This is a genomic window from Citrobacter sp. Cu233 (genome assembly GCF_030332225.1).
In the GTDB taxonomy this organism is placed as follows: domain Bacteria; phylum Pseudomonadota; class Gammaproteobacteria; order Enterobacterales; family Enterobacteriaceae; genus Citrobacter.
This window is the reverse complement of the sequence record NZ_JAOWIF010000040.1, coordinates 57,325-114,995: the sequence shown is the minus strand read 5'-3', so window position 1 is coordinate 114,995 and position 57,671 is coordinate 57,325. Positions and strand designations below refer to the sequence as shown.

52 protein-coding genes and 1 pseudogene (2 of these 53 only partly in view) are annotated in these 57,671 nt (G+C 52.0%); 31 read left to right on the top strand and 22 right to left on the bottom strand.

Going from position 1 to position 57,671, the window contains the following annotated elements; translation table 11 throughout:
- From tam to OGX95_RS16875, 3 genes and pseudogenes are all read right to left on the bottom strand, one after another.
- A protein-coding gene (gene tam, locus OGX95_RS16885) for a trans-aconitate 2-methyltransferase (RefSeq protein ID WP_286630278.1) crosses the window boundary here: on the bottom strand, window positions 1-278 show its start. Its footprint begins 481 nt before the window's first position; only the first 278 of its 759 coding nucleotides appear in the window; the start codon lies at window positions 276-278; the stop codon falls past the left edge of the window.
- Window positions 279-347: 69 nt separating this feature from the next.
- Window positions 348-1,202: pseudogene (locus tag OGX95_RS16880) on the bottom strand (capsular polysaccharide export protein, LipB/KpsS family); the annotation flags it as partial.
- 528 nt (window positions 1,203-1,730) lie between these two features.
- Complete coding sequence (locus tag OGX95_RS16875) at window positions 1,731-2,123, bottom strand: hypothetical protein (RefSeq protein WP_286630277.1); 393 nt, start codon at window positions 2,121-2,123, stop codon at window positions 1,731-1,733.
- 402 nt (window positions 2,124-2,525) lie between these two features.
- Here OGX95_RS16875 and OGX95_RS16870 point away from each other — a divergent pair, with 402 nt between their 5' ends.
- Window positions 2,526-2,810, top strand: a complete 285-nt coding sequence (locus OGX95_RS16870; RefSeq protein WP_286630276.1) for a VF530 family protein — start codon at window positions 2,526-2,528, stop codon at window positions 2,808-2,810.
- A 12-nt stretch (window positions 2,811-2,822) separates the two neighbouring features.
- A complete protein-coding gene (locus OGX95_RS16865) occupies window positions 2,823-4,190 on the top strand; it encodes a glycoside hydrolase family 10-like protein (protein ID WP_286630275.1) in 1,368 nt (455 codons plus the stop codon).
- Here OGX95_RS16865 and OGX95_RS16860 read toward each other — a convergent pair.
- The 3 genes from OGX95_RS16860 to hdeB all read right to left on the bottom strand — a co-directional run bounded on the left by OGX95_RS16860 (window position 4,187) and on the right by hdeB (window position 7,221).
- Window positions 4,187-4,705, bottom strand: coding sequence for a DUF6622 family protein (locus OGX95_RS16860; RefSeq protein ID WP_286630274.1), 519 nt, complete (start codon window positions 4,703-4,705; stop codon window positions 4,187-4,189). The two genes, OGX95_RS16865 and OGX95_RS16860, sit on opposite strands and share 4 nt — an antisense overlap.
- An 87-nt stretch (window positions 4,706-4,792) precedes the next feature.
- Window positions 4,793-6,736 (bottom strand): methyl-accepting chemotaxis protein, encoded by a 1,944-nt coding sequence (locus tag OGX95_RS16855; RefSeq protein WP_286630273.1) that lies wholly within the window; start codon window positions 6,734-6,736, stop codon window positions 4,793-4,795.
- Between the two features lie 155 nt (window positions 6,737-6,891).
- Window positions 6,892-7,221, bottom strand: a complete 330-nt coding sequence (gene hdeB / locus OGX95_RS16850) for an acid-activated periplasmic chaperone HdeB (protein ID WP_005122660.1) — start codon at window positions 7,219-7,221, stop codon at window positions 6,892-6,894.
- A 399-nt stretch (window positions 7,222-7,620) separates the two neighbouring features.
- Between hdeB and OGX95_RS16845 the strand changes: the two genes are divergently transcribed.
- From OGX95_RS16845 to OGX95_RS16815, 7 genes are read left to right on the top strand one after another with little or no spacing between them, the layout of a single operon-like run.
- A complete protein-coding gene (locus tag OGX95_RS16845; protein WP_286630272.1) occupies window positions 7,621-8,487 on the top strand; it encodes a MurR/RpiR family transcriptional regulator in 867 nt (288 codons plus the stop codon).
- Window positions 8,488-8,501: 14 nt separating this feature from the next.
- Window positions 8,502-9,089: a D-alanyl-D-alanine dipeptidase gene (ddpX, locus tag OGX95_RS16840; RefSeq protein ID WP_286630271.1), complete on the top strand. Its 588-nt coding sequence runs from the start codon at window positions 8,502-8,504 to the stop codon at window positions 9,087-9,089.
- Window positions 9,090-9,104: 15 nt separating this feature from the next.
- Window positions 9,105-10,667, top strand: a complete 1,563-nt coding sequence (locus OGX95_RS16835) for an ABC transporter substrate-binding protein (RefSeq protein WP_286630270.1) — start codon at window positions 9,105-9,107, stop codon at window positions 10,665-10,667.
- Window positions 10,668-10,711: 44 nt separating this feature from the next.
- A complete protein-coding gene (locus OGX95_RS16830; protein ID WP_137383060.1) occupies window positions 10,712-11,734 on the top strand; it encodes an ABC transporter permease in 1,023 nt (340 codons plus the stop codon).
- Window positions 11,731-12,627 (top strand): D,D-dipeptide ABC transporter permease, encoded by an 897-nt coding sequence (gene ddpC / locus OGX95_RS16825; protein WP_286630269.1) that lies wholly within the window; start codon window positions 11,731-11,733, stop codon window positions 12,625-12,627. The genes OGX95_RS16830 and ddpC overlap by 4 nt, the downstream gene beginning before the upstream one ends.
- Window positions 12,624-13,610 (top strand): ABC transporter ATP-binding protein, encoded by a 987-nt coding sequence (locus tag OGX95_RS16820; RefSeq protein ID WP_286630268.1) that lies wholly within the window; start codon window positions 12,624-12,626, stop codon window positions 13,608-13,610. The genes ddpC and OGX95_RS16820 overlap by 4 nt, the downstream gene beginning before the upstream one ends.
- Window positions 13,603-14,544: an ABC transporter ATP-binding protein gene (locus OGX95_RS16815; protein WP_286630267.1), complete on the top strand. Its 942-nt coding sequence runs from the start codon at window positions 13,603-13,605 to the stop codon at window positions 14,542-14,544. The genes OGX95_RS16820 and OGX95_RS16815 overlap by 8 nt, the downstream gene beginning before the upstream one ends.
- A 10-nt stretch (window positions 14,545-14,554) precedes the next feature.
- Here OGX95_RS16815 and OGX95_RS16810 read toward each other — a convergent pair whose 3' ends face one another.
- Window positions 14,555-15,445 carry a LysR family transcriptional regulator gene (locus OGX95_RS16810; protein ID WP_286630266.1) on the bottom strand — a complete coding sequence of 297 codons (891 nt, stop codon included), beginning with the start codon at window positions 15,443-15,445 and terminating at the stop codon, window positions 14,555-14,557.
- Between the two features lie 142 nt (window positions 15,446-15,587).
- Here OGX95_RS16810 and OGX95_RS16805 point away from each other — a divergent pair, with 142 nt between their 5' ends.
- The 6 genes from OGX95_RS16805 to OGX95_RS16780 are packed head-to-tail and all read left to right on the top strand — an operon-like array spanning window position 15,588 to window position 21,297.
- Complete coding sequence (locus OGX95_RS16805; protein WP_048211658.1) at window positions 15,588-16,295, top strand: CoA transferase subunit A; 708 nt, start codon at window positions 15,588-15,590, stop codon at window positions 16,293-16,295.
- Between the two features lie 2 nt (window positions 16,296-16,297).
- Complete coding sequence (locus OGX95_RS16800; protein WP_286630265.1) at window positions 16,298-16,954, top strand: CoA transferase subunit B; 657 nt, start codon at window positions 16,298-16,300, stop codon at window positions 16,952-16,954.
- 10 nt (window positions 16,955-16,964) lie between these two features.
- Window positions 16,965-18,170: an acetyl-CoA C-acetyltransferase gene (locus tag OGX95_RS16795; RefSeq protein ID WP_286630264.1), complete on the top strand. Its 1,206-nt coding sequence runs from the start codon at window positions 16,965-16,967 to the stop codon at window positions 18,168-18,170.
- Window positions 18,160-19,083, top strand: a complete 924-nt coding sequence (locus tag OGX95_RS16790; RefSeq protein WP_286630263.1) for a 3-hydroxyacyl-CoA dehydrogenase family protein — start codon at window positions 18,160-18,162, stop codon at window positions 19,081-19,083. Before OGX95_RS16795 ends, OGX95_RS16790 begins: the two co-directional genes overlap by 11 nt.
- Window positions 19,084-19,120: 37 nt before the next feature.
- The gene (locus tag OGX95_RS16785) at window positions 19,121-20,515 is read left to right on the top strand and encodes a GntP family permease (protein WP_286630262.1); all 1,395 of its coding nucleotides are present in this window, start codon (window positions 19,121-19,123) and stop codon (window positions 20,513-20,515) included.
- An 11-nt stretch (window positions 20,516-20,526) separates the two neighbouring features.
- The gene (locus OGX95_RS16780) at window positions 20,527-21,297 is read left to right on the top strand and encodes a 3-hydroxybutyrate dehydrogenase (protein ID WP_286630261.1); all 771 of its coding nucleotides are present in this window, start codon (window positions 20,527-20,529) and stop codon (window positions 21,295-21,297) included.
- Between the two features lie 42 nt (window positions 21,298-21,339).
- Here OGX95_RS16780 and OGX95_RS16775 read toward each other — a convergent pair whose 3' ends face one another.
- Complete coding sequence (locus tag OGX95_RS16775; protein WP_286630260.1) at window positions 21,340-21,771, bottom strand: OsmC family protein; 432 nt, start codon at window positions 21,769-21,771, stop codon at window positions 21,340-21,342.
- Window positions 21,772-21,999: 228 nt separating this feature from the next.
- Between OGX95_RS16775 and sra the strand changes: the two genes are divergently transcribed.
- From sra to OGX95_RS16760, 3 genes are all read left to right on the top strand, one after another.
- Window positions 22,000-22,140 carry a stationary-phase-induced ribosome-associated protein gene (gene sra, locus OGX95_RS16770; RefSeq protein WP_005126806.1) on the top strand — a complete coding sequence of 47 codons (141 nt, stop codon included), beginning with the start codon at window positions 22,000-22,002 and terminating at the stop codon, window positions 22,138-22,140.
- A gap of 179 nt (window positions 22,141-22,319) precedes the next feature.
- Window positions 22,320-24,017, top strand: coding sequence for a malate dehydrogenase (maeA, locus tag OGX95_RS16765; RefSeq protein ID WP_286630259.1), 1,698 nt, complete (start codon window positions 22,320-22,322; stop codon window positions 24,015-24,017).
- Between the two features lie 308 nt (window positions 24,018-24,325).
- Window positions 24,326-26,041 carry an ABC-F family ATP-binding cassette domain-containing protein gene (locus tag OGX95_RS16760; protein ID WP_286630258.1) on the top strand — a complete coding sequence of 572 codons (1,716 nt, stop codon included), beginning with the start codon at window positions 24,326-24,328 and terminating at the stop codon, window positions 26,039-26,041.
- A gap of 119 nt (window positions 26,042-26,160) precedes the next feature.
- Here OGX95_RS16760 and fdnI read toward each other — a convergent pair whose 3' ends face one another.
- Genes fdnI through fdnG form a run of 3 tightly spaced genes read right to left on the bottom strand, consistent with a single transcriptional unit; the run spans window position 26,161 to window position 30,754 of the window.
- Complete coding sequence (gene fdnI / locus OGX95_RS16755; RefSeq protein WP_286630257.1) at window positions 26,161-26,817, bottom strand: formate dehydrogenase-N subunit gamma; 657 nt, start codon at window positions 26,815-26,817, stop codon at window positions 26,161-26,163.
- Window positions 26,810-27,694, bottom strand: coding sequence for a formate dehydrogenase N subunit beta (fdnH, locus tag OGX95_RS16750; protein ID WP_115258486.1), 885 nt, complete (start codon window positions 27,692-27,694; stop codon window positions 26,810-26,812). The genes fdnI and fdnH overlap by 8 nt, the downstream gene beginning before the upstream one ends.
- Window positions 27,695-27,706: 12 nt before the next feature.
- Complete coding sequence (gene fdnG / locus OGX95_RS16745; protein ID WP_286630256.1) at window positions 27,707-30,754, bottom strand: formate dehydrogenase-N subunit alpha; 3,048 nt, start codon at window positions 30,752-30,754, stop codon at window positions 27,707-27,709.
- 286 nt (window positions 30,755-31,040) lie between these two features.
- Between fdnG and yddG the strand changes: the two genes are divergently transcribed.
- The 3 genes from yddG to OGX95_RS16730 all read left to right on the top strand — a co-directional run bounded on the left by yddG (window position 31,041) and on the right by OGX95_RS16730 (window position 33,982).
- On the top strand, window positions 31,041-31,922 hold the full coding sequence (gene yddG / locus OGX95_RS16740) for an aromatic amino acid efflux DMT transporter YddG (RefSeq protein WP_286630255.1): 882 nt from the start codon (window positions 31,041-31,043) through the stop codon (window positions 31,920-31,922).
- Between the two features lie 456 nt (window positions 31,923-32,378).
- On the top strand, window positions 32,379-33,458 hold the full coding sequence (gene ompD, locus OGX95_RS16735) for a porin OmpD (protein WP_286630254.1): 1,080 nt from the start codon (window positions 32,379-32,381) through the stop codon (window positions 33,456-33,458).
- 83 nt (window positions 33,459-33,541) lie between these two features.
- Window positions 33,542-33,982: a GFA family protein gene (locus OGX95_RS16730; RefSeq protein WP_502872783.1), complete on the top strand. Its 441-nt coding sequence runs from the start codon at window positions 33,542-33,544 to the stop codon at window positions 33,980-33,982.
- Here the strand turns inward: OGX95_RS16730 and OGX95_RS16725 are convergent, their stop codons facing one another.
- The gene (locus OGX95_RS16725; RefSeq protein WP_286630253.1) at window positions 33,983-35,470 is read right to left on the bottom strand and encodes an MFS transporter; all 1,488 of its coding nucleotides are present in this window, start codon (window positions 35,468-35,470) and stop codon (window positions 33,983-33,985) included.
- 117 nt (window positions 35,471-35,587) lie between these two features.
- Between OGX95_RS16725 and OGX95_RS16720 the strand changes: the two genes are divergently transcribed.
- From OGX95_RS16720 to OGX95_RS16690, 7 genes are all read left to right on the top strand, one after another.
- Window positions 35,588-36,166, top strand: a complete 579-nt coding sequence (locus tag OGX95_RS16720) for a TetR family transcriptional regulator (RefSeq protein WP_286630252.1) — start codon at window positions 35,588-35,590, stop codon at window positions 36,164-36,166.
- Window positions 36,167-36,373: 207 nt separating this feature from the next.
- Complete coding sequence (locus OGX95_RS16715) at window positions 36,374-37,759, top strand: NarK family nitrate/nitrite MFS transporter (RefSeq protein WP_286630251.1); 1,386 nt, start codon at window positions 36,374-36,376, stop codon at window positions 37,757-37,759.
- Between the two features lie 37 nt (window positions 37,760-37,796).
- The gene (locus OGX95_RS16710) at window positions 37,797-41,537 is read left to right on the top strand and encodes a nitrate reductase subunit alpha (RefSeq protein WP_286630250.1); all 3,741 of its coding nucleotides are present in this window, start codon (window positions 37,797-37,799) and stop codon (window positions 41,535-41,537) included.
- Window positions 41,534-43,078 (top strand): nitrate reductase subunit beta, encoded by a 1,545-nt coding sequence (narH, locus tag OGX95_RS16705; protein WP_286630249.1) that lies wholly within the window; start codon window positions 41,534-41,536, stop codon window positions 43,076-43,078. The genes OGX95_RS16710 and narH overlap by 4 nt, the downstream gene beginning before the upstream one ends.
- Window positions 43,078-43,773, top strand: coding sequence for a nitrate reductase molybdenum cofactor assembly chaperone (gene narW, locus OGX95_RS16700; protein WP_286630248.1), 696 nt, complete (start codon window positions 43,078-43,080; stop codon window positions 43,771-43,773). Before narH ends, narW begins: the two co-directional genes overlap by 1 nt.
- The gene (gene narI, locus OGX95_RS16695; protein WP_286630247.1) at window positions 43,770-44,450 is read left to right on the top strand and encodes a respiratory nitrate reductase subunit gamma; all 681 of its coding nucleotides are present in this window, start codon (window positions 43,770-43,772) and stop codon (window positions 44,448-44,450) included. The genes narW and narI overlap by 4 nt, the downstream gene beginning before the upstream one ends.
- Before the next feature lie 97 nt (window positions 44,451-44,547).
- On the top strand, window positions 44,548-45,441 hold the full coding sequence (locus OGX95_RS16690) for a PhzF family isomerase (protein WP_286630246.1): 894 nt from the start codon (window positions 44,548-44,550) through the stop codon (window positions 45,439-45,441).
- A gap of 51 nt (window positions 45,442-45,492) precedes the next feature.
- Here OGX95_RS16690 and nhoA read toward each other — a convergent pair whose 3' ends face one another.
- Complete coding sequence (nhoA, locus tag OGX95_RS16685) at window positions 45,493-46,338, bottom strand: N-hydroxyarylamine O-acetyltransferase (RefSeq protein WP_286630245.1); 846 nt, start codon at window positions 46,336-46,338, stop codon at window positions 45,493-45,495.
- Window positions 46,339-46,496: 158 nt separating this feature from the next.
- On the opposite strand from nhoA, the gene OGX95_RS16680 reads away from it, so the two are divergent.
- Together OGX95_RS16680 and OGX95_RS16675 are read left to right on the top strand one after the other, a co-directional pair.
- The gene (locus OGX95_RS16680) at window positions 46,497-47,069 is read left to right on the top strand and encodes a flavin reductase family protein (protein ID WP_286630244.1); all 573 of its coding nucleotides are present in this window, start codon (window positions 46,497-46,499) and stop codon (window positions 47,067-47,069) included.
- 216 nt (window positions 47,070-47,285) lie between these two features.
- On the top strand, window positions 47,286-49,262 hold the full coding sequence (locus tag OGX95_RS16675) for an alkyl/aryl-sulfatase (protein WP_286630243.1): 1,977 nt from the start codon (window positions 47,286-47,288) through the stop codon (window positions 49,260-49,262).
- A gap of 37 nt (window positions 49,263-49,299) precedes the next feature.
- Here OGX95_RS16675 and pptA read toward each other — a convergent pair whose 3' ends face one another.
- From pptA to OGX95_RS16650, 5 genes are all read right to left on the bottom strand, one after another.
- Window positions 49,300-49,527 carry a tautomerase PptA gene (pptA, locus tag OGX95_RS16670; RefSeq protein WP_271455047.1) on the bottom strand — a complete coding sequence of 76 codons (228 nt, stop codon included), beginning with the start codon at window positions 49,525-49,527 and terminating at the stop codon, window positions 49,300-49,302.
- Between the two features lie 168 nt (window positions 49,528-49,695).
- A complete protein-coding gene (mdh, locus tag OGX95_RS16665) occupies window positions 49,696-50,637 on the bottom strand; it encodes a malate dehydrogenase (protein ID WP_286630242.1) in 942 nt (313 codons plus the stop codon).
- A gap of 109 nt (window positions 50,638-50,746) precedes the next feature.
- Window positions 50,747-52,168: an SLC13 family permease gene (locus OGX95_RS16660; protein WP_286630241.1), complete on the bottom strand. Its 1,422-nt coding sequence runs from the start codon at window positions 52,166-52,168 to the stop codon at window positions 50,747-50,749.
- A gap of 54 nt (window positions 52,169-52,222) precedes the next feature.
- On the bottom strand, window positions 52,223-52,921 hold the full coding sequence (locus OGX95_RS16655; RefSeq protein WP_286630240.1) for an RraA family protein: 699 nt from the start codon (window positions 52,919-52,921) through the stop codon (window positions 52,223-52,225).
- Window positions 52,922-52,947: 26 nt separating this feature from the next.
- Complete coding sequence (locus OGX95_RS16650; protein ID WP_286630239.1) at window positions 52,948-53,916, bottom strand: hydroxyacid dehydrogenase; 969 nt, start codon at window positions 53,914-53,916, stop codon at window positions 52,948-52,950.
- A 345-nt stretch (window positions 53,917-54,261) separates the two neighbouring features.
- On the opposite strand from OGX95_RS16650, the gene OGX95_RS16645 reads away from it, so the two are divergent.
- The gene (locus tag OGX95_RS16645) at window positions 54,262-55,176 is read left to right on the top strand and encodes a LysR family transcriptional regulator (RefSeq protein ID WP_286630238.1); all 915 of its coding nucleotides are present in this window, start codon (window positions 54,262-54,264) and stop codon (window positions 55,174-55,176) included.
- A gap of 12 nt (window positions 55,177-55,188) precedes the next feature.
- On the opposite strand, the gene OGX95_RS16640 is transcribed toward OGX95_RS16645, so the two are convergent.
- From OGX95_RS16640 to OGX95_RS16625, 4 genes are all read right to left on the bottom strand, one after another.
- On the bottom strand, window positions 55,189-55,806 hold the full coding sequence (locus OGX95_RS16640; protein ID WP_286630237.1) for a glutathione S-transferase family protein: 618 nt from the start codon (window positions 55,804-55,806) through the stop codon (window positions 55,189-55,191).
- Between the two features lie 136 nt (window positions 55,807-55,942).
- Window positions 55,943-56,716, bottom strand: coding sequence for an amino acid ABC transporter ATP-binding protein (locus OGX95_RS16635; RefSeq protein WP_286630236.1), 774 nt, complete (start codon window positions 56,714-56,716; stop codon window positions 55,943-55,945).
- Window positions 56,700-57,623 carry an amino acid ABC transporter permease gene (locus OGX95_RS16630; protein WP_286630235.1) on the bottom strand — a complete coding sequence of 308 codons (924 nt, stop codon included), beginning with the start codon at window positions 57,621-57,623 and terminating at the stop codon, window positions 56,700-56,702. Before OGX95_RS16630 ends, OGX95_RS16635 begins: the two co-directional genes overlap by 17 nt.
- Window positions 57,624-57,632: 9 nt before the next feature.
- A protein-coding gene (locus OGX95_RS16625) for a GNAT family N-acetyltransferase (protein WP_286630234.1) crosses the window boundary here: on the bottom strand, window positions 57,633-57,671 show its final stretch. Its footprint extends 471 nt past the window's final position; the window shows 39 of its 510 coding nt (coding positions 472-510); the start codon falls outside the window, past its right edge; it ends in the stop codon at window positions 57,633-57,635.

The following is a 57,671-nucleotide window of genomic DNA, read 5'->3' as shown; positions in this document are numbered from 1 at the left end:
GGCTCTTCTGTCTGAAATGCACTAATATCCGCTTCGATAAAATGGCAGCCAGGCAGCGCGTTACGCGCTTCGCTGAGCATTGCCGGTGAAGAATCCACGCCTGTTATTTTTGCTGATGGCCAACGCTGATGTAGCAATGCGGTGCTGTTACCCGGACCGCAGCCGAGGTCGACGACTGAGCGGACATTCTCCAGTGCGACTCTGCTGAGTAATTCAGCTGCAGGTCTTGAACGTTCGGTTTCATATTGCAGATAGAGCGAAGGGTTCCAGTCAGCCATGTTTCAGTATCCTGTATGCGATGAAATAGTATGATTCTGAGTCAGCAATTTCCATCACGTCCCTCAGAATCAATGATTCTTGTTCCTTCCCAGCATAGTAAGTGTAGCTTTAAAGGGTAAAAACAGGACAAACCGCATTACAAAAGATAATAATTCATAATCTTTCTTATACTTTTTTTGCTTTCTCTTCAGGATCGCGATCTCTCTTTGGGCATTTAAAAAACTCCTGACATAACATTCACCATCATTATGATTATCGATAAAATCATCACCGTAGTTGCTTTCATAGAGGCTAATACAATATTTTATTTTTTCCTTAATAGACTCAATGTCATCAAATTGAATCCAATATTCAGATAATAAGTATGCTATCAACTTTTCCTGGAAAGCAGACATGGTACTGTGTTTATCATTCAAAAATATCGCATCGAAATCTTCTAAGACTTCAATTTTATGTGTAGCTTCGTACCATTCGCTTCGGCCAAAGCAATAAACTGGTTTACCCAGAATTAAGGCTTCAATGCTTGTGCCGGAATTACATGCGATAACGGCAGAACTCCCTTCAATTAATTCGTGGATATTAGCATCAACAGACAAAACATTCTCGTTGGTTGCTAATAGATACGCGATCTTGGCATCAATACCTCTGGATTTACACATCGGGTGGCGTTTGATTACCAACGTTCGATTTGTCTTTTTAGCCAATGCCGCAACATAGTCTAATGCCTCCATGGCGCTGATGTTCTCATGATCGGTAACCGAATCAGAGTTGACCTGCATGGGGAAAAACAGGTAATCAGAGGGGAGAACAACGTGGTTCTGTGGTTGTTGATGCTTGGAGAGTTTTGTCTCCTTAAAAAAATCCCGTTTCTCGCCAATGATATTCTTGGCACTATCATGATCTATTTTATTTATCTTATCGACATATGAGCTGAAGTTAACTCAAATATCCGCCCACCCCGAATATCCGTTTTTATCTACAGAGTACAGTCCATATATAGGTGATTCTTTTATCGAGAAAACATTTTTGTCATTATTATATGAATGAAAGGAGAATGTAATAGCCCCTTTAATTGCTAGTCTTTTAAGACCATAACAAGGGAAATTTGCTGGGTTCAGTATTACTTGTAATTGTTCATCATGGAGACAAGATATAAAGTTGCCAATAAATTGTCGATGAATGCCTTCACTCTTACCTAGCCATTGTGGTAAGTCAAAGTAAAAACGGTTTAAATCATCCATCATAACCCCAAGTAATTATTGAAAATAAAACTATTGATTAGATTTATGTTTAATCTGGCAGCCGACTATCCGCTACACAGTAACGATTATCATTAAAAAATAAGCGTCTATTATATTATTTTCATAGGTCCAATACAATCCAGTACTCTTGAATCGAAGTGGAGGCAGCAGGGGACATTGGTATCGCATAGGTTGATATCAGAGTCATCTTCAAAAACAAGTATGCTGAGTAATATATTTCCCCACATCAACAACTTTATTTGTATCGGGGTCAACATTGAGTACCATAAAACGCATTTGTGGGCAGAACAGTTCCAGGCTTTTTTTACTGCATTCCGTTTGTAACCATTTATGATTGCCACTTTCGGTTTGCACCAGATGGAGGTTTGCATCCTTACTGCACACAAAACCGTCCATGATTGCTCTTTGTCTTGCAGCATCCAGATTCAAACCAATAACATTGAGCTCATCGACGTCTTTGTCGTGTGAACTGGCAGAGACGCGGGTCAATGCGCAACTCGTCAGCGCGAATGAAAGAATCAATAAAAAAGCGACGCGAAAGATAGCGTTGTCATTTTTATGAACATGGATAGTTGCTGGCATTGTGTTGTATGGTCCGTTGCTGTGAAATTCCAGGGGCACAGGTTTGTGTCATACCCAGGTTGTACGCGAAAAGGACTGAGTGAGCAATTACAACGTCAACGGTTTGACGTATGCGTAAAGTGTAAGGTTGAATGGTCGCATAGCATGAATCCAGGAACAGTGCTGTTAAGCGTTATCAACGACCAGCACAATGATGAACCAAATAAACCAGATTTTACCGCTCTCTATATTGGTGCGCATAATGTATATTATGTTAAATTCAATTAATGCGTACCAAACACATTGCTGACATGGTCCCCATTCACAGTGCTATCGGTTTATACCATTGCTGGTCGCTTTGCTTTCTTGTAATCTTTCGCTCGCACGACTGACAAAATCTGGAACCACCGAACTGGACTTCATATGAATGCTCATATTTCTAAAGACCCCTTGCATGGCGTGACGCTCGAAATGCAGATCAATGCCCTGGTTGATCGTTATGGTTGGGCTGAACTTGGCCAACGGATAAACATCAACTGTTTTAAAAATGAACCGAGCGTTAAATCCAGTTTGAAGTTTCTGCGTCGTACGCCGTGGGCGCGTGCAGAAGTTGAAGCACTGTATCTTGATGCCCTGCATGACGTTGCACCAGCTCCCACCGCTCCTGCTATTGATCCCTGGGCTAACAGCCGCAACAAGAAGAAATAAGAGCAAAATCCGATGTCAGCATCCGGTTTTTTTTCAGGTCATTATCAGAAAAAACTGGCGACTCTCCTCGCCCGTTCCCGCAACACGCTACCGCTAACCAATGTGAAATGGTTTGCTGTACTGGTTGGCAGTATGCTGTTACTTGGCAGTTGCTCTTCACAACCGCCAGGGCCGAAGGTTACCCCTCCCCCCCCGGTAACAACCCCGCAACAGAGCAAAGAGCCAGTTCGTGGTATCTGGCTGGCAACGGTTTCCCGTCTGGACTGGCCGCCGATCTCATCGGTAAACATCAGTTCGCCCGTCATCCGCATTAGCCAGCAGCAGAAAGCGCTGACGGATAAGCTGGATAATCTGAAACGTCTTGGGATCAATACCGTCTTTTTCCAGGTAAAACCGGACGGCACTGCACTGTGGCAATCTAAAATTCTTCCCTGGTCAGACACTCTGACCGGCACCATCGGCCAGGACCCTGGTTACGATCCGTTGCAATTTATGCTCGATGAGGCGCACAAACGCGGGATGAAAGTTCATGCCTGGTTTAACCCCTACCGCGTCTCCGTCAATACGAAGTCTTCAACGGTCGCAGAATTAAACAGCACGCTGTCGCAGAACCCGTCCAGCGTTTATGTTCTGCATCGGGACTGGATCCGTACATCGGGTGAACGTTTTGTACTGGACCCGGGTATTCCTGACGTGCGCGACTGGATAACCAGCATCGTCGCGGAAGTCGTTGAGAATTATCCGGTTGATGGCGTGCAATTTGACGACTACTTCTATACCGAATCGCCGGGTTCGACGCTAAGCGACAGCCAGACTTTCAGAAAGTATGGTCAGGGTTTTGATTCAAAAGCCGACTGGCGACGTCATAACACGCAACGACTGATCGAACAGGTCTCACAGACCATCAAAAAAATTAAGCCTGAAGTGGAGTTTGGTGTTAGTCCTGCAGGCGTGTGGCGTAATCGCTCCCACGATCCGGCAGGCTCCGACACCCGCGGGGCGGCAGCGTATGATGAATCGTATGCCGATACCCGGCGCTGGGTGCAATCAGGTCTGCTGGATTACATTGCACCACAACTGTACTGGCCCTTCGCCCGTGATGCGGCACGTTATGATGTACTGGCTAAATGGTGGGCTGGCGTGGTGAAATCCACCAATACCCGCCTGTATATTGGCGTTGCGCTGTATAAAGTGGGTGAGCCGTCACGAAAAGAACCGGACTGGACGGTACAAGGCGGTGTGCCGGAGTTGAAAAAACAACTCGATCTGAACGAGTCCGAACCGAATATTAATGGCACTATCTTGTTTCGGGAGGACTATCTTAACCAACCGCAAACCCAGGAAGCCGTGACCTATATTCGTGATCGTTGGGGACGCTAAGTGTTGCCGGGGGCTGGTGACCGGAGATAAACGCTGACGTAACGGATAAATTTCCCGATAAACACACCGGCAAACACACCACCGGTAATGATTGCCAACGCGCTCATTACCGGCTGGCGTAAAATTTCGGGAGCGATAGCATTCAATACACCCTGTACATATTTGATGCCAAAGGCCAACATCATGAACGGTAATGCAGAGTAATCTGCCGGGCGATGAATGCTGCGTGGTGCGGTACTGCGTGCCAGACGGTCGGGTTTTATCAACATATAGCCCACAATCGCGCCGCTAATAATACCAACCATCCACTGTAGATACGTGCTGATGGACTGATCGCGGTAAGTGACCAAATCGTAAATATCCCAGAAAAGAAAGAGCGCCGGGATCAGTGCCAGCTTTTCCAGCGTAACGGTAGCGGGTATCCTGGCTTTTATCCCCCGAAATAACAGGAATACCAACAAGACATACACCCACACCGGTGTGTGCACCAGCATCGCGACGACAAACTCATCCATACTCTGGCTCCCGACGTGTTAACCACGTTAAGTGTAGCCTGGTGTTATCCGGGCGCAGACAAAGCACCCGGATACGTTACGTGGGATTCAGGCCGCTGAAGGCTCCGGCAATTTGAATGAGGAAACCAGTAAAGCTAATTGTTCCGCCTCTTCTTTCAGCACCTGGGTTCGTGTGGCGGCATCATCAATCAACGATGCGTTTTGCTGCACGGTGCTGTCCATTTCGGTAACGGCGAGCGTGACTTCGGAAACGCCCTTACGCTGCTCGTCACCAGCGACACGGATTTCCCCCATCAGTTGGCTAACCTGACGCACGTTGTTGACCAGCTCTTCCAGGCGCTCACCTGCGTTGTGGATTTGCTGGCTGCTGCTGCCAACATGTGAGACGGACTCATCGATCAGCGCTTTGATTTCCTGGGCAGCAGTGGCACTGCGCTGTGCCAGTGTACGAACTTCAGATGCGACAACCGCAAATCCTCTGCCTGCATCCCCCGCTCTGGCGGCTTCAACGGCAGCATTCAGCGCCAGAATATTGGTCTGGAATGCGATGCTGTCGATGACGGCTACAATTTCTACCATTCTACCGGACGAGGCACTGACGTTATCCATTGTCGAAATCACACCCTGCATCACGTCCCCACAGCGATTCGCCGTTTGCGCAGTGTTGTCGGAAAGTTCATCTGCCAGTTGCGTGTTGCTCGCATTTTGATGAACGGTCGCATTTAACTGTTCCATCGCTGCCGAGCTCTCTTCCAGCGCGGCCGCCTGTTGAGTAACCCGTGAAGAAAGCTCCATGTTACTGTCGGCCAGACTGACGGCGTTATTGGCTACCACTACGCTACTGCTTCTGACGGTGATCAGAATGGCGGAAATTTTATCGACGAACAGGTTAAAGGCTTCCGCGATATCTGAAATCTCATCTTTACCCCGAACATCCAGACGTCGGGTAAGATCGCCTTCACCCTGTGCGATATCATCGAGTGCGCGACGAGTATCATCGAGACGAGAGATCAAGCGACGCACCACCAGCCATGATCCTACGAGTAACACGGTCATAATCGGGATCAGCACTTCCAGCACATCCTGCATCATGACTTTGGCGAGGCCAACGATGCGCGTTTCCGGTGTCACCAGCCCTACGACCCAGCCAGTATCAGCCATTGGGAACAACATTACGCGTGATGGAGCATTCAGCACGTTGTCGCTTTCAAGCGTGATGGTTTTCACGCCATCAGTCGCACGAAGCGATTTCAGCCCGGCTTCCACCGGGGCCAGCCAGTGTGCGCTTTGCGCCAGATCGCTAAAGGTTTTGTATTTTGTCTGATCGGCCTGGGGGAAATAGAGGATCTGCCCCTGTTTATCAACCACAAATGCGTAGCCACCGGTGCTGTTGCCCTGCTGCTGCATAAAGGTCGCAACGTTATCCAGACGAATATCGGTGGTGGCCACACCGGCAAACTTGCCGGCTAGTTGATACGGAATACTGCACGTCACCATGTTCACGCCGGAACTGGCATCCTGGTAAACATCCGACCACAGGCAACTGTTCTGTGAGTGACCTTTAGCATGCTGATACCAACTTTCATTGTGATAACCGGCGGATCCTTCGGCATTATAATCATTCGAAAAATCAAGCTTACCCTCAGCATTACGCGCCCAGAAAAAGCTACGTTTCTCTACTCCCGGGGTGAACGCGTTGGGCTCTGGCCAGATCCCGCCGCCGGTAATAATTGAGTGGCTGTCTTCGCCTATCAGGTGTGGAACCACGCTTTGATACAAAGACTCATCATTAGGCAGTACTTCGGCCAGTCGTGACAGACTGACGGTTTCGCCCTCGATACGAGAGAGCACAGTACTCAGTTGACGGGTTAAACCTTGCCCTGTCTCTTCTATCAGGGCGGTATTGATTTCAACGACGCGTGGCTGACCACGCCAGAGCATAATTGCAACAATAACAAGGGTGGTCACCGCAAGCAGCAGGATGCCGCCAATGGTTAACCGCGTTGAAATACGAGTAGGATACCAGGCCATACAAACTCCTTCTGCAAAAGGCTAACTTTTACCCAGTATCGGCACAGGAGTTTATATCTTTATAACGTTTTCTTAAGTATTACAAAATAAATAAGTGACGTTGTCACAAATAGCAAAACCCAGCACTCTGGCTGGGTTTTAATACATGCTTAATCTTATTTAGATAATTCTTTTTTGATTTCTTCTTTTATTTTGCTTAATTCACTTTGCGGATGTTTTTTGCAAAGTTCAACGGTCAGAGGCACAGCTGTAGTGATAGTTTCGTTATAGTCTACGAAGTCGCCGCCTTTGAAGTCTTCGTCTTCATTCAGCACCCAGAAAGCAACCGGAGCCATAGTTTGCGGGTTCAAATCAATAAACTCCTGGCAGCTCATGCCTTTCGGAGTGACTTCAGTTTTAGCGTTATCAGTTGCTGCATTGACGCTTACACTGGTTAACAGCGCTGCGACCAGGATGCCTGCTGTAGAAAGGGAGAATTTATTCATTGTAGTACTCCATTTATAATCCAGATAATATCTACACTTGCGCTTTAAACCGTTAATGTAGTTCGCAAAAAATAATACTCCCACAGTCAGAAGAATAAAGATTACGGCCATTGATATGGCTGAAATTTATATTTCACATTACTAATTCTGATGTCTGATAAGAAATGTTGCACACAATGTGATCGTTACGACGAAATCAGCAGATTCATCCCTCACTTACCCTACCGTTGCACCAAAACTGAACTACGCTGCACAAATGTTGATCATTAGTTAATGAAAATTGATGTTTTTTAACAAAGAGTCCCGACGCGGCGCTGTCGCCGACCTGGCACGCGTCCTGCATTGTTAATCCGGTAACAGTGAAGCGGTATCTGACAAACAACTAACAGCGAGATGGTAATGACATCAAAACCTGAGTTATTTGCCCGCATAGAACAGACCTTTAGCCAGCTAACGCCCAGCGAAAAGCGCGTTGCCGGTTGGTTGTTAGCGCACGCTGCACAGATCCCTTTTGAAACGGCAGACGGCATCGCAAAAGCAGCAGGAACCAGTGGCATTACCGTCGGGCGTTACCTGCGTAAACTCGGTTTTCGTAACCTGGAAGATGCGAAAGCCAGCCTGCGTGAAATACCCGTTATTCCCTATCAGCCCTGGGGAATGAACGAGCGCCTGGACTCCTGGCACCAGCAGCAAGATCTACCTGACCGCGTACAACAGTCGCTGTTGCTGGAAATTGACGCTATCACCTACGTCTACCAACTGGCGCAAAGCGAGACTTTTTTACGTATCGCGCAGCAATTGGCGCAGGCAGAAGCCGTTTATATTCTTGGGATCCAGTCCACCCGCGGGATCGCCAACGCCTTTTTTAGCCATCTGGAATATCTGCGCCCGAAAGTGAGTTACTCCGAAGGACTTTCCGGTAGCTGGGTTGAGTCGCTGAACTCGGGATTCAATCAACCTTATGTCGTGATCACCGATACACGCGCTTACTCGGCGACATCCCGACAGTATTGCCGTGTTGCCAGTGAGCGCGGCATTCCTCTCGCGTTAATCACGGATGTATGGTGCCCCTGGGCTAGAGACTATTCCATTGATTTACTTCAGGTGAAAACGGACACCGGGCACTTCTGGGATTCACTTGCTCCGGTGAGTTGCCTGTTCAACTTATTACTCTCCGCGGTGGTCGCGCAACTGGGCGACTCCCTCGCGGGACGCCTGCAAACTAATCGCCAGTTACAACAACAATTTGGTCAATTCGAACAGTAAACAGGAAACGTGCTATGTCAGAAACCCCAGAACTGGTCGATTTGTCGGTGATATTCCCGTCACTGCATATCGATCTGAAATACGCTACAGCCGATAACATTACCGGCGCGCCTATCTACCGGGAAGCGCGCTGTCTGCTGCATTCCGAGGCCGTCACTGCGCTGGCCAAAAGCATCAGCATCGCGCAGCTGGCGGGTTTGTCATTGGTGGTGTATGACGCGTACCGCCCACAGCAGGCGCAAGCGATACTGTGGAATGCCTGTCCTGACCCGCAGTATGTGGTAGATGTGGCGATCGGCTCGAATCACAGCCGGGGTACGGCCATTGACGTCACGCTGATGGACGCTCACGGTGATATTCTCGATATGGGAGCCGGTTTTGATGAAATGCATGACCGTTCCCATGCCTGGCACCCTTCAGTTCCTCCGGCTGCGCAGCGTAATCGACTGCTGCTCAATGCCATCATGTTCGGCGGCGGTTTTGTCGGCATCAACAGCGAGTGGTGGCATTTCGAACTGCCGAATGCCGCGCGTTACCCGCTGCTTGACGATCAAATATCTTGTTACACTGTCACGTCAATAACAACACAACATCCCCTTTAATTCTGGAGCCTGGTTATGAAGACTACACCTGCGTTAACCTCGTTTTTTCGCCCCGCTCTGTTAGCCGTTGCGCTGGCGGTCGCCTTGCCTGCCGCACAGGCCGCCGTCCCTAAAGATATGCTGGTTATCGGCAAAGCCGCCGATCCACAAACGCTCGACCCTGCTGTAACAATCGATAACAACGACTGGACGGTGACTTATCCCTCATATCAACGTTTGGTTCAGTACAAAACAGAGGGCGGCAAAGGTTCCACGGAAGTTGAAGGAGATTTGGCCAGCGGCTGGAAAGCGTCTGATGATCAAAAAGAATGGACCTTTACCCTGAAAAGCGATGCTAAATTCGCCGACGGCACGCCAGTGACAGCTGATGCAGTAAAACAATCTTTTGAGCGTCTGCTCAAGATCGGCCAAGGGCCGGCTGAGGCATTTCCGAAAGATCTGAAAGTTGATGCCATCGACAACAACACGGTGAAATTTACCCTTAGCCAACCATTCGCGCCGTTCTTATATACGCTGGCAAATGACGGCGCCTCAATTATCAACCCGGCGATCTTAAAAGAGCATGCCGCGGATGATGCTCGTGGATTCCTGGCACAAAATACGGCCGGGTCCGGTCCCTTCATGTTGAAGAGCTGGCAAAAAGGACAACAACTGGTACTGGTGCCCAACCCACATTATTCCGGTCCCAAACCCACGTTTAAACGCGTATCGGTCAAAATCATCGGAGAAAGCGCTTCCCGTCGTTTGCAACTGTCCCGGGGCGATATTGATATCGCCGATGCACTCCCTGTTGACCAGCTTGCTGCCCTCAAACAGGAAGGTAAAGTCAACGTGGCGGATTACCCGTCGCTGCGCGTGACTTACCTGTACCTGAACAACAGCAAAGCGCCGCTCAACCAGGTGGATTTACGCCGCGCCATCTCATGGGCCACTGATTATAAGGGGATGGTGAACGGGATCCTCAGCGGCAACGGTAAGCAGATGCGTGGTCCGATCCCTGAGGGCATGTGGGGCTTTGATGAAAAAGCAATGCAGTACAGCTTTGATGAAGCGAAAGCAAAAGAAGCATTAGGTAACGTTGCCAACAAACCCGAAACCCTGAGCTTCCTGTATTCCGATAACGATCCTAACTGGGAGCCGATTGCGCTCTCCACTCAGGCCAGCCTCGGCAAGTTAGGCATTAAGGTGAAACTGGAAAAACTGGCGAATGCCACCATGCGCGATCGCGTCGGTAAAGGTGACTATGACATTGCCATCGGTAACTGGAGCCCAGACTTTGCTGACCCGTACATGTTCATGAACTACTGGTTTGAGTCGGATAAGAAAGGCTTACCAGGTAATCGTTCATTCTATGAAAACAGTGAGGTCGATAAGCTGCTGCGCAGTGCGCTGGCCACTACCGACCAGGTCGCCAGAACCAATGATTACCAGCAGGCGCAAACCATTGTCATTGATGAAGCGGCCTACGTCTATTTATTCCAGAAGAACTATCAGCTGGCGATGAATAAAGACGTCAAAGGTTTTGTCTTCAACCCCATGCTGGAACAGGTTTTCAACATCGCCACCATGAGTAAATAAGCCACGTTAATGCGGAGCCGATTTGGCTCCGCAAGGGGAAGCCAATGACGTTCTGGAGCATTTTACGCCAGCGATGCTGGGGACTTATCCTGGTGGTTGCCGGTGTCTGTGTGATCACTTTTATTATTTCGCACCTGATCCCGGGCGACCCCGCACGGCTGCTGGCCGGCGATCGCGCCAGCGATGAAATTGTCGAAAATATTCGCCAACAGCTGGGACTGAATCAGCCGCTGTATATTCAGTTTTTCCGTTACGTCAGCGATATTTTTCAGGGTGATTTAGGCACGTCCATTCGCACCGGCCGTCCGGTGCTGGATGAACTGCGCGTCTTCTTCCCCGCCACGCTTGAACTGGCCTTCTGCTCTCTGCTGCTGGCGCTTATCATCGGTATCCCGCTGGGTATCCTGTCTGCTGTCTGGCGCAACCGCTGGCTCGACCATCTTGTGCGTCTGATGGCGATTACTGGTATTTCGACCCCGGCATTCTGGTTGGGCCTCGGTGTTATCGTGCTGTTTTATGGCCATTTGCAGATTTTACCCGGCGGCGGACGGCTTGATGACTGGCTCGATCCCCCCACGCACGTCACCGGTTTCTATCTGGTTGATGCGTTGCTGGAAGGCAACGCCGAGGTCTTTTTCAATGCGCTGCAGCACCTGATCCTGCCGTCACTGACGCTGGCCTTTGTGCACCTGGGCATTGTCGCCCGACAGATTCGCTCCGCCATGCTGGAACAACTGAGCGAAGATTATATCCGTACCGCGCGTGCCAGTGGTTTACCGGGGTGGTACATCATTTTGTGTTATGCGCTGCCGAATGCGTTGATTCCGTCGATAACCGTGCTGGGTTTGGCCCTGGGCGATCTGCTTTATGGTGCGGTACTGACCGAAACGGTCTTTGCCTGGCCAGGCATGGGCGCCTGGGTTGTGACCTCCATTCAGGCGCTCGATTTCCCGGCAGTAATGGGATTTGCCGTGGTGGTCTCTTTTGCGTATGTACTGGTCAACCTGGTGGTGGATCTCCTTTACCTGTGGATTGACCCGCGAATCGGACGTGGAGGTGCACAGTGATGCTCACACAAGAAACACCCGCACCATCACCAGCGACCCGCCGCCGTTTTGACTGGGCAAAACTATTCTGGATGATGAAGAGCAGTCCGCTGACGCTGATTGGCGGCGTCATTATTGTACTGATGCTACTGTTAATGGTGCTATCTCCGTGGATCACCCCTTACGATCCTAACGCCATCGATCTGACCGCACGCCTGTTACCACCGTCGGCCATCCACTGGTTTGGTACCGATGAAGTGGGTCGTGATCTGTTCAGTCGCGTCCTGGTCGGAAGTCAGCAGTCAATTGTTGCCGGTCTGGTGGTAGTCGGTATCGCTGGCGGGCTGGGCTCGCTGTTGGGATGTCTGTCTGGCGTGATGGGCGGACGTGCCGATGCGATCATCATGCGTATGATGGATGTTATGCTGTCCATTCCTTCGCTGGTACTGACAATGGCACTGGCCGCCGCATTAGGGCCAAGCCTGTTCAACGCCATGCTGGCGATTGCGATTGTACGTATTCCTTTCTATGTACGCCTCGCGCGCGGTCAAACGTTGGTCGTTCGTCAGTTTACTTATGTACAGGCCGCGCGAACCTATGGTGCATCACGCTGGCATCTGATCAGCTGGCATATTTTACGCAATTCACTTCCCCCGCTGATTGTGCAGGCATCACTGGATATTGGCAGTGCGATCCTGATGGCCGCCACGCTCGGATTTATTGGGCTCGGCGCCCAACAACCCAGCGCTGAATGGGGCGCAATGGTGGCGATTGGTAGAAACTACGTACTTGACCAGTGGTGGTATTGCGCATTTCCTGGTGCCGCCATTCTGATTACCGCCGTGGGCTTTAATCTCTTTGGTGATGGTATTCGCGATCTGCTGGATCCGAAAGCCGGAGGAAAACAGTCATGACACAACCTGTCCTGGAGATCGAGAATTTACACCTGAGCTTCCCCGGTTATAAAGCGGATGTGCATGCGCTGAATCATGTGTCGCTGCATATCAACCGGGGTGAAATTGTCGGCGTGGTCGGCGAGTCTGGCTCAGGGAAATCCGTCACGGCCATGCTCGCCATGCGTCTGTTACCCGAAGGAAGCTATCGTATCCATCAGGGGCGCGTTACGCTGTTGGGTGAAGATGTTTTAAATGCCAGCGAAAAAAAGATGCGCCAGTGGCGCGGCCAACGCGTGGCGATGATTTTCCAGGAGCCGATGACGGCGTTGAATCCCACACGACGAATCGGCCAACAAATGGTGGAGGTCATTCGTCACCATCAGGCATTGAGCCGCACGGATGCCCGGCAAAAAGCCATCGCCTTACTGGAAGAAATGCAAATCCCGGATGCCCCGGAAGTGATGTCCCGCTTCCCGTTTGAGCTTTCTGGTGGTATGCGTCAGCGCGTGATGATTGCGCTCGCGTTTTCCTGCGAGCCAGACCTGATCATTGCCGATGAACCCACCACCGCGCTGGATGTCACGGTACAGCTTCAGGTACTGCGATTACTGAAGCTTAAAGCGCGGGCCAGCGGTACCGCCGTGTTGTTTATCAGCCATGATATGGCCGTCGTCTCGCAATTGTGTGACCGGTTATACGTTATGTATGCCGGGAGCGTGATTGAAAGCGGCCCGACGCAAACCGTTATTCAGCACCCCACGCATCCCTACTCTATTGGCCTCCTGAAATGTGCGCCTGAGCACGGTGAACCGCGTGCTTTGCTCCCCGCCATTCCGGGTACCGTACCGAATTTAACCTGTTTACCTGGCGGATGCGCATTCCGCGAGCGCTGCTTTGCCGCGGGGCCTCGCTGTGAAGAAACACCTGATTTATGCAGCCAGGGCGGTGCGGATCAACAATCCGCCTGCTGGTATCCACAACTGGAGACGACACATGTCTGATATTTTACTGGATCTGCAGGATGTTCATATCAACTTCCCCGCGCGAAAAAACTGGCTCGGCAAAGTAACAGAGCGCGTGCATGCACTCAACGGTCTGGATTTACAAATCCGCCAGGGGGAAACGCTGGGGATTGTTGGCGAATCCGGCTGTGGTAAAAGTACGCTGGCACAACTGCTGATGGGGATGCTAAAACCGAGCCAGGGGCACTATTCTTGCGGCGGAGGCAAACAACACAACGGTATGCAGATGGTCTTTCAGGACCCGCTTTCATCCCTGGATCCACGCTTGCCGGTATGGAGAATTATCACTGAGCCGGTATGGATCCAAAAGCGCAGCCCTGAACGCGAACGCCGCGCCCTGGCCGAGGATTTGGCTCGACAGGTAGGGATTCGCCCGGAATACCTCGATCGCCTGCCGCATGCATTTTCTGGCGGGCAGCGCCAGCGTATTGCCATCGCCCGCGCGCTGTCATCGTCACCGGATGTGATCGTCCTTGATGAGCCGACGTCGGCACTGGATATTTCGGTACAGGCGCAAATCCTCAATCTGCTGGTTGCATTGCAGGCACGCCGGAATCTGACGTTTGTGCTGATATCGCATAACGTATCGGTCGTACGGCATATGAGCGACCGTGTGGCGGTGATGTATCTTGGGCAAATTGTCGAGCTGGGCGATGCGCAGCAGGTTCTCTCGCATCCGGCGCATCCTTACACCCGTCTGTTACTGGATTCGGTGCCTAAAACGGGTACGCCACTGGCTGAGGACCTGGTCCTGCGTAAAACCGAACTTCCCGGCAACAGAACGCTACCGCAAGGCTGTTTTTTCCGCGACAGATGCCCGCTGGCAACCCACGGATGCGAAAAAAAACAGACATTACTGAAAAATGAAGCCGGGCGGGAAGTTCGCTGTTGGCGCACCATTGATATCTGCTGACTGCGCATTTTCAGGCGAGATACGCCTTTTTCAGCGCATCCACCAGCATTCCCGACGCGGTTGATAATTTATGGTGTGCCGAACGCAGCACCCCGATCCGCCGCTGGATCACGGGACTGTCAAGCTCTATACAGGTTGCGCCAAGCTCCGTCATTTGTGTTCGACACAGTGCGGGAACTGCGCTGCCGCCTAATCCGTTTGCCACCATACGGCCAACGGTCACCAGTTGATGGCTTTCCAGCGCCACGTCCAGCGTATGTCCGCTTTGCACCAGTTGTTCTTCCAGCATCAGGCGCACGGCAGATGGACGTTGCAGCGTAATAAAATCCAGCGTCAGCAATTCGCGCCACGCAATACGCTCTCGCCCCGCCAGCCTGGACGTTGGCGGGACGATCGCCACAAAACGTTCGACACCGAGCGGCGTGAAGTGCAGTTGCCCTGAATAATCAGGCTCGAAGGCGATCCCCATCTCCACCCGCCCTTCACTCACCATTTCAATGACCTGCTCGTTTATGACATCGTGAACCGTCACGTTAATCCCGGAATAGCAATCCCGAAAGGTTTTCAGTACCTGTGGCAAGACGTTAGCCGCAAACGAAGGCATGGCAGCAATAGAGATTTTTCCGCGTTGCAACGTAAAGCGCTGACGCATCGCTTCTTCAGTATTCTCCCAATCAGCAAGCAGTTGCCGCCCCATATTCAGCAGCGTTTCGCCCTCCTGTGTCAGGGTGACTTTGCGCGTCGTGCGCAGCAGTAAGGCCCCGCCCAGCGAGTCCTCAAGTCCTTTAATCGCCAGGCTTAACGCAGGCTGCGACATATTCAGTCGTTCACTGGCATGAGCAAAATTCAGAGTGTGAGCTACCGCTAAAAACGCGCGTAACTGTTTGATGCTCATTCCCATTTCGCATTCCTTTAACCTATTGAATACCTTTAATTAACATTAAATTGATAAAAAAACCCAATGAGTGAGTCACAAATTTAAAATTAACAAATCATTTTTCACCCCCAATGATGTCGGCAAGGACAACTGGAGGGACAAGTGTATGGCTGGACTGGATAAACGTGTCGCCACGTATCAAGAGGCGCTGGCTGGGCTGACCGACAACATGACGCTGCTGGCTGGCGGTTTTGGCTTATGCGGCATTCCTGAAAACCTGATTGCCGAAGTACGCCGTCGGGAGGTTCAGGGATTGACTGTCGTCTCAAACAACTGCGGCGTGGATGGTTTTGGCCTCGGTGTGCTGCTGGAAACACGCCAGGTACGTAAAGTGGTGGCGTCCTATGTTGGCGAAAATGCGCTGTTTGAAAAGCAGGTACTGAGCGGTGAACTGGAAGCCATTCTGACCCCGCAGGGCACGCTGGCTGAGCAGTTACGTGCCGGTGGCGCAGGGATCCCGGCGTTTTTCACCGCCACGGGATACGGTACACCCGTCGCCGAAGGCAAAGAGGTCCGTGAATTTGACGGACGTCCTTACATCATGGAACAGGCGATTACGGGTGATTTTGCGCTGGTCAAAGGCTGGAAAGCCGACTGGTACGGCAACGTTATCTACCGCCACACTGCCCAGAACTTTAATCCGCTGATGGCTGCCGCCGGACGCATTACCGTCGTGGAAGTTGAAGAAATTGTTCCTCCCGGTGAACTGGACCCCGCGGCGATTCATACCCCCGGAATTTTCGTCAACCGCATCATTCAGGGGCAGTTTGAAAAACGCATTGAACAACGCACCCTGCGCCAGAAAGGAGCCTGACCATGTTAACACGTGAACAAATGGCGATGCGTGTCGCCCGGGAACTGCGCGACGGTTATTACGTCAACCTCGGGATCGGCATTCCAACCTTAGTGGCCAACTATATCCCCGATGGTATGGACGTGATGCTGCAGTCGGAGAACGGTTTGCTCGGCATGGGCCCGTTTCCGACCGAAGACGAACTGGATGCCGACATGATCAACGCCGGAAAACAGACCGTGACGGCACGTAAAGGCGCGGCAATTTTCGATTCAGCACAGTCTTTCGCCATGATCCGTGGCGGCCATGTCGACCTGACGGTGCTTGGCGCATTTGAGGTGGACACCAATGGCAACATTGCGTCGTGGATGATCCCCGGAAAGATGGTGAAAGGCATGGGCGGCGCAATGGACCTGGTGGCCGGGGCTGAAAACATCATTGTGGTCATGACTCATGCGTCCAAAAACGGGGAGTCCAAGCTGCTCCCCGCCTGCACCCTGCCATTAACCGGCGTGGGCTGCATTAAACGCGTGCTTACCGACCTGGCACTACTGGAGATCGCCAACGGCGCATTCATCCTGCGCGAACGTGCGCCGGGCATCAGCGTCGAGGAGATTGTTGCCAGGACCGCGGGAAAACTGATCGTTCCCGACAGTGTGCCCGAAATGCAATTCAACTGAGGATCTGACCATGCAGGATGTTGTTATTGTCGCGGCAACGCGCACACCCATTGGCAGTTTCCACGGGACGCTGGCACCACTCAGTGCCGTGGAACTGGGGGCGGTGGTGATCCGCTCTCTGTTGGAAAAAACCGCCGTCGCACCGGAGCAAATTGACGAGGTGATCCTGGGACAGGTTCTGACGGTGGGCAGCGGTCAGAATCCGGCCAGACAGACAGCATTACGGGCTGGCTTGCCAGTGACAGTCCCTGCGCTAACCATCAATCTGGTATGTGGTTCAGGTCTTAAAGCGGTGCAACAGGCGGTGCAGGCTATCCGCTGTGGTGATGCGGACATCGTCATTGCCGGCGGTCAGGAAAGCATGAGCAATGCGCCCTATTTTCTCGACGGCGCACGCTCGGGCTTGCGTCTGGGTCACGCCAGTCTGAAAGACAGCGTGGTACATGATGGACTGTGGGATGCGTTCAACGACTACCACATGGGCATTACGGCTGAAAACCTGGCAGATAAATTTGTTATCAGCCGCGAACAACAGGATGCCTTTGCGCTGCAGTCTCAGCAGAAAGCCGCAGCGGCAATTGAAGCCGGTCGATTCACTGCAGAAATCACGCCAGTCAGCGTTCCACAAGGGAAAAAACCACCACGTTTGGTTGAGCGTGATGAACAGCCACGCCCGGATACTCAGGCTGAGAAACTGGCACAACTGAAACCGGCTTTTCGCCCTGGTAATGGCACGGTCACCGCAGGAAATGCCTCATCAATCAACGACGGCGCGGCGGCGGTGATGCTGATGAGCGCCGCCAGGGCGGCAACGCTCAACCTGCCGATACTGGCCCGGGTCGCGGGTTACGCTGTTTCCGGTGTCGACCCGTCTATCATGGGTATTGGCCCGGTCGAAGCCTCGCTCCAATGTCTGAAACGCGCCGGGTGGACACTCAATGACGTTGATCTTATCGAAGCTAACGAAGCATTTGCCGCACAGGCGCTGGCGGTGGGTGAAGCCCTGAACTGGGACAGCAACAAAGTTAACGTCAACGGCGGTGCGATTGCGCTGGGTCATCCGATTGGCGCCTCTGGCTGCCGCATTCTGGTGACCCTGTTACATGAAATGGCGCGCAGCAACGCGACCAAAGGACTGGCCACATTGTGCGTGGGGGGCGGTCAGGGGGTCGCGCTGGCGGTAGAGCGTTCAACAGGAGAACAGCATGCAAAATAATCACTTTAGCGTCCTGGGCGCGGGTTTAATGGGCGTCGGCATTGCCACCCATTTTGCCCGTTTTGGCCATGATATCTGGTTATTTGATACCGATAGCGACCGGATTGCTGAAATTAACGCCGTTGCCAGTAGCATTCTCGATGAGCTGATCGCGACTGACCAGTTTCACGCAGAGGAAAAAGCGTCAGTTCTGAGTCGCCTGCACGGTACGACCTCGCTGCAGGATATCGCCACCGCGCAATTACTGATTGAAGCGATCCCGGAACGACTCGAGCTTAAGCACGCACTGTATGCACAACTGGAAGCATTGATCGCCCCAGATGCGGTGATTGCCAGTAATACCAGCGGTCTGCCGCCGGATGCGCTGGCAGAAAAACTCACCCACCCCGAACGGTTGCTGATCGCCCATTTCTGGCACCCACCACACTTTATTCCGCTGGTTGAAATTGTGCCGGGTTCAGCAACGAAACCAGAATATCTCAGCGAGTTGCAACGTCTGTTGCTCTCGATGCAACTGGAAGCGGTGGTGCTCGATCGCGCCGCACCGGGGTTTGTCGGCAACCGCTTGCAATTCGCACTGCTGCGTGAAGCGCTGCATATCGTCAAAAGCGGGATCGCCAGCGCGGAAGTGGTGGACCAGGTGATGCGTGCGTCTCTCGGACGTCGCTATGCGATGGTCGGCCCGCTGGAAGCGGCAGATATGACCGGACTGTCCACCGTGCAGGACATTTGCCGCCATCTGCTCCCGGAGCTGGCCACCGGCAGCGACATGATGTCACTTGTTGCTGACAAGGTTGCCAACGGCGACACCGGCTTGCGTAGTGGTCAGGGTTTTTATCGCTGGGATGATCCGCGCAAGGAATACATCCAGCAACGCAGAGAGCATCAGTTGCGCTTTGCCCTGAAACCGTAATTTCACTTTCTGTACCCCACTATAATAATAAGGAGTCATGATGAGTGTATTAATCGCCCTGGCAGCGCTGGGCCTGCTGATGCTGGCAGCCTATCGCGGATACAGCGTTATCCTGTTTGCCCCCATCGCGGCATTAGGTGCTGTTCTGCTGACTGAACCCAGTGCCGTCGGCCCCGCCTTCACCGGTCTGTTTATGGAAAAAATGGTCGGTTTTGTAAAGCTATACTTTCCGGTGTTCTTGCTGGGAGCGGTGTTTGGCAAGTTAATCGAGTTATCCGGTTTTTCCCGTTCGATCGTTGCTGCTGCCATTAATATTCTCGGGCGACGCCATGCAATCCCGGTCATTGTGCTGGTATGTGCTCTGCTGACCTACGGTGGCGTGTCATTGTTCGTGGTCGCCTTTGCAGTGTATCCGTTCGCGGCTGAACTGTTCCGTCAAAGTAATATCCCCAAACGACTGATCCCGGCAACCGTCGCGCTGGGGGCATTCTCCTTCACGATGGATGCCCTGCCGGGCACGCCGCAGATCCAGAACATTATCCCGACCAGCTTTTTTGGCACCAACGCCTGGGCTGCCCCCTGGCTGGGGCTGATAGGATCGCTGTTTATAATCTTTGTGGGCCTGATTTATCTTGAGCGTCAGCGTCGCAAAGCGCAGGCAAAAAACGAAGGCTATGGCACTGAACTGTTAAACGAGCCGGAAACACCGGATAACATTAACCTGCCAAACCCGATTATTGCGATTTCTCCGCTGATTCTGGTCGGTGTATTTAACCTGCTGTTTACCCGTTGGATCCCGGAGTTTTACGGCGCGACGCATCAACTGGAGCTGCCGGGCCTTGCCAAGCCAATTACCACCGAAGTTGGGAAGATCACCGCTATCTGGGCGGTGGAGGCCGCGCTGATTGCCGGGATTTTGCTGGTAGTCATTTTTGGTTTCCGCAATATTAAAGGTCGCCTGGCGGAAGGCAGCCGAACGGCGGTTGGCGGTGCGATCCTTGCCGCCATGAATACCGCGTCAGAATACGGTTTTGGCGCGGTTATCGCCGCCCTGCCGGGATTCCTGGTATTGTCAAAAGCACTGGCGGCAATTCCCGACCCGTTGCTCAATGAAGCCATCAGCATTACCACTCTGGCCGGGATCACCGGTTCGGCATCCGGCGGGATGAGTATTGCGCTTGCGGCCATGTCCGATACGTTTATTGCTGCCGCACATGCCGCCAATATTCCACTTGAAGTCTTCCACCGCGTCGCATCGATGGCCAGCGGCGGCATGGATACCCTGCCGCATAACGGGGCAGTCATTACGTTGTTAGCCATCACGGGCTTAAGCCACCGTCAGGCGTACGGCGGGATTTTTGCCATCACCGTAATCAAAAGCCTGGCCGTACTGTTTGTTATCGGCGTCTTCTACACCACAGGAATCGTTTAAGGAGAATCATCATGAACTTAACGGGTAAAACCGCTCTGGTTACCGGATCAACCAGCGGTATCGGTTTAGGTATCGCTCAGGTACTGGCACAAGCAGGAGCCACCCTGATTCTCAACGGTTTCGGTGATGTTGAGGCGGCGAAAGATGCCGTGGCGCAGTATGGCAAAACGCCGGGGTATCACGGTGCGGATCTCAGTGATGAAACACAAATTTCCGAGATGATGCGTTACGCTGAAAGTGAGTTTGGCGGCGTGGATATTCTGGTCAACAACGCGGGGATCCAGCACGTTTCGCCGCTGGAAACTTTTCCAGTTGATAAGTGGAATGCGATCATCGCGATAAACCTGTCCTCTGTTTTCCACACCACCCGTCTGGCGCTGCCCGGGATGCGTCAGCGCAACTGGGGACGCATCATTAATATCGCCTCTGTACATGGGCTGGTGGCCTCAAAAGAGAAATCGGCGTATGTCGCAGCCAAGCACGGCGTGGTGGGTTTAACCAAGACCACGGCGCTGGAAACGGCGCAGACTGGCGTGACCTGTAACGCACTGTGTCCTGGCTGGGTGCTGACCCCGCTGGTCCAGCAGCAGATCGACAAGCGTATTGCTGATGGTGCAGAGCCCGCTGCGGCACGCGATGCCTTACTGGCAGAAAAGCAGCCGTCACGCGAGTTTGTCACGCCGGAACAGTTGGGGGAGCTGGCACTATTTCTGTGCTCAGACGGTGCGGCGCAGGTGCGCGGCGTGGCGTGGAATATGGACGGTGGTTGGGTGGCGCAGTAAGTTATGCCTGCCGGATGCAGCATCGCATCCGGCAGGTAGCCATCAGGATTTCAACTGGTAATCCAGCGTGATTTCCGCGTTCAGAACCTGCGATACCGGACAACCGGCTTTCGCCTTCTGAATAATACCGTCAAAGGTTGCGGCATCAATGCCAGGCACGGCGACTTCACTGTGCAGCGCCACTTTGGTGATCGCAAAACCGGCATCCACCTTATCCAGAGAAACATCGGCCGTGGTATCAATGGCATCTGGGGTAAATCCCGCTTCGCCCAGCATAAGCGAAAGCGCCATCGAGAAGCAGGCGGCATGGGCCGCGCCAATCAACTCTTCAGGATTGGTGCCTTTGACGCCTTCAAATCGTGTATTAAACCCATACGGTTGCTGATTCAACACACCACTTTCGGTCGACACGGTCCCTTTACCGTGTTTAATGCCGCCTTCCCAGTGGGCCTGACCTTTCTTATGGATAGTCATTACCGCTCTCCTGTGTTGTCATCGGAGTAACAAGTATAGGACGCCTGGGAAAAAACATGACACATGCGGGATAGTCCTGCATTTAGCGCTTAAGCATTGACCTTTCGGAGAAAATGACCGACCATCCAGAAAGCCGCATTTTTAAACATCGGCTTTCTATCAGGTTGTATTTCGTCCGTTCTTACGCGGGCTCGCCCTTGAAACCAGTAACAGGATTAAGGAGTTAGAATGAAATCGAACCGTCAGGCCCGTCATATTCTTGGACTGGACCACAAAATCTCCAATCAACGTAAAGTCGTGACCGAAGGCGACAAATCCAGCGTGGTCAACAATCCTACCGGAAGAAAACGCCGCGCTGACAGCAAGTAGTTTCCCGCACGACATACTGATTAACGAGATAAACACCATTGCAACCGCAGTGGTGTTTTTGCTTATAAAACCCCTTAACCCATTCACAATGCTTTATACTTCGCCCGTTTCCCTGGCAGACAGGCCACATACGATCATAAAGAGTGCCAGGGACGGTTATTCAAAAAAGAGTGAGTGACATGGAAAACGAAACTAAAAAACTGCGTTCCCTTTACATCCCTTACGCTGGCCCGGTACTGCTTGAGTTTCCCCTTCTGAACAAAGGGAGTGCCTTCAGCATCGAAGAACGCCGTAACTTCAACCTGCTGGGGTTACTGCCGGAAGTTGTCGAGTCTATTGAAGAACAGGCTGAACGTGCCTGGATCCAATATCAGGGATTCAAAACAGAAATCGACAAACATATCTACCTGCGCAACATCCAGGACACCAACGAAACCCTGTTCTACCGACTGGTACATAATCATCTTGATGAGATGATGCCGGTCATCTACACCCCAACGGTGGGGGCGGCCTGTGAGCGTTTTTCCGAGATCTACCGTCGTGCACGCGGCGTGTTTATCTCGTACCAGAACCGTCACAACATGGACGATATTCTGCAAAACGTCCCGAACCACAATATCAAAGTCATCGTTGTCACCGACGGTGAACGCATCCTTGGTCTTGGCGATCAGGGTATCGGCGGCATGGGTATCCCGATCGGTAAGCTGTCTCTGTACACCGCCTGCGGTGGGATTAGTCCGGCGTACACGCTGCCCGTGGTGCTGGACGTGGGGACCAACAACCAGCAATTGCTGAACGATCCGCTGTATATGGGTTGGCGTAACCCGCGCATTACTGATGATGAATACTACGAATTCGTCGATGAGTTCATCCAGGCCGTGAAGCATCGCTGGCCGGACGTACTGCTGCAATTCGAAGACTTCGCGCAGAAAAACGCCATGCCGTTGCTGAATCGCTATCGCGACGAAATTTGCTCATTCAACGATGATATTCAGGGTACTGCGGCGGTCACAGTGGGAACGCTGATTGCAGCCAGCCGCGCGGCCGGCAGCCAGTTGAGCGAACAGAACATTGTTTTCCTTGGGGCCGGTTCTGCAGGTTGCGGGATAGCCGAACAGATCATCGCGCAAATCCAGCGTGAAGGATTGAGCGAAGAAGCCGCGCGTCAACGCGTGTTTATGGTCGATCGCTTTGGCCTGTTAACCGATAAAATGCCAAACTTGCTCTCCTTCCAGACTAAGCTGGTGCAAAAACGCGAGAACCTGCAGCACTGGGATACGCAGGAAGATGTGCTGTCACTGCTTGATGTTGTTCGTAACGTCAAGCCAGACATCCTGATCGGCGTTTCCGGGCAGACGGGCCTGTTTACCGAAGAAATCATCCGTGAGATGCACAAGCATTGTCCGCGTCCGATCGTCATGCCGCTGTCTAACCCGACCTCGCGCGTAGAAGCGACGCCGCAGGATATTATCGCCTGGACCGAAGGTAACGCGCTGGTCGCGACCGGTAGCCCGTTCTCTCCGGTAGTGTGGAAAGATAAGATCTACCCCATTGCCCAGTGTAACAACGCCTATATCTTCCCGGGTATCGGCCTTGGCGTCATTGCCTCAGGTGCTTCACGTATTACCGATGAGATGCTGATGTCAGCAAGTGAAACCCTGGCGCAGTACTCACCGCTGGTACTCAACGGCGAAGGGCTGGTGTTACCGGAGCTGAAAGATATTCAGACCGTTTCCCGCGCCATTGCCTTTGCCGTAGGTAAAATGGCCCAGCAGCAAGGTGTGGCGGTGAAAACGTCTGCCGAAGCGCTGCAACAGGCAATCGACGACAATTTCTGGCAGGCAGAATATCGCGACTACCGTCGTACCTCTATCTGACGAATCACCCGGCGGCGCCTGCCGCCGGATGTTCAACACTTGCACAATTCAGCGACTTGCGATTACACTTTCACCATCGATTAACATTCGGAAAAATATAAGGAGGATACTTATGCTGTACTGTGAACGTTTCATCGTTTCACATGCTTTTGGCGATCGCCTGTGCTCAAGCGTTATCGGTATCGTGCTGCGATAACTTCTGCTTGAGCGAAGCTAACTTCTAAATCCCCTTCTCTCGGGCTTACCGGGTTATCGTCAGCGATGTTTGACGAGGCGTTTTTGCGCCTGTAACTCTTGAGTAAGCAACAATGAGCACATTACTAACCGCACAATCCTTACACGTTGATACGGCATTCGGCACGCTGTTTGACGATCTCACCTTTACGCTGAAAAAAGGCGACCGCATCGGACTTATCGGCTACAACGGCTGCGGAAAAAGCACGCTGTTAAAACTGCTTGATGGCACAATCCCCCCCACCAGTGGAACCATTGCGCAGGCGAATCACTGCCACCTCGCCCGCGTGGAGCAACACTTGCCGGACAATATACTGCCACTTACATTGCAGGAGGCGGTACTGGCCCAACTTCCCGAGTATGAACGCGCCAGCCAGCAGTGGCGGGTTGAAGCGTTGCTCGCCGAAATGGGTTTTACGTCGGAGAATTTTCACCTCACTGCACAGACGCTGAGCGGCGGGCAGCACACGCGCCTACTGTTAGCCCGTGCATTGATGCGCAATCCAGACCTGTTGCTGCTGGATGAGCCGGGAAACCATCTGGATTTGCCCACATTGCTGTGGCTGGAGCAGTTCTTACAGAACTGGTCTGGCAGCTTCGTGGTGGTTTCTCACGACCCGCAGCTGCTGGATGCGGTGACGCACGGAACGTGGATCCTGCGCGATCGCACGTTGCACGCTTTTGATCTTCCCTGTAGCGCGGCGCGCCAGGCGCTGGTAGACAGAGATGCCAGCGACGCCCTGCGCTATAAAGCGGAGCAAAAGGAAATCGATCGCATCACCGCCAGCGCCAAACGTCTGGCTACCTGGGGACGGGTCTACGACAACGAGGATTTGTCCCGCAAAGCCAGGCAGATGGAAAAACAGGTGCTACGGCTGAAAGACGTTCAGACGGAAGTGACCGCAGGAAGTCAGTGGACACTAACATTGCAGGGGGATGCCCTGCGTGCCGATCGACTGCTGGAAATGACCAATCTGCCAGTCTCTCCGGCACCCGATGCAGCAACGTTGTTTTCCATTGCGGGCATTCGTATTAAAAGCGGCGATCGCGTGGCGATTGTCGGGCGTAACGGCTGCGGGAAATCATCGCTGCTAAAGCTTATCTGGCAGCAATATCAGTCGCAAATGGCCTCGACATCACTGGTGTTGCACCCTCGCGTCACACTGGGGTATTACGATCAGACGCTACACCAGCTCGCAGATGACGACACGTTGTTTGATGCGCTCGAACCGTTTGCTCCGCAGCCGGATGTTCGCAAGATGGCGCTGATAAGCGCAGGTTTCCCGTGGGTCCGCCATCCGCAACGGGTCAGCACCTTAAGTGGTGGAGAGCGCTCGAGGCTACTGTTTGTTGGGCTGACGCTTGCGCGTTATAGCCTGCTGATGCTCGATGAACCAACCAACCATCTGGATATGGAGGGTAAAGAAGCCCTGGCGCAGACGCTACAAAGTTTCAGCGGCGGCGTGCTGCTGGTCAGTCACGACCGTCAGCTTATCAGCCAAAGCTGTAACCGCTTCTGGTTTATCGACGAGGGTGAGCTTAGCGAATGGCATGACCTGGAGGCGATCAATGCGCGTATTCAGGACACCGCCAGTGAGTTAACGGCGACCAAAACCGTGATACAGGTTGCTTCTGATCTCCATCGCAATAGTGACGAGATCCTGGAGAAACTTCTTGAGCTGGAGCAGCGGCTGGCCGACGACCTCGCACGCAAACCGAAGCATCAGAAACCGCAACTGCAGGCGCAATGGCGTAAGGAGATTGAGCGTCTGAATTCACAACTGGAGTAAACCGCATTGCCGGATAAGCTCGCGTCTTTCGGCAACTCTTTTTAGACGCAGAACGACGTTTGGGCAAAAAAATGGCGCTACCGATGTAGCGCCATTTTTATCAGCAGAACGTTAATGGATTATTGTAACCCTTCCTCGTTCTCTTTCTTCGCCTCTTCGCGTTCAACTTCGCGATACCAGCGCGGATGGTGCTTCTTCGCCCAGCGGCGGCTGACCTTCCCTTCGACCATGCCTTTAATCGATCCTTTCACCCAAAATGCCATGTACATATGGATGAGGATAGCGTGCATCAAAATAATGCCCGCTGCAGCGTGGATCAGCAGGCTGTAGCGCACTACCTGCATCGGGAAGAACTGCGCAAAGTACGGACGCCAGATAATCACCCCGGTCACCAGCAGCACAAAAATCATGCCCATGATCGACCAGAACATCATTTTCTGTCCGGCGTTGTATTTACCGACATCCGCCACCTTGTGTTCATTGCCCTTCAGCACTTCCACAATGTTTTTCAGCCACGGAATATCTTTCTTATCCGGGATGTTGTGGTGCACAAAGCGCACAAACATGAACATCAGCGCAACGAAGATCAGCAGACCGAAGAACGGGTGCAAAATACGCCCCATCTGCGGCGTACCGAAGGTTTGCGTCAGCCATTGCAACGTCGGGAAGAAAAACGAAATCCCCGACAGCGACACCAGAAAGAAGCAGATCACCACCGTCCAGTGACAGGCGCGGTCGATAAATTTCGTGCGCACAATCATTTTCGACTTACTCATGATGATCCTCCTCGTCGTCGTCCACTTCCTTGTTCGGGCCAATACCAATGTAGTGGTAAATCAGCCCGGCGAAGGTGGCGATAAATCCGGCGGCGGCCAGCGGTTTCAGCGCCCCTTTCCACAGATTGATAGACGTATCTATCTGCGGATCTTTCGGCAAACCGTGGTACAACTCCGGCTGGTTGGCGTGATGCAGGACGTACATGACGTGCGTACCGCCCACACCCTGCGGGTTGTAGACACCAGCATGTTCGTAGCCGCGTGATTTCAGCTTCTCCACGCGCTGCTCGGCCATTTCCAGCATCTCTTGCTTAGTACCAAAGTGTATCGCCCCGGTCGGACAGGTTTTCACGCAGGCAGGTTCCTGCCCGACGCTGACGCGATCCACACACAGCGTACATTTATACACGCGGTTATCCTCTTTATTGAGGCGCGGAATATTAAATGGACACCCGGCAATACAGTACCCGCAACCAATGCAATGCTCTGACTGAAAATCAACAATCCCGTTGGCGTACTGGATGATTGCTCCGGCAGACGGGCATGCCTTCAGGCAGCCCGGATCTTCACAGTGCATACAGCCGTCTTTACGGATCAGCCATTCCAGCTTGCCGTTCTGTTCGGTTTCGGTAAACCGCATCACCGTCCAGGACTTGGCGCTGAGATCGGCGGGGTTGTCATACACCCCGACGCAATGCCCCACTTCATCACGGATATCGTTCCACTCTGAGCAGGCCACCTGACAGGCCTTGCAGCCTATGCAGGTGGAAACGTCGATCAGTTTCGCGACTTCGGCTTTGTAATCACGGGCCTGAGGTGGCGGCGTGATGGAGTTTGTTGCGGACCTTTTGATGATGTCCTGCGTTTCCATAGACATATATTCGCCCCCTTACGCCTTCTCGATGTTAACTAAAAACGCTTTGTATTCCGGCGTTTGCGAGTTTGCATCACCGACATTCGGCGTCAGGGTGTTGGCGATAAAGCCTTTACGCGCGACTCCTTCAAAGCCCCAGTGGATCGGGATCCCTACGGTTTCGACCTTCTGGCCGTTGACGTTCAGGGTTTGCAGACGGCGGGTGACCACCGCAACCGCACGAATAAATCCACGTTTGCTGCTGACTTTCACGTAATCGCCGTTACCGATACCTTTTGCTGACGCCAGCGTTTCGCTGATTTCCACAAACTGCTCTGGCTGGGCAATCGCATTCAACAATGCGTGTTTGGTCCAGGTGTGGAAATGTTCGGTCAGACGATAGGTGGTCCCGACGTATGGGAAGTCCTGCTTCGTCCCCATACGCAATGCATCCGCCTCGTACAGACGTGCTGCCGGGTTGGAGATCACGTTCGGATGCAGCGGGTTAGTACCCAGCGGCGTTTCCATCGGCTCGTAGTGTTCCGGGAACGGCCCTTCCGCCAGCTTATCGATAGCAAACAGACGCCCCAGCCCTTCCGGCTGCATGATAAACGGATTGGTGCCACTGCCCGGTGCGGCGTTGTTGAAGTCAGGGATATCGTTACCGGTCCACTTAGTACCGTTCCACTGGATCAACATTCGTTTCGGATCCCACGGTTTACCCTGCGGATCTGCCGACGCGCGGTTGTACAGTACACGACGGTTCAGTGGCCATGCCCATGCCCAACCCAGCGTATTACCAAGACCTGATGGGTCGGCGTTATCGCGATTGGCCATCTGGTTGCCCTGCTCGGTCCAGCTACCTGTATAAATCCAGCAGGAAGATGACGTTGTACCGTCATCACGCAGGAGGGCAAAGCTGTTGAGTAACTGACCTTTTTTCGCCACCAGCACGCCATTGGCATCATAGAGATCTTCCAGCGCATAGCCGTTGTTCTCTTTGGCCACTTCCTCGGAATGCGGTTCATCCGGTTGCTTGTAGTTCCAGCTCATTTTCAGCACCGGCTCTACGCCTTTACCACCTTCAGTGCGATACATTTCGCGCAGACGATGGTAAATACCCGCCAGAATTTCGCCGTCATTACGTGCTTCACCTGGTGCATCCTGACCTTTCCAGTGCCACTGCAGCCAACGGCCAGAGTTAGCAATCGAGCCGTCTTCTTCTGCAAAGCAGGTGGATGGCAGACGGAAAACTTCAGTCTGAATCGACGCCGGATCAACATCGTTGGATTCGCCGTGGTTTTGCCAGAATGTGGACGTTTCTGTGACCAGCGGATCAATAACCACCAGATACTTCAGTTTGCTGAGGCATTGCACCACTTTGTTTTTGTCCGGGAAGGACGCAACCGGGTTAAAGCCCTGACAGATGTAGCCGGTGACTTTCCCGCTATCCATCATGTTGAAATATTTGATGACGTCGTAGGACTGATCCCACTTCGGCAGCCATTCAAAGCCCCAGTCGTTTTCTTTCTGCGCCGCATTGCCGTAGAAAGACTTCATCAAACTGACGAAGAACTTAGGGTAGTTGCCCCAGTAGTTCACCTGATCGGCCAGCGCCGCTTTTGGCGTATTGGCAGCCAGATAGGTTTGCAGATCGGTCTGTTTCTCAGACGGTAGCGTCAGATAGCCAGGCAGGCTGGTAGACAGCAGACCTAAGTCGGTTAACCCCTGAATGTTGGAGTGACCGCGTAAGGCGTTTATACCCCCACCTGCCATCCCCATGTTACCGAGCAGCAACTGGATCATCGCCATGGTGCGGATGTTCTGCGCCCCAACGGTATGCTGTGTCCAGCCCAGCGCGTACAGGAAAGTCGTGGTTCGATCGGCCGCACTGGTTGAGGCCAGAACTTCACACACTTTCAGGAAGTCGGCTTTTGGCGTACCGCAGATGTTTTCCACCACATCCGGCGTATAACGGGAAACGTGCTGTTTGAGCAGGTTCCACACGCAACGTGGATGGCTTAAGGTTTCATCGCGTTTTGCGTAGCCATTTTCATCGAACTGGTAGTTCCAGGACGACTTATCGTACTGACGCTTTTTCGCGTCGTAGCCACTGAACAGACCATCTTCAAAAGCAAAATCATCCCGCACCAGTAGGCTGGCGTTGGTGTAGTGCTTAACGTATTCAGCGTTAATTTTGTTGTTTTCAATCAGATACAGCAATACGCCGGACAGGAACGTAATGTCCGTACCGGAGCGAATCGGCGCGTAGATATCCGCGACGGAGGCTGTACGTGTAAAACGGGGATCGACAACAATCAGCGTGGCATCATTGTTGTTTTTAGCTTCCATCGCCCAGCGGAATCCCACCGGATGTGCTTCAGCGGCGTTACCGCCCATCACCATCACGACGTTAGCATTTTTGATATCAACCCAGTGGTTGGTCATCGCACCGCGACCAAATGTTGGAGCAAGACTTGCTACCGTTGGTCCGTGTCAGACGCGTGCCTGGTTGTCTACCGCCAGCATGCCGAGTGAGCGCACGAATTTTTGCGTCAGCATGCCGGTTTCATTACTCGCCGCAGATGCACACAGCATCCCGGTTGAAAGCCAGCGGTTTACCGTAACACCCTGCTCATTTTTCTCAATAAAGTTGGCGTCACGGTCGGCTTTCATCAGTTTTGCGATGCGGGAGAAAGCGTCATCCCAACTGATGCGTTGCCATTTATCGGAACCGGGAGCGCGATATTCCGGGTAGCGTAAACGGCTTTCGCTGTGCACGTAATCCAGTAATCCTGCGCCCTTAGGACAAAGTGCCCCACGGCTCACCGGATGATCCGGATCCCCTTCGATATGATAAATCGACTCTTTGGCGTTTTTTGCTCCATCACCAAGGCTATACATTAATAGCCCGCAACCTACGGAACAGTATGTGCAGGTGTTTCGGATCTCTTTTGCGCGTAACAGTTTGTAGTTTCGCGCTTGAGCCAGTGCCATTTTGGGTGCAAAACCCAGTGCGGCCACTGTTGTTCCCGCCATACCGCCCGCGCAGATTTTAAAGAATTGTCTGCGGCTGACGTCCATTGCTTTCCTCTTTTTTACAGGGGTTCGTACAAGAAATCTTTCACCTTGCGCCAGCGCGGCAGTCTGAAAGATGACATGTACAACTTCGCGACGAAACTAACAGCTATATCCATATTTTTTTTGCGTCAAATCAATAACGAAACGGTTCCGCTACTAAATAGTGCAGTTTGTGTAACCTTTGTACCCACAAGGAGTTAGCTAAAAGCTAATTAGTTAGCCCGTGCTGACGTAAAAGTGCTATATATTTCAGCTTCATTTTTGCCAGGACGACGGACAGACAAACAGCATGACAAAACAAAAAGCAACGTTAATCGGGCTCATCGCCATCGTGCTGTGGAGCACAATGGTGGGGTTGATTCGTGGGGTAAGCGAAGGTCTTGGGCCCGCGGGCGGCGCAGCGATGATCTTCTCGCTAAGCGGCCTGCTGTTGATATTTACCGTCGGATTCCCAAATATTAGAAAAATACCTGTTCGTTATTTAATCGCCGGTAGTGTGCTTTTTGTCAGCTATGAAATTTGCCTGGCTTTGGCATTAGGTTATGCCGCTACCCGACACCAGGCAATAGAAGTAGGAATGGTCAATTATCTCTGGCCAAGTCTGACGATTTTGTTTGCTATATTATTTAACGGTCAAAAAACAAACTGGATGATAATTCCAGGATTAATTCTCGCATTGACCGGAGTCTGCTGGGTTTTAGGTGGTGATAACGGTCTAAATCCAGGTGAAATTATCAGCAACATTGCCAGTAGTCCGCTGAGTTATTGTCTCGCATTTTTGGGCGCTTTTATCTGGGCAACGTATTGCACCGTCACTAATAAATTTGCGAAAGGGTTTAACGGTATTACCGTTTTTGTTTTACTGACAGCGACAAGTTTGTGGGTCTACTATTTTATGACACCACAACCAGAAATGGTTTTCAGCACACCGGTGACCATTAAGATGTTCACGGCTGCATTAACGCTAGGATTTGCCTATGCAGCATGGAATATCGGAATTTTGCACGGTAATGTCACTGTCATGGCGGTAGGGTCTTATTTCACTCCAGTGCTTTCTTCTGCACTGGCTGCCGTATTGCTCAGCGCCCCACTGTCGTTCTCGTTCTGGCAAGGCGCACTGATGGTCTGTGCTGGCTCGCTGCTGTGCTGGCTGGCAACACGTCGGGCATAGAAATCATGCCGGGTTTCTGCATACAGATAAACCCGGCTACACTCTGGTCAGTTAACGGATAATAATTGTACATTCCGCTTGTGTTTTATGTTTTTATTTGTTTAATTAAATGTTAAGCAACTGGTAATTAATCAACAACCGAAAATATTATATGTTTACTTATAACCCTCTGGTTGTATATATTTTACATAGGTTACTAACGATTACTAAACCATAATCAGAACAATAGTCCCCGCCGAAAATATACCCCAGCAAAAGGTCACATATTAAGATTAATATAATCGTCTGTATTATGTAGATCTGGATCACACAAATCCAAATATTCCGCAATATTATGAAACTTATTATTGAACTAATACCACATCGTCATTTAAAAATAGTTCGTCATTGATGAACGGCCTCGTTTAGCAATGGTTTAGGAAACACACCAAGAAAAAATTATAAGGATTATTTAGAATGAAACTTAAATTAGTTGCAGTGGCAGTGACTACCCTGTTGGCAGCAGGTGCGGTAAACGCAGCTGAGATTTATAACAAAGACGGTAACAAACTGGATCTGTACGGTAAAGTTCACGCTCAGCATTACTTCTCTGACGATACCAGCAGTGATGGTGACAAAACTTACGCGCGTCTGGGCTTCAAAGGCGAAACTCAGATCAACGACCAACTGGTTGGTTTCGGCCAGTGGGAATATGAATTCAAAGGCAACCGTTCTGAAGATCAAGGTTCCGAAGCAGACAAAACCCGTCTGGCATTCGCTGGCCTGAAATTCGCTGAATACGGTTCTTTCGACTACGGTCGTAACTACGGCGTAGCCTACGACATCGGCGCATGGACTGACGTCCTGCCAGAATTCGGTGGTGATACCTGGACCCAGACTGACGTCTTCATGACTCAGCGTGCTACCGGCGTTGCAACTTACCGTAACACTGACTTCTTCGGTCTGGTTGAAGGTCTGAACTTTGCTGCTCAGTATCAGGGCAAAAACGACCGCAGCAGCGACGTTGAAGCGAACGGCGACGGTTTCGGTCTGTCTTCTACTTATGAATACGAAGGTTTCGGCATCGGTGCGACCTATGCGAAATCTGACCGTACTGATGACCAGATGCGTAATGGCAACAACGAATTCTACGCTTCCGGTAAAAACGCAGAAGTATGGGCTGCTGGCCTGAAATATGATGCGAACAACATCTACCTGGCAACCACCTACTCTGAAACCCGCAACATGACCACGTTCGGTAAAGTTGACGGTATCGCGAACAAAGCTCAGAACTTTGAAGCTGTTGCTCAGTACCAGTTCGACTTCGGTCTGCGTCCGTCCATCGCTTACCTGAAATCCAAAGGTAAAGATCTGGGTGTTTACGGCGACCAGGATCTGGTTGAATACATCGACCTGGGTGCGACCTACTACTTCAACAAAAACATGTCTACCTTCGTTGATTACAAAATCAACCTGCTGGACGACAACAAATTCACTTCTGACGCACGTGTTAGCACTGACAACATCGTTGCAGTTGGTCTGAACTACCAGTTCTAATTTTGTTGTAAGTTGAATACAAAGCCAGTCCATCCAGGGCTGGCTTTTTCTCTTGATGTAGACTCGGTCATAAGGAGTATGCCGTGCAGACGTTCACTGGTCGTTGTCTTTGCGGACAGAGTCATTTTACCGTAAACGTCGAAATGCTTGATGTCTATGCCTGCCACTGCACGCTGTGCCAGAAATGGTCCGGTGGTATCGCCATGTATCTGGAAGCCAGCGGTCATCCACTACTTTCCCCTGATTCAGCAGAACCTTCGCACTTTCCCTCATCAACGCGCGGAGAACGTTTCTTCTGTTCCGGCTGTGGATGCCCCTTGTGGTTTACGCTGATCGATAGCGATCGCTACTTTATTCCGTGGACATTGCTGGAACTGAATGAGGTCGATCGCCGCCGTCTGATTCTGGCGGCTGAAATCTATACCGAAACACAGCCTGCTTTCTGGAGGTTGACGGGGCAATACGCTCGCCTGAGTGGAAAAGAAGTCGAAGCGATGGATTACCCCTGTCATTTAGCTCACTAGTTATTGACGGTTCACCTTTGCCAGGCTGAACCACATCCCTACCGCTAATACGATAAGCATGCTGCCAGCGCTGCTCAATGCCACGCTGTGCGACCAGGTAAATGCTTCTCTGGCAGCTGCAAGCAACGCGTCGCTAAGAGACGGCGAAAGTGAATGTGCTAATTGCACCGCCTCACCCATTGACGATGAAGCACGTTCCATCTCCTGCGCATTGAGGCCGGCAGGCGGTAAAATCGACGCGGAAAAACTACGGCTTAGCAAGAGACCAAAAATCGCGATCCCAAGGCCGGCACCCAGTTCATAGGCCATGGTTTCGATAGCCCCCGCAGCGGCTGCTTTTTCAGCCGGGGCGGCCGCCATAATAGCCGCTGTTGAGGCCAGTAGCGCGCTGGCGGCACTGAACCCCAGTAACGCCATTAATATCCAGGCCTGGATCTGCTGAGTGCTGAAATCCGTCATTGCCAGACCGTAGAAACTGACTGCACTCAACGCCATACCTGCCGTTGCCACGCAGCGCAATCCCAGCCGTGAAACCAACATACCGGCAATCGGGCCGCTGAAGCCACTCGCCAACATGACGGGTAGCATAAACAGCCCCGCCTGATACGGCGTTAAACCGTGAACAAACTGTAATTCCTGGGCCATCAGCAACTCAAACCCTACCAGGGTGATCATCGCAGTCATCGCCATCACCACACCGCTTAAGATAATGCGATGGGTGAACAACCGCATATCAATCATCGGACGTGAGGCCGCAAGTTGAATACGAACAAATGTCCACAACAGCACTGCTCCGGTTAACAGCGCCAATGCGATCGCTCCGGTTGCCATATGCCCTTTTAGTGCTGTTTTAGCACTGTAAACCAGCAGTAAAATCGCCACGATCAACATAATCGCATGACCAAAATTTAACGACTGATCGTGACGCCCGGTCTGGCGTGGCACGTAACGTGCGGTCAATGCCATCACCACTACCACAATCGGAACATTGATTAAGAACACTGAGCCCCAGTAGAAATGCTCCAGCAACATACCACCGACTAATGGACCAAATGCCGCACCGCCGGAACCGACGGCAGCCCAGACGCCAAGCGCCATATTGCGATGACGTTGTTCGGAAAAGGTGGCGCGAATACCTGCCAGCGTCGCGGGAACGATCATCGCCGCACCAATGGCCAGCACGGCCCGGGTCGCGATTAGCCAGGCGGCACTGTGAGCAAACGCGGCAGCCAGCGATGCCAGACCAAATAACCCACCACCCAGCATCAGCAAACGTTTAAAGCCGATGCGATCGCCGAGCGCGCCCATGGGTAACACCATACCGGCCATCACCAGAGAATAGATATCAATGATCCACAGCAGCTCGTTACCACTGGCACCCAGCGTCATACTCAGCGTGGGCGCGGCAACGTGCAGCACCGTTGCATCAATCGCAACAGGGATGTAGACCAGCACAATAATCACTAACGTTAACCACTGACGAAACATAAAACTCCCTACAAAACGGAAACTGGACACATGTCCAGCTTTAGCGATCCTACGGAAAATTGAACATATGTCCAACTTTTTGTTACACTGCCAATAATATGAATATAGGGAGGAAGTATGAGCTATATGAATCGGGATGATCGTCGGGAAGTTATCCTGCAGGCAGCCATGCGCGTGGCGCTTGAAGAAGGATTTACCGCCATGACCGTTAGACGCATTGCCGCAGAGGCTCAGGTAGCTACCGGGCAACTGCATCATCATTTTACCTCTGCCGGTGAGCTTAAATCCCAGGCATTTGTCCGCCTTATCCGCACCCTTCTTGATGCCGAACTGGTCAGTGAAAATGCAACTTACCGTGAACGACTTCATGCCATGTTGGGAAGTGATGACGGTGGATTCGAACCGTATATCAAGCTCTGGCGCGAAGCGCAGATCCTGGCCGATAAGGACCCGGAAATCAAAAGCGCTTACCTGCTCACAATGCGTATGTGGCATGAAGAAACTGCCGCGATCATTACCCACGGGCAGAAAGCCGGCGAGTTCTCCTCCAGGTCTGATGCGGCCGACGTAGCCTGGCGTTTAATTGCGCTGGTTTGCGGACTGGATGGGATGTATATGCTGGGCATTGCCGAGATGGCCGATCCGGCTTTCGATCGCCACCTGGATCGCATGATAACGCTGGAGTTATTTATTTGATGTTATACATGAATTAACAACACAACTTTTTAGTTTACAATTAGTAACACTTAAGCAACGCGTTATTCCCCTGCCGCGCCGCGTTATTGCGCTTTTTTATCTATCCTTTCAGTCAATATTCCTAAAACCTTTCAATAATTTCTAATCAGGACCTGTGCGGAACCATAGGCGTTTATTTATTGAACGACGTGTGCATGCGAGGAAAATATGCCATCATCAAATGAGAAGAATAATCGTTATCTTTTGACTGACTGGAAACCAGAAAACCCCGCTTTTTGGGAAAATAAAGGCAAGCACATAGCACGAAGAAACCTCTGGATATCAGTGAGTTGCTTACTGCTTGCGTTCTGCGTCTGGATGTTATTTAGTGCGGTTGCGGTAAATTTAAATAAAATTGGTTTTAATTTCACCACCGATCAACTCTTTTTATTAACGGCATTACCCTCTCTGTCTGGCGCAATATTACGCGTCCCCTACTCCTTTATGGTACCTATATTTGGCGGCCGCCGTTGGACCGTTTTTAGTACGGTAATCCTGGTTATTCCCTGTGTATGGCTCGGCTTCGCTGTGCAAAATACCGCTACTCCTTTCGGTGTATTTATCATCATTGCGCTGATGTGTGGTTTTGCCGGTGCCAATTTTGCCTCGAGTATGGGCAATATCAGCTTCTTCTTCCCAAAAGCGAAGCAAGGCAGCGCGCTGGGTGTGAATGGCGGACTCGGCAATCTTGGCGTCAGCGTGATGCAATTGATCGCCCCGCTGGTGATTTTTCTGCCTATTTTTACCTTCCTGGGCGTACAGGGTGTGCCACAACCTGATGGCTCGTTACTGTCGCTGGCCAACGCCGCCTGGATTTGGGTGCCGTTGCTGCTGCTCTCCACCCTGGCGGCGGGAATCGGCATGAATGATATCGCCAGTTCTAAAGCCTCTATCGCCTCGCAATTACCGGTGCTGAAGCGTTTTCACCTGTGGCTGTTAAGTCTGCTGTATCTCGCGACGTTCGGATCGTTTATCGGTTTTTCCGCCGGGTTTGCCATGCTGGCAAAAACCCAGTTCCCTGACGTGAATATTCTGCAGCTGGCGTTCTTTGGGCCATTTATTGGCGCACTGGCACGCTCGGCGGGCGGCGTTATCTCCGACAAGTTCGGCGGAGTACGGGTCACGTTAATCAACTTCATCTTCATGGCGCTGTTTAGTGCGCTGCTGTTTCTTACCCTCCCCGGCTCAGGAGAAGGAAATTTTGTTGCCTTCTATCTGGTGTTCATGGGCTTGTTCCTGACCGCAGGTCTGGGCAGCGGTTCAACCTTCCAGATGATTGCCGTGATCTTTCGCAAAATCACCATCTACCGCGTGAAACTGCACGGTGGTACAGAAGAACAGGCCCAGCGAGAGGCGGTGACCGATACCGCCGCGGCCCTCGGGTTTATCTCTGCCATCGGCGCGGTGGGTGGCTTCTTTATCCCGAAAGCGTTTGGTTCATCGCTGGCGTTGACGGGCTCTCCGGTGGGGGCAATGAAAATTTTCCTCGTGTTTTACATCGTCTGCGTGCTGGTGACCTGGCTGGTCTATGGCCGTAAATCACAAAAAAAATAACAACACCCCTGACACATAATGGAGCAGGAGAAATGTCATGAGTAAACTGTTGGATCGCTTTCGTTACTTTAAACAAAAGGGCGACACGTTTGCCGACGGACACGGGCAAGTGATGCACACCAACCGGGACTGGGAAGACAGCTATCGTCAGCGCTGGCAGTTCGATAAAATTGTACGCTCGACTCACGGCGTGAACTGTACCGGCTCATGCAGCTGGAAAATCTACGTTAAAAACGGTCTGGTCACCTGGGAAACCCAGCAAACTGACTATCCGCGCACCCGTCCGGACCTGCCCAATCATGAGCCCCGTGGATGTCCGCGCGGTGCCAGCTATTCCTGGTATCTCTATAGCGCCAACCGCCTGAAGTACCCGCTGGTGCGGAAACGCCTGATCGAACTGTGGCGTGATGCCCTTTCCCGCCAGCCCGACCCGGTACTGGCGTGGGAATCGATCATGAACGACCCGCAGAAGTGCCAGAGCTACAAACAGGTGCGCGGACGCGGCGGGTTTATTCGTTCCAACTGGAAAGAGTTGAATCAACTGATCGCCGCTGCCAACGTCTGGACGGTGAAAACCTATGGCCCGGATCGTATCGTGGGATTCTCCCCTATCCCTGCCATGTCGATGGTCTCCTACGCAGCGGGTACACGTTATCTCTCCCTGCTCGGCGGAACCTGCCTGAGTTTTTATGACTGGTACTGTGACTTGCCTCCCGCCTCTCCAATGACCTGGGGCGAGCAGACCGATGTGCCGGAATCCGCCGACTGGTATAACTCCAGCTATATCATTGCCTGGGGTTCTAACGTCCCGCAGACCCGTACGCCAGATGCCCACTTCTTTACGGAAGTGCGCTACAAAGGCACCAAGACCATCGCCATTACGCCGGATTACTCGGAGGTTGCCAAACTGTGCGACCAGTGGCTGGCGCCGAAGCAAGGCACCGACAGCGCGCTGGCGATGGCCATGGGCCACGTGATCCTCAAAGAATTCCACCTTGATAAGCCCAGCGACTACTTCCTCAATTACTGCCGCCGCTACACCGATATGCCGATGCTGGTGCTGCTGGATGCCCGTGAAGACGGTAGCTTCGTACCAGGCCGGATGATGCGTGCCTCTGACCTCGTTGACGGGTTGGGTGAAAGCAATAATCCTGAATGGAAAACCGTGGCCTTTAACAGTAACAGTGAACTGGTTGTGCCGAATGGTTCGATTGGTTTTCGTTGGGGTGAAAAAGGGAAATGGAACCTGGAGCCGCTGGCGGCTGGCGCGGAAACCGAGCTGTCGTTGTCATTGCTCGGACAGCACGATGACGTGGCCGGTGTCGCTTTCCCTTACTTTGGCGGCAATGAAAACCCGCATTTTCGCAGTGTGAAGCAGGAACCGGTGCTGATTCGACAATTGCCGGTAAAACGTCTCACCCTCGCGGATGGCAGCGTTTGTCCGGTGGTCAGCGTCTATGACCTGGTACTGGCAAATTATGGTCTGGACCGCGGACTGGATGATATTCATAGCGCGAAAGATTACACCGAAGTTAAAGCTTACACCCCGGCCTGGGGCGAACAAATTACGGGTGTTCCGAGCCGTCATATCGAACAAATCGCCCGTGAGTTTGCCGATACCGCACACAAAACCCACGGTCGCTCGATGATCATCCTCGGTGCTGGTGTGAACCACTGGTACCACATGGACATGAACTATCGAGGGATGATCAACATCCTGGTGTTCTGTGGCTGTGTCGGACAAAGCGGCGGCGGCTGGGCCCACTATGTGGGTCAGGAGAAACTGCGTCCGCAAACCGGCTGGTTGCCACTGGCCTTTGCGCTGGACTGGAACCGTCCACCGCGTCAGATGAACAGTACCTCGTTTTTCTACAACCACTCCAGCCAGTGGCGCTATGAGAAAGTCACCGCGCAGGAGCTGCTCTCTCCGTTGGCCGATGCCTCGAAGTTCACCGGACATCTGATTGACTTCAACGTCCGCGCCGAGCGGATGGGCTGGCTGCCTTCTGCTCCGCAACTCAACCTTAACCCACTCACGGTAAAAGCAAAGGCACAACAAGCAGGATTATCCCCTGTAGAATATACCGCGCAGGCGCTGAAGTCCGGTGATATCCGCTTTGCCTGCGAACAACCCGACAGCGGCAAAAACCATCCACGTAACCTGTTCGTCTGGCGTTCTAACCTGTTGGGTTCTTCCGGTAAAGGGCATGAGTATATGCTCAAATATCTGCTGGGTACTGAAAGCGGGATTCAGGGTGAAGCGCTTGGCGCAAGCGATGGCATTAAACCGGAGGACGTGGAATGGCAGTCTGCGGCGATTGAAGGCAAGCTTGACCTGCTGGTGACGCTCGATTTCCGCATGTCCAGCACCTGCCTGTTCTCCGACATCGTGTTACCTACCGCAACCTGGTATGAAAAAGACGATATGAATACCTCGGATATGCATCCGTTTATTCACCCGCTGTCGGCTGCAGTCGATCCTGCCTGGGAGTCAAAAAGCGACTGGGAGATTTATAAGGGCATTGCCAAAGTGTTCTCCGAGGTGTGCGTCGGTCATCTGGGGCTGGAAACCGACGTGGTACTGCAACCGCTCCAGCATGACTCTCCGGCGGAACTGGCGCAGCCGTTTGATATACAGGACTGGCGCAAGGGTGAATGCGATCTTATTCCGGGTAAGACCGCGCCGAATATTGCCGTTGTGGAACGCGACTACCCTGCCACTTACGAGCGCTTCACCTCGCTGGGTCCATTGATGGATAAGCTGGGCAACGGTGGGAAAGGCATTTCCTGGAATACTCAGACTGAAGTCGATTTCCTTGGCAAGCTGAACTACACCAAACGCGAAGGCCCGGCAAAAGGCCGCCCGCTGATCGATACCGCACTGGACGCCTCTGAAGTGATCCTCGCGCTGGCGCCAGAAACCAACGGTCAGGTGGCGGTGAAGGCGTGGGAAGCGCTGGGCGCAATGACCGGGCGTGACCATACGCATCTGGCGTTGAACAAAGAAGACGAGAAGATTCGTTTTCGCGACATTCAGGCGCAGCCGCGCAAAATCATCTCCAGCCCCACCTGGTCGGGTCTTGAAAGCGAGCATGTCTCCTACAACGCAGGCTACACCAACGTGCATGAGCTGATCCCGTGGCGCACGCTGTCCGGTCGCCAGCAGCTGTATCAGGATCACGCGTGGATGCGCGCTTTTGGCGAGAGTCTGGTGGCTTATCGCCCCCCCATTGACACCCGTAGCGTCAGCGAAATGCGTGAGATCCCGCCAAACGGCTTCCCCGAGAAAGCACTCAACTTCCTGACGCCGCACCAGAAATGGGGCATCCACTCTACCTACAGTGAAAACCTGCTGATGCTGACGCTGTCGCGTGGCGGGCCGATTGTCTGGATCAGTGAAACCGACGCCAAAGAACTGGGGATTGAGGATAACGACTGGATCGAAGCCTTCAACGCTAACGGCGCGCTGACCGCTCGAGCGGTGGTCAGCCAGCGTGTACCGCCGGGAATGACCATGATGTACCACGCACAGGAACGAATCATGAATATTCCCGGTTCTGAAGTCACCGGCATGCGCGGCGGTATTCATAACTCCGTCACCCGAGTGTGTCCTAAACCGACCCACATGATTGGCGGCTATGCGCAACTGGCATACAGCTTCAACTATTACGGTACCGTCGGCTCTAACCGCGATGAGTTCATCATGATTAGGAAAATGAAAAATATTAACTGGCTGGATGATGAAGGTCGCGATCAGGTACAGGAGGCGAAAAAATGAAAATACGCTCACAGGTAGGCATGGTTCTGAATCTGGATAAATGCATCGGCTGCCACACCTGCTCCGTTACCTGTAAAAACGTCTGGACCGGGCGTGAAGGGATGGAATATGCGTGGTTTAACAACGTCGAGACCAAACCAGGCATTGGTTACCCAAAAAACTGGGAAGACCAGGAAGAGTGGCAAGGCGGCTGGGTGCGCGATGTTAACGGTAAGATCAGACCGCGCCTGGGTGGCAAGATGGGCGTGATCACCAAAATCTTCGCCAACCCGGTGATCCCGCAAATCGATGATTACTACGAGCCGTTTACCTACGATTACCAGCATCTGCATAGCGCGCCGGAAGGCAAACATCAGCCCACCGCCCGTCCGCGTTCGTTGATTGACGGTAAGCGGATGGACAAGATTATCTGGGGGCCGAACTGGGAAGAACTGCTTGGCGGCGAGTTTTCCAAACGCGCCCGCGACCGTAACTTCGAGAAGATGCAAAAGGAGATGTACGGCCAGTTCGAAAACACCTTCATGATGTATCTGCCGCGCCTGTGCGAACACTGCCTGAACCCAAGCTGTGTCGCCACCTGCCCGAGCGGGGCCATCTATAAGCGTGAAGAAGATGGCATCGTGCTGATCGACCAGGACAAATGCCGCGGCTGGCGTTTGTGCATCAGCGGTTGTCCGTATAAAAAAATCTACTTTAACTGGAAGAGCGGCAAGTCAGAAAAATGTATTTTCTGCTATCCGCGCATCGAATCCGGCCAACCTACCGTGTGTTCTGAAACCTGCGTCGGGCGCATTCGTTACCTCGGTGTATTGTTGTACGACGCCGATCGTATTGAAGAAGCAGCCAGCACCGAGCATGAAACCGATCTCTACGAGCGCCAGTGCGATGTGTTCCTCAACCCGAACGATCCGACGGTAATTGAAGAAGCGCTAAAACAGGGTATTCCGCACAACGTCATCGAAGCGGCTCAACGTTCACCTGTGTATAAAATGGCAATGGACTGGAAGCTGGCGCTGCCGCTGCATCCTGAGTATCGCACCCTGCCGATGGTCTGGTACGTGCCGCCGTTGTCACCGATTCAGTCGGTCGCCGACGCCGGTGGACTGCCGCACAATGGCAATATTCTGCCCGCGGTCGAGTCATTGCGTATTCCGGTGCAGTACCTCGCCAACATGCTCAGCGCGGGCGATACCGGTCCGGTGCTGCGCGCTCTGAAACGCATGATGGCGATGCGCCACTATATGCGTTCGCAAACTGTCGAAGGCGTTACGGATACCCGTGCCATCGAAGAAGTCGGTTTGAGCGTTGAACAGGTCGAAGAAATGTATCGCTACCTGGCCATCGCCAACTATGAAGATCGTTTCGTTATCCCGACCAGCCATCGGGAAATGGCGGGCGACGCTTTCGGGGAGCGCAATGGCTGCGGCTTTACTTTCGGCGACGGCTGCCATGGTTCCGATACCAAATTCAATCTGTTCAACAGCAGCCGCATTGACGCTATCGACATCACCGAAGTGCGCGATAAAACGGAGGGGCAATAATGCAAATCCTCAAGGTTATCGGTCTGCTGATGGAGTATCCGGACGAACTGCTGTGGGAATGCAAGGACGATGCGCTGGCGCTGGTCGCCAGCGATGCGCCGATGCTGAGCGCATTCACTCACGAACTGTTAAATGCCCCGCTGCTGGATAAGCAAGCCGAATGGTGCGAGATATTTGACCGTGGCCGCGCCACCTCACTGCTGCTGTTCGAACATGTGCATGCGGAATCCCGCGATCGCGGCCAGGCGATGGTCGACTTGCTGGCCCAGTACGAAAAAGTCGGCCTACAACTCGACTGTCGCGAACTGCCGGATCACCTGCCGCTGTATCTGGAATATTTAAGCGTGCTGCCGGAAGCGGAGGCCAAAGAAGGATTGCAGAACGTCGCGCCGATCCTGGCGTTGCTTGGTGGTCGCCTGAAGCAGCGAGAAACACCCTGGTATCAACTGTTTGACGCCCTGCTGCTGCTTGCCGGAAGTTCTCTTTCAAGTGACAGTGTCACGAAACAGGTTGGCGCAGAAACCCGTGACGATACCCGTCAGGCGCTGGATGCCGTCTGGGAAGAGGAACAGGTGAAGTTTATTGAGGATAACGCCACCGCCTGTGACAGTTCACCGTTACAAAGCTACCAACGGCGCTTTAGCCAGGATGCGGCGCCACAGTATGTTGACGTCAGCGCGGGAGGCCCGAAATGATACAGTATCTGAACGTCTTTTTTTACGACATCTACCCATATTTGTGCGGTACGGTGTTTATCCTCGGCAGTTGGTTACGTTACGACTACGGACAGTACACCTGGCGCGCCGCCTCCAGTCAGATGCTGGACAAACGCGGCATGGTACTGTGGTCAAACCTGTTCCATATCGGCATTTTGGGGATTTTCTTTGGCCACCTGTTCGGCATGTTAACCCCACACTGGATGTACGCCTGGTTCCTGCCGATTGCGGTAAAGCAGCAAATGGCGATGATTGCGGGCGGTATCTGCGGCGTGCTGACGCTCGTTGGCGGTATGGGTTTGCTGGTTCGTCGTCTAACCAACTCGCGTGTGCGGGCCACGTCCTCGACGGCGGATATTCTGATCCTGTGCGTGTTGCTGATCCAGTGCATTCTCGGTCTGACCACCATACCGTTCTCGGCGCAACATCCTGACGGCAGTGAAATGCTGAAACTGGTGGGTTGGGCGCAGTCGGTAGTCACCTTCCAGGGCGGCGCGTCTGCACATCTGGATGGCGTGGCGCTCATTTTCCGTGTTCATCTGGTGCTTGGAATGACCATTTTTCTGCTGTTCCCGTTCACCCGCCTGGTTCATGTCTGGAGCGCACCGGTTGAGTATTTCACCCGCCGTTACCAGATAGTACGTTCCCGCCGTTAAGTGTCTCTGATGCCCGGTGGCGCTTATGCTTACCGGGCGACATCGCTATACCACTTTTTGTGCGCTATGATGCTTCTCTATCCCAGGGAGAACGTCAATGAAACCACAGGTTTACCACGTCGATGCCTTTACGTCAGAACCGTTTCGCGGCAATTCCGCAGGCGTTGTGCTGCATGCGGACGGGCTGAGTGACGCGCAGATGCAGCTGATTGCGCGTGAACTGCGTCATTCGGAAACCGCTTTTCTGCTGTCCAGCAACGACAGCGATGTACGCATTCGCTACTTCACCCCAACGGTCGAAGTGCCTATCTGTGGGCATGCCACAGTTGCCGCGCATTATGTTCGCGCCAACGTACTGGGGCTCGGTGATACGACCGTCTGGCAAACGTCACTCGCCGGGCGTCATCGCGTTGAAATTCATGCTGAAGGTGGTAACTATCGTATCAGTCTGGAACAGGGGAAGCCAAGTTTTGAACCGCCGCTGGAGGGGGCAACGCGTACAGCCATCATCGCGGCCCTGCACCTGACCGAGGACGATATGCTGCCTGGGCTGCCAGTCCAGATTGCGTCCACCGGGCATTCGAAAGTGATGATCCCGCTGAAGCCAGAAGTCGATCTGGACGCCCTGTCCCCAGACCTGTCGGCATTAACCACGCTCAGCCAGCACATCGGCTGCAATGGCTTCTTCCCGTTCCAGATCCGCCCAGGAGAAAACGCCACCGATGGGCGCATGTTTTCACCGGCTATCGGCATTGTGGAAGATCCGGTCACGGGTAACGCCAACGGTCCAATGGGGGCCTGGCTGGTGCACCACAATCTGATGGCGCATGACGGAAAAACGTTGCAGGTTCAGGGGCATCAGGGCCGTGCGCTGGGACGCGACGGTATTGTTGATGTGACGGTGACTATCCGTGAAAACCAGCCAGAAAAAGTGACGATTTCCGGCGCAGCAGTAATCCTGTTCCACGCCGAATGGAAGATTGATTTTTAAATAAACGCATTGCCGGATGTCGCGCTTGTGTCGCCATCCGGCCAAAACACCCTATTTCCCCGCCTCCGGATGCGTGTCAAACGCTGCCATTACCGTCGCCAGTTCAGCCTCAGTAAAGCCATGTTTGACGTCATCAACCCCCAGACCAAAGCGGTCCTGCAACAGCGCATACAGGCTCGCAACGTCTGGTAAGTTAATCTGCTCTACCGCATGGCCATCTTCATAGTGAGTAAAATGGAAGTTGGTCAGGGTCAGCTTGCCACCGTCGGGTAAATGGCGACACATCAGCAGATGGTGACGGAAATGCGACTGTGGCCAGTGTGCAGACCAGAAGTTACCCATCAGATAATCGCTGTGATGTTGCACCACCAGATCGAATCGGTACATTGACTGCCAGTGATCATGATGGCGGAACTGCAATATCCAGTCTTCACCCTCCTGAACCAGCCGATAGTTTCCGTGCGGCGTTTGCTGTTCAAGATCAGCCTGCAGACGAATGGGGGCCGTCAGCGTTTGTCCGCCAAATCCAACGTCAGCGATCCACTGTTCACCCTGTAATTCAACCAGTAACAGGCGATGTGTACGCGGCGGCAGACTTGACGGATTCGCCAATACCACGCGTCCCAGCAAACTACGTACGGTAAAGCCGATGTCGCGTAGCGCCCGTTCAAATACACCATTTTGTTCAAAGCAATAACCACCGCGGCGGGCAGTGACCAACTTCTCTTCAAGGGACACATCGTCAAGCTGCATTTCACGTGGCAGCAGCACATCAAGATTTTCAAAGGGTATGGCACTGTTATGCAGTAAGTGCAGCGCTCTCAAAGTTTCAATATCGACGTTGGGCACATCTGACCAGCCAATACGGGCAAAATAAGCGTTTAAAAAAGGCGTCATACGGGATTCCTGTTTGTTGAATGCTGTACTTATAACGCATTTTTAATTTTACGCGGTCGCTTTTGTGCGCTGTTCACCCCGATGAGGCGACAAAATCGCTAATCCCGTTAATATCTATGTTTATTGTGATGTCATTTTTATTCTGCCAAGGAGTCGCTATGAGTCATTTTCGTCCGGTTGAATTACAACACGCCTGCCGACTGCTTAATCACGGCCCCACCATTTTGATAACCAGTCGTGACGCGAATACAGAACGGCGTAATGTGATGGCGGCCGCGTGGTCAATGCCCGTGGAATTTGATCCGCCGCGGGTGGCCATTGTTGTCGACAAAACCGCCTGGTCGCGCGAACTGATCGAACGTAGCGGTCAATTTGGTATTGTTATTCCAGGTGTTGCCGCGACAAACTGGACCTATGCCGTGGGGAGTGTTTCCGGTCGAATAGAAGATAAGTTCAACTGCTACGGCATTCCGGTGGTCAAAGGCCCAGTATTGGGATTGCCGCTAATAGAAACCAAGTGTCTCGCCTGGATGGAATGCCGCCTGCTTCCTGCCACAGCGGCTCAGGACAAATATGACACCTTGTTTGGAGAAGTGGTTTCTGCCGCTGCCGATGAGCGGGTATTTGTGCAAGGACGATGGCAGTTTGATGATGGCAAACTCAATACTTTGCACCATCTTGGCGCAGGCACATTTATCACCAGTGGAAAACAGGTTACTGCCGGTAAATAATCACAGACAAACGGATGGCAGATCCGCCTGTCATCCCCATCATCCTTATCAAAACTTCCGAAAAACCAGCCAGATAAATCGTTTCCCTTACCTTGCTGAATCATTCATGTGAATTATAGTTAATCGTGCACTAAGTCAAATATTGATTCAAAACGCAATCCATTAAAGCAGCATCCCCCCAGAACTGTACTTATGAAGTATCAGAGAGGTTTTACGATGCAACTTAATAGAATCGCACAAAGTTTTATGCTTGCTGGGTTATTAACGTCTTTTGCTGTTCCCGTCATGTCTGCTGAAGCCCCGAAAGAGGCTACGGCAGCCACGCAACAAGCCAACAATGCACTCTACAATCAACTCTCCTTTTCTGATAACACCGACTTTACCGACGCGCACAAAGGCTTTATCGCCCCGATTCCTCAGGACATGATTAAAGGTGAACAAGGCAACGTAATCTGGAATCCGCAACAGTATGCGTTTATTAAGGAAGGCGATAAGGCGCCGGATACGGTAAACCCGAGCTTGTGGCGCCAGTCTCAGTTGATCAATATCAGCGGGTTGTTTGAAGTCACGGAGGGTGTCTATCAGATCCGTAACCTCGATTTGTCGAATATGACCATCATCGAAGGTAAAGAAGGCATCACCGTTGTTGACCCATTAGTGTCGGCAGAAACGGCCAGGGCAGGCATGGAGCTCTACTTTAAAAACCGTGGCAAAAAACCGGTTGTCGCGGTGATTTATACCCACAGCCACGTCGACCATTACGGTGGTGTGCGCGGCGTTGTTGATGAAGCCGATGTTAAAGCAGGCAAAGTGAAGGTCTATGCACCTGCCGGCTTTATGGAAGCTGCGGTTGCTGAAAACATCATGGCCGGTAACGTCATGAGCCGCCGTGCCAGCTACATGTACGGCAACCTGCTAAAACCTGATGCTAAAGGTCAGGTCGGCGCGGGGCTGGGAACCACCACCTCCGCAGGAACGGTTACTCTGATTGCGCCAACGAATATCATCGAGAAAGATGGGCAAAAAGAGGTTATCGATGGCCTGACCTATGACTTCATGTTGGCTCCGGGCTCCGAAGCGCCTTCAGAAATGTTGTGGTACATCGAAGAGAAAAAACTCATCGAATCGGCTGAAGATGTCACCCATACCCTGCACAACACCTACTCTCTGCGCGGTGCAAAAATCCGTGAACCGTTGCCGTGGTCCAAATATATCAACGAAGCGATTGTTCGCTGGGGTGATAAAGCGGAAATTCTGATGGCACAGCACCATTGGCCGACCTGGGGTAATGACAAGGTGGTGAAACTGCTGAAGAGCCAGCGCGACCTGTATCGTTATATTAACGACCAGACGCTACGCATGGCCAACGAAGGTCTGACCCGTGATGAAATCGCGGCGAACTTTAAGCTACCGGATTCACTGGCACACACCTGGGCGAACCGCGGGTACTATGGTTCCGTCAGTCACGATGTAAAAGCCACCTATGTGCTGTACCTCGGCTGGTTTGACGGCAACCCAGCCACACTTGATGAACTGCCGCCGGAAGAAGCGGCGAAGAAATTCGTCGACTATATGGGCGGTGCGGATGCCATTCTGCAAAAAGCGAAAGCTGACTACGACCAGGGTAACTATCGCTGGGTGGCACAGGTGGTGAGCAAAGTGGTGTTTGCCGATCCGAACAACCAGGCCGCACGTAATCTGGAAGCCGATGCGCTGGAACAATTAGGCTATCAGGCAGAGTCTGGTCCGTGGCGTAACTTCTACCTGACGGGCGCACAAGAACTGCGCAACGGCGTGGTGAAAGGCCCGACGCCGAATACGGCCAGTCCGGATACCGTCCGCGCCATGACGCCAGAAATGTTCTTCGACTACCTGGCGGTACATATTAACGGGCAGAAAGCGGGCGATGCGAAATCAGTATTCAATATCGACCTTGGTAGCGATGGTGGTAAATACAAACTGGAGCTGGAAAACGGTGTTCTGAACCATACCGCGAATTCCGAAGCGAAAGATGCGGATGCCACTATCGCGCTCAATCGCGATACGCTGAACAAAATCATCCTCAAGGAAGTGACGCTGAAGCAGGCGCAGGACAGCGGTGACGTGAAAATTACCGGTGACAGCGCCAGGCTCGACGCCATGCTCGGTTACATGGATAAATTTGAATTCTGGTTCAATATTGTCACACCATAACAGCATTAAAAACGGGCGAATCACTCGCCCGTTTTTCTCACATACTGTAACCGGGTTTTTTAATCAACGTGTCCATCTGCGGCACGATTTCCGCATCCCATACGGCTTGCCACGCCTCAGGCTCAATTTCATTCAACGCCACGCTGACTGAGCTGTCTTTGCTTTGCAAATGGCGAATAATGACATCTGTAATATCCGCCGCCAGTGCGGTTTTTTGTTCGTTGGTAAGGGCGCGAGGAAAACATTTAATATCGATATGCGGCATTGCAGGTTCCTTATTGTTTTGGCAAAAAAGCGATAACGTAATATGCGCCAGTTAGCAAAATTCCTCCAGACGTCATTCGTCTGCAATGATGCTCAGATGCACAACGTTACCGGCCCGGCAAACGTTGAAAGCCGATTTCGATGATCGGCTTTTTAAAAACCGCCACGGTTAATTCTTACAAACAAACCGCTCACCAAACGCAATATCTTTACGCAGTTCGCTTTGCATTGCCTCGAGTGCATCCTGCTCAGCGCGGCTCAGGTCAGTTAGCGCAATAACGCGAGATACTCCGTTGACGCCCAATTCGACTGGCTGGGCAAAAAAACGGGCGTATTGGCTGCCGCCTTCTACATATGCGCATTCCACAATGCCTTGTTCCCCATTCAGTGCACGGAGTAACGACAAACAAAAACGTGCGGCTGCCTGCCCCATTGATAATGTGGCCGACCCGGCTCCCGCTTTTGCTTCGACTACCCGAGTCCCGGCATTTTGTACCAGGTCTGTCAGCGCACGGATATCGTCATCGGATAGTTTTATCTCCGTAAGCTGCGAGAACAACGGCAGGATCGTGACGCCCGAATGTCCGCCGATAACCGGAACCTCAATGTCCCGCACGCTGCAGCCTTTCATTTGTGCAACAAACGTATTTGCGCGAATGACATCCAACGTGGTGATACCAAAGAGCTTGTTTTTATCGTAGACACCAGCCTTTTGCAGGACATTAGCGGCAATCGCCACCGTGGTATTGACAGGGTTAGTAATAATACCAATACAGGCATCCGGGCATATCTTTGCGACATCACCAATAAGCTGATGAATAATATTGGCATTAATACTGAAGAGATCAGAACGATCCATTCCCGGCTTACGGGCAATACCGGCACAGACAATAACAATATTTGCACCTTCTAACGCATGTTGGATCTGAGCGCCACAATACCCGTGAATATGCACATCGGTTGGAATATGGCTTAAATCAACAGCAATCCCTGGTGTTGCTGTTGATATATCGTATAGTGCTAGTTCAGCCCCCTCTGGCATGTGTAATTTAAGGAGTAACGACAAAGCCTGCCCTATTCCTCCGGCAGCGCCAAGAAGTGTAACTTTCATATAATATCCTTTACAGGGTTATCGATAGATATAATTAACCACGCGATGGCTCAGATGAACACCACGGTAAAATAATCGTTAACAACAAATAAGTAATTATTTCTGAAAATTAAAATACGCCAAGCATTGGCCAATAATACAATGCGCACAATGCATAAATCAGACAAGCAATCGCACACAGCACAATACCCACGCGCGGATAATCATTGATAGCAACCTTCCCGGTACCAAAAACCAACACACCCGGAATGGTGTTATAAAACATCAACAATGGATAAGCCCCAATAATCATCCCACCCGGTAACGCCAGCATTGCCGGTGGCAAACCTGCAGCATGGGCAATACCAATCAATACAGGCAACATTGCTGCCGCCATCGCCGTAGTGCCCACAAAGAAAATATGCATGTATTGCACGACGATAAGCACGACAATCAGCAAGGCGATGGTACTCAGCGTGGATAAACCCAGATGGTTAAAGATCAACATCGATATCCATTCTGCCGCACCGGTTTTCATCAAAATAGCCCCCATACTGACACCACCGCCGCAAATGAACAGCACTTGCCACGACACGCCTTTATTGGCTTCCGACCAATTAATAACGCCAATTTTAGGGAAAAAGAGTAGACAAGCCCCCAGCATACAGGCCGTGGTAGAATCGACACCTATCCAATCGCCGGTGACCCACAGGAAGACTACGCCGAGGAAAATCCACAACGTTTTCCACTCAGCCGCAGACATTTTCCCCATCCCGTCCAGGCTGTCTTTAATCAACCGCTCTCCGCCGGGGATATGCGATTGCTCAGGCGGATAAGCAAACTGCAGGTAGATCCAGGTAATAAACGTCATCAGTAACGCTGGCGGGAATCCGACTATCAAAAAATCAAGATAGGAGATCATTGGCCCGCCGGCATTATGAATAAACTCAACGGTAATGGGGTTCGGTAAATTGGCTGTCAAAATACCGCCACTGATCGTGGAATTAGTAAACGACATGGTAAGCAGTAAATTTACTGCGAATTTCGTTCGCCCTTCCTCTTTAAACAACGCAATTAAATTCAGACAAATGGGTAGCAGGATCGCGACTCTTGGCGTGGACGACGGAATAAAGAATGCCAGCACAATATTAGCAATTGTCACCCCCAGTGTTAAATTACGCACACTACTGCCGGTAACTTTAAGAATTAAAAAAGTAATCCGTTCCGCTAATCGCGTTTTGGTTAGCGCCACAGCCATAATAAATGCGCCGACCAGAAGATAAGATGAAGATGATGAAAAACCCGATAGCGCCATTTTTAAGCTGCATACTTTTAATAATACAGCTGCAGGAACAATCAGCAAGCTTGAAACAACAATGGGGATAGGTTCGGATAAGAACAGGATAAAAACACCCGCAAACAATACCAGCGCATGCTTCCCCTCCATAGAGAGTCCGGCCATGGGAAATGTATAAGTAATCGCCATCGCCAGGATCGCTAACGGAATTCCCCACCGTTTCTTAAACGACAACGTTTTTATTTTTTCTGCCATTATTATTAGCCTATTTGAGCAAGCCAGCCACAAACGTGGCTGGCATCTGTAAAGTTAACCCGGATAAACAGCGTCAATCGTTTCACAGCCTTTCGCCGCGAGCGCTTTATCCACCCAACTGCGATCGGCTTTTCCGGTCTGCGCCGCAACCAGTTTTGCATGATCGTTGGCAGAAAACTTGCGAGCTTCTTCCAGCAATTTTGCCGCATCGTGTTTAGGGATCACAATGACGCCATCGCTGTCACCGACGATAATATCGCCCGGCATAACGTGAATATTGCCACAGGCGACTGGAACATTGACTTCACCAGGACCTTCTTTGAATGGGCCGCCAGGGGTATGACCTGTCGCATAAACTGGAACCCCCATTGCATAGATGGTATCAAGATCACGCATTGGTCCGTCCAGCACGATACCCGCAATGCCTTGAGATTTGGCATAGGCGACCATGATCTCGCCCATCAGCGACTGGCTGCTGTCCCCTTCGTTGGAAACGATCAGAATGTCGCCAGGTTTAATCATGTTCAGCGCTTTGTGCATCATCAGATTGTCGCCCGGACGCGCTTTTACCGTCAGCGCGACGCCAACCATATTTTGCTCCGCAGGTGCCGTCATCCGACGGATGCGGCAATTCATCGCACTCAGACGCCCCATACAGTCGGCAATATTTGCTGCGGGTATGGTTTTGAAACCATTGATAACATCAGCTGTAGGCAGTTCACGTTGGGTAAATACTCTGAATCCAATAGACATTTTAGTTCTCCAGTACGTCGTAAATATTATTTAATCAGGTGGTTAACACACAGACTCGGGGATAACGGTTTTCCGTTAAGGAAATTAATCACGTTGTCCGCGGCATGCTCAGCCATCGCGTCCAACGCATCAGGTGTGGACCCGCCAACATGCGGGGTCATAACAACGGTGGGCTGTGAGGCAATGGCATCGCTGAGGGGCAGTGGTTCATTAACGAAAGTGTCCAGACCTGCACCTGCAAGTTTTCCACTCTGCAAGGCAGCTACCAGCGCACTTTCATCAATCAGCGGCCCTCTGGCGGTATTAACCAGAATTGCACCATCAGGCAGTAGTGAAAGCGCCTCTTCGTTAATCAGATTTCGGGTAGCGGGAACCAGCGGGCAATGCAGGCTGAGCACCTGGCTTTGGCGAAGCAACGCCGGTAAATCGTGGATAAGTGTGACCTGTTCGATTGGGCTGGCCTTGAGCATGGGATCGTAAGCGACGACCTTCATGCCCAGCGCTATACAGAATTGAGCCAGCGTTTGTCCTATCTGGCCAAAACCCACCAATCCTAAAGTGCGTCCACTTAATTGTTGGCCGTTTCCGGCGCGGCTCCAGTTCCCTGTGCGTAAATCCCGGTCATAGGATGCAATGCGTCTGGCGGCCGCCAGCATGAGCCCTAATGCCAGTTCGGCAACCGATTGTGAGTTTGTCCCCGGCGTCACCAGGACGGGAATATTTCGTTCCGTCGCCGCATCGACATCAATGTTGCTTACGCCTACGCCATGTTTCGTGATGACTTTCAGTGTTGGACAAGCACGGATAGCTTCGCCGGTTAGCGTCATCGTGCGTGAAATGACGGCATCAACAGGCTCAGTGGATAAAATCGACAGGATCGCCTGCGGATCCGTTGAATCATTTACATATATTATTTTACAGTTAGCATCTGTTAGTTTTTTAACACCCTTCGGCGCCAGTTTTGGTGCCGTCATTAAAACGGTAAAACGCATCATCTTCTCCTTGCCATAGTCGGGGTAGGAGATTTTTAACCCAGGACAAGGTGACGCAACAGGCAATAATATTGATAGCGGCAATAACTTTTCGTTAAAGAGTAAAAAAGCAAAATAAATTTAAAAACATCATCAAATACAATTGATTATATTAATTCCATGGAATGTTATTGCGGAATAATGCAGAACTAACAGGCGGCCTGGTTCACAAATTTCGCCGTATTTTCTTACTTTTTATGCAAGAGAAAACGTTATCTTTTTACTGTCAGGTCAAAAAATAATGGCGCGTCATTCTCTACTATGCTGTGACGCTAATACCGGGCGGATGGGAAAAGGTGCTGGTGAGTCATGAATCTCAATATTCGCGATTTGAAGTTTTTTCATGCTATTGCAGAAGTGGGTAGCCTCGCTCAAGCCTCAGAACGCCTTGGGCGCTCGCAACCTGCGCTGTCAAAATGCATCCAGCGTCTGGAAGAGGAAGTTGGTACACAATTGCTGACCCGCAGCGGGCACGGTATAACGCTTACCGCCGCGGGCGAGTTAATGCGCGAACGGGCCAGAAAGCTCTGTTTTTTTATGGAGCAAACGGAACAGGACCTCGAAAACTATGTTCGCGGGGTGTCAGGGAAGATACGTATAGGTTGTGTACCTACTGTCGCTGAATATCTCATTCCTAAACTTTGTCAGACTTTTCTGACAGAAAACCCCCTCGCTATGCTCGAGATTGTTCCCGGAGTGAATAATTATCTATGGGATAATCTGCAGAATTATCAGTTAGATATCATTATTGTCACTAAAACGATTAGCTATGAGAACGCCATTATTTACCCAATAATGGAGGATGCTGTGGTTTTAGTCGGCAGCTGCGAACATCCTATTTTTACACAAGAGTTGAAGTCAATTACGCCTAAAGACCTCGTCGAATACAGATGGTTGTTATCGGGGAAAAATACGGCCTCCCGACGCTGGATTGATCAGTTTTTTATTAGCCGGGGGCTTCCGCCGCCACGAGCCCAGATAGAAACATCATCGTTCCATCTTATGCCAAAAATCCTTGCGGCAAATAAAGAATTACTGGGCTTCATACCCCGCCGTAATTTAACCAGGGGCGGCGTGGTATATAAACAACTAAGGGAAATTCCGCTGGAAGGAACAGCAAATTCCCGTCATTTTATTCTTGGTCGACTCAAGGATCGCAGCCCCTCTCCCATCACAGAACGACTTATCAGGATGATCCGCGAACAGGGGCAAGACATGTTTTAAGCGTCTATCTCTTCAAATAATTCTGTTATCTTTCAGTACAGTACGCAGCCGAGGGATTTGACAAACCGCGTCCGCGATGGCGCTGATATTGGGTGTATTGTCCTGGAACCAGTCATGTCCGGGCCCCCAGGTGCGCATAACGGCAATATAAACGTCCAGCAACGTGAGCTGATCGCCAAACGCGTACGGTTCGGCGCTTAGCTGGTCATTCAGCCACATATAGAGCGATTTACGATACTCAATACAGCCCGTTTTCAACTGCGCCGGGGCATCCGGAGTCCAGCGTTCAGGATAGTCAGCATAAGTGAACGTGGGATAGACATTGGCCACCAGCCAAACCAGCAGGCGCTGAAATTGCTGACGTTCCACATGTCCGACAGGAGGCGCCAGATCGGGCCTGCGATCAAGAATCATCAGCGCAATTGCCGCCGTTTCCGTCATAACGTCGCCATTTTCCAGCGTGAGCGTTGGAATCTGACACAGTGGATTCATTTTTTTTAGTAACTCCCGAGAAGGCCCTGCGCGGTCAAAACCGTCCACATTAATAAACGTGTAAGGGATCTCCGCCAGTGTAAGCATCACTTCACTGATGGCCGATCCCCAGCCCGGTACCCCATAGAGCTTAATCATGCTGCAATCTCAAAGTTAAAATCCTAAGTGTAGAGCATGTAGGGAAGTGATCAATTCTGGACTAACTTTTCAGAGGTAGGCAAAATCATCGTTACCCTGTAATCGCTGTGCGGCACAACCCTGTGCCGCAGCGTATTTACAGAACTTTCGACAAAAACTGCTGCGTGCGCGTGTGACGCGGATAATTTAGCACCTGTTCGCTGCTACCCTGCTCGACGATTTTGCCGTCAACCATAAACACCACCTGATCGGCCACTTCCCGGGCAAACCCAATTTCATGTGTCACCACAACCAGCGTGGTTCCCGACCGTGCCAGTGACTTAATCACATCCAACACTTCGCCCACCAGTTCAGGATCGAGTGCGGAAGTCGGCTCATCAAACAGCATCACGCGCGGATTTAATGCCAGCGCGCGGGCAATAGCGATACGTTGCTGCTGGCCTCCGGATAAATGCCGCGACCAGGCATCGGCTTTTTGCCGCAGTCCGACAGCATCCAACAAGGTAAATGCCCGCTCAATAGCCTCTTTGCGCGAAGCCAGTCCGTGTGCAACAGGCGCTTCAATCAGGTTTTCCAGCACCGTTAAATGCGGGAACAGGTTAAAGTTCTGAAATACGTAGCCTACATTGATGCGCTGGCGCAGGATTTCCGCCTCTTTCAGTTCATACAACCTGTCTCCCTGAAGGCGATAGCCAATATAATCACCGTCAATCTGAATAAACCCCTCATCGACACGCTCCAGATGATTAATCGCCCGCAATAGCGTTGATTTACCTGAACCGGAAGGCCCGAGAATGACCGTGACCGTACCGGGTGGGATCTCCAGCGATACGTTATCCAGCGCTTTATGGCGACCAAAATATTTGCTGACGCCGGTAATGGAAATATGACCTTCAGGCGAGTGGGACATGGATAGCCTCCTGCTGTGGAACCTGACGACGTTTAGCCGTGCGACTCACCCTGGCGGTGTTAATCGCGGATCGTCTTTCACTGCGTGCCAGCGCGCGTTCAACCAGATGCTGAATTAATGACAAAACGCTGGTGATCACCAGATACCACACGGCTCCAACCATCAGCAGCGGAATGACTTCCTGGGTGCGGTTGTAGATCATCTGGATGGTGTAGAACAGTTCCGGCATAGCCAGCACATAAACCATCGCTGTCCCTTTTGCCAGGCTGATAATTTCATTGAACCCGGCGGGCAAAATAGTGCGCAACGCCTGTGGCAGGATAATACGCAGCGTGCGGCGCCAGGCGGGTAATCCCAGTGCGGCTGCCGCCTCATACTGACCATGATCAACCCCAAGAAACCCGCCGCGAATGATCTCAGCGGTATAAGCACTTTGCACCAGCGTCAGACCAACAACCGCAGTGGAAAACTGTCCGAGTACATTAATCGTCTCAAAGCGGCCCCACTGGATAGCAGTGAACGGTATGCCGATCGCCAGCGTGTCGTACAAATAGGAGAAGTTGTACAAAATGATCAACACCACAATCAACGGGAGTGAACGAAACAACCAGATGTATCCCCACGCCAGGCTGTTTAGCAGCCAGGATGATGAGAGTCTGGCCAGCGCCAGCAACCCACCCAATACCACGCTCAGTAATGTCCCAATGAGTGTCAACAGCAGCGTTTGCCCAAGTCCAGACAAGATAACCGGGTCGAAGAACCAGCGAGCAAACACGCCCCATTCCCAGCGTGGATTAAACGCGACAGACTGAATAATCGCCGCCAGCACAAACAGGGCAACAATCGCCCCTACGGTGCGCATCGGGTAACGTGCCGGCACGACTTTGATGGTTGCAGTCGTTTTCATCTTCTCTCCTCAGGCAATTTTGGCCTGACCTGCGATAGTCAACAGTTT

What these genes read in the sequence shown, in the direction of transcription:
- OGX95_RS16875 (WP_286630277.1), bottom strand. Translation starts at nt 2,123, where the DNA reads ATGCCAGCAACTATCCATGTTCATAAAAATGACAACGCTATCTTTCGC.
- OGX95_RS16870 (WP_286630276.1), top strand. Translation starts at nt 2,526, where the DNA reads ATGAATGCTCATATTTCTAAAGACCCCTTGCATGGCGTGACGCTCGAA.
- OGX95_RS16865 (WP_286630275.1), top strand. Translation starts at nt 2,823, where the DNA reads ATGTCAGCATCCGGTTTTTTTTCAGGTCATTATCAGAAAAAACTGGCG.
- OGX95_RS16860 (WP_286630274.1), bottom strand. Translation starts at nt 4,705, where the DNA reads ATGGATGAGTTTGTCGTCGCGATGCTGGTGCACACACCGGTGTGGGTG.
- OGX95_RS16855 (WP_286630273.1), bottom strand. Translation starts at nt 6,736, where the DNA reads ATGGCCTGGTATCCTACTCGTATTTCAACGCGGTTAACCATTGGCGGC.
- hdeB (WP_005122660.1), bottom strand. Translation starts at nt 7,221, where the DNA reads ATGAATAAATTCTCCCTTTCTACAGCAGGCATCCTGGTCGCAGCGCTG.
- OGX95_RS16845 (WP_286630272.1), top strand. Translation starts at nt 7,621, where the DNA reads ATGACATCAAAACCTGAGTTATTTGCCCGCATAGAACAGACCTTTAGC.
- ddpX (WP_286630271.1), top strand. Translation starts at nt 8,502, where the DNA reads ATGTCAGAAACCCCAGAACTGGTCGATTTGTCGGTGATATTCCCGTCA.
- OGX95_RS16835 (WP_286630270.1), top strand. Translation starts at nt 9,105, where the DNA reads ATGAAGACTACACCTGCGTTAACCTCGTTTTTTCGCCCCGCTCTGTTA.
- OGX95_RS16830 (WP_137383060.1), top strand. Translation starts at nt 10,712, where the DNA reads ATGACGTTCTGGAGCATTTTACGCCAGCGATGCTGGGGACTTATCCTG.
- OGX95_RS16820 (WP_286630268.1), top strand. Translation starts at nt 12,624, where the DNA reads ATGACACAACCTGTCCTGGAGATCGAGAATTTACACCTGAGCTTCCCC.
- OGX95_RS16815 (WP_286630267.1), top strand. Translation starts at nt 13,603, where the DNA reads ATGTCTGATATTTTACTGGATCTGCAGGATGTTCATATCAACTTCCCC.
- OGX95_RS16810 (WP_286630266.1), bottom strand. Translation starts at nt 15,445, where the DNA reads ATGGGAATGAGCATCAAACAGTTACGCGCGTTTTTAGCGGTAGCTCAC.
- OGX95_RS16805 (WP_048211658.1), top strand. Translation starts at nt 15,588, where the DNA reads ATGGCTGGACTGGATAAACGTGTCGCCACGTATCAAGAGGCGCTGGCT.
- OGX95_RS16800 (WP_286630265.1), top strand. Translation starts at nt 16,298, where the DNA reads ATGTTAACACGTGAACAAATGGCGATGCGTGTCGCCCGGGAACTGCGC.
- OGX95_RS16795 (WP_286630264.1), top strand. Translation starts at nt 16,965, where the DNA reads ATGCAGGATGTTGTTATTGTCGCGGCAACGCGCACACCCATTGGCAGT.
- OGX95_RS16790 (WP_286630263.1), top strand. Translation starts at nt 18,160, where the DNA reads ATGCAAAATAATCACTTTAGCGTCCTGGGCGCGGGTTTAATGGGCGTC.
- OGX95_RS16785 (WP_286630262.1), top strand. Translation starts at nt 19,121, where the DNA reads ATGATGAGTGTATTAATCGCCCTGGCAGCGCTGGGCCTGCTGATGCTG.
- OGX95_RS16780 (WP_286630261.1), top strand. Translation starts at nt 20,527, where the DNA reads ATGAACTTAACGGGTAAAACCGCTCTGGTTACCGGATCAACCAGCGGT.
- OGX95_RS16775 (WP_286630260.1), bottom strand. Translation starts at nt 21,771, where the DNA reads ATGACTATCCATAAGAAAGGTCAGGCCCACTGGGAAGGCGGCATTAAA.
- sra (WP_005126806.1), top strand. Translation starts at nt 22,000, where the DNA reads ATGAAATCGAACCGTCAGGCCCGTCATATTCTTGGACTGGACCACAAA.
- maeA (WP_286630259.1), top strand. Translation starts at nt 22,320, where the DNA reads ATGGAAAACGAAACTAAAAAACTGCGTTCCCTTTACATCCCTTACGCT.
- OGX95_RS16760 (WP_286630258.1), top strand. Translation starts at nt 24,326, where the DNA reads ATGAGCACATTACTAACCGCACAATCCTTACACGTTGATACGGCATTC.
- fdnI (WP_286630257.1), bottom strand. Translation starts at nt 26,817, where the DNA reads ATGAGTAAGTCGAAAATGATTGTGCGCACGAAATTTATCGACCGCGCC.
- fdnH (WP_115258486.1), bottom strand. Translation starts at nt 27,694, where the DNA reads ATGTCTATGGAAACGCAGGACATCATCAAAAGGTCCGCAACAAACTCC.
- yddG (WP_286630255.1), top strand. Translation starts at nt 31,041, where the DNA reads ATGACAAAACAAAAAGCAACGTTAATCGGGCTCATCGCCATCGTGCTG.
- ompD (WP_286630254.1), top strand. Translation starts at nt 32,379, where the DNA reads ATGAAACTTAAATTAGTTGCAGTGGCAGTGACTACCCTGTTGGCAGCA.
- OGX95_RS16725 (WP_286630253.1), bottom strand. Translation starts at nt 35,470, where the DNA reads ATGTTTCGTCAGTGGTTAACGTTAGTGATTATTGTGCTGGTCTACATC.
- OGX95_RS16720 (WP_286630252.1), top strand. Translation starts at nt 35,588, where the DNA reads ATGAGCTATATGAATCGGGATGATCGTCGGGAAGTTATCCTGCAGGCA.
- OGX95_RS16715 (WP_286630251.1), top strand. Translation starts at nt 36,374, where the DNA reads ATGCCATCATCAAATGAGAAGAATAATCGTTATCTTTTGACTGACTGG.
- OGX95_RS16710 (WP_286630250.1), top strand. Translation starts at nt 37,797, where the DNA reads ATGAGTAAACTGTTGGATCGCTTTCGTTACTTTAAACAAAAGGGCGAC.
- narH (WP_286630249.1), top strand. Translation starts at nt 41,534, where the DNA reads ATGAAAATACGCTCACAGGTAGGCATGGTTCTGAATCTGGATAAATGC.
- narW (WP_286630248.1), top strand. Translation starts at nt 43,078, where the DNA reads ATGCAAATCCTCAAGGTTATCGGTCTGCTGATGGAGTATCCGGACGAA.
- narI (WP_286630247.1), top strand. Translation starts at nt 43,770, where the DNA reads ATGATACAGTATCTGAACGTCTTTTTTTACGACATCTACCCATATTTG.
- OGX95_RS16690 (WP_286630246.1), top strand. Translation starts at nt 44,548, where the DNA reads ATGAAACCACAGGTTTACCACGTCGATGCCTTTACGTCAGAACCGTTT.
- nhoA (WP_286630245.1), bottom strand. Translation starts at nt 46,338, where the DNA reads ATGACGCCTTTTTTAAACGCTTATTTTGCCCGTATTGGCTGGTCAGAT.
- OGX95_RS16680 (WP_286630244.1), top strand. Translation starts at nt 46,497, where the DNA reads ATGAGTCATTTTCGTCCGGTTGAATTACAACACGCCTGCCGACTGCTT.
- OGX95_RS16675 (WP_286630243.1), top strand. Translation starts at nt 47,286, where the DNA reads ATGCAACTTAATAGAATCGCACAAAGTTTTATGCTTGCTGGGTTATTA.
- pptA (WP_271455047.1), bottom strand. Translation starts at nt 49,527, where the DNA reads ATGCCGCATATCGATATTAAATGTTTTCCTCGCGCCCTTACCAACGAA.
- mdh (WP_286630242.1), bottom strand. Translation starts at nt 50,637, where the DNA reads ATGAAAGTTACACTTCTTGGCGCTGCCGGAGGAATAGGGCAGGCTTTG.
- OGX95_RS16660 (WP_286630241.1), bottom strand. Translation starts at nt 52,168, where the DNA reads ATGGCAGAAAAAATAAAAACGTTGTCGTTTAAGAAACGGTGGGGAATT.
- OGX95_RS16655 (WP_286630240.1), bottom strand. Translation starts at nt 52,921, where the DNA reads ATGTCTATTGGATTCAGAGTATTTACCCAACGTGAACTGCCTACAGCT.
- OGX95_RS16650 (WP_286630239.1), bottom strand. Translation starts at nt 53,916, where the DNA reads ATGATGCGTTTTACCGTTTTAATGACGGCACCAAAACTGGCGCCGAAG.
- OGX95_RS16645 (WP_286630238.1), top strand. Translation starts at nt 54,262, where the DNA reads ATGAATCTCAATATTCGCGATTTGAAGTTTTTTCATGCTATTGCAGAA.
- OGX95_RS16640 (WP_286630237.1), bottom strand. Translation starts at nt 55,806, where the DNA reads ATGATTAAGCTCTATGGGGTACCGGGCTGGGGATCGGCCATCAGTGAA.
- OGX95_RS16635 (WP_286630236.1), bottom strand. Translation starts at nt 56,716, where the DNA reads ATGTCCCACTCGCCTGAAGGTCATATTTCCATTACCGGCGTCAGCAAA.
- OGX95_RS16630 (WP_286630235.1), bottom strand. Translation starts at nt 57,623, where the DNA reads ATGAAAACGACTGCAACCATCAAAGTCGTGCCGGCACGTTACCCGATG.